Genomic DNA, 44324 nt, shown 5'->3' on the forward strand with positions numbered 1-44324 from the left:
ACGGGGGTGGCTGGGACGGGGGGGCCGACGGGGGGAACGGCGGCGCGGACTGCGGGTGCGGCGGGGGCGACTGCGGGAATGGTGGGGCCGACTGCGGGTGCGGCGGGGCCGACTGTGGGGCCTGGAACGGCGGCGACGGCTGGCCGAACTGGCCGGCCTGCGGGTGACCACCCGGCTGACCAGCCTGCGGGTAGCCGCCCGGCTGACCGGGAGCGGGCCAACCGCCCTGCGGCTGGCCACCGGGCTGACCCGGGGCCGGCCAACCACCCTGCTGCTGCGGCCATCCCGGCTGCGGCTGGCCGTAGACGCCCGGCTGGGGCTTCGGTCGCGGCACGTAGTAGTGGGCGCGCCAGACGGTGTAGACCACCCAGGCGGCGATCGCGAAGATCACCATCCAGGCGAACCGGGCGAGCACACCGAGCAGCGCGTCGAGCACCTCGGCCTCGGCCAGCCGGCCCACCGTCCAGATCAGCATGGTCAGCGTGCCGAACAGGGCGCTGACCGCGTACTCACCGAGGGCCACCTGCGTGATCAGCTTCGCCTTCGGCAGCACCGGCGAAATGTGTGTGGCCAAAAGCACCGCCAGCAGTGGGAGAGCCACCGCCTCCACCCCGACGAACGCGTTGAAGGCGCTGCCCGCCCGGTCGGTGAAGGAACTGTAGTCGTTCGGGGCGACCAGCCGGAGCAGGCCAACGAAGAGGAACACGGCGTTGGCGCCGAGCAGCGCGAGCGCAGCGAGCTCACGTAGTGGCTTGGTCAGCTGGCGGGCCTGCGTCGCGTCAGCGGACGTGGGCTCGGCGGGGCTGGTCACGAGCTCCCCCTCGGGGCATGAACGGACAGGGCGCACGTGAGCCTAGTCTCCCGGGCCACCCACCAATCGGAGGCGTCACGTGCGCGAGGATGGTCGACATGCGCATCGTGGTTCTGGCCGGCGGCATTGGCGGCGCCCGGTTCCTGCTCGGGGTCCGGGCGTACGCCCGTGACGTCGGCGCGGAGGTGACCGCCGTGGTCAACGTCGGCGACGACCTGTGGTTACACGGGTTGAAGATCTGCCCCGACCTGGACAGCGTCATGTACACGCTCGGCGGCGGCGCCGACCCGGAGCGGGGCTGGGGCCGGGTCGGCGAGAGCTGGACGGTCAAGCAGGAGCTTGCCGCGTACGGGGCACAGCCGACCTGGTTCGGCCTCGGCGACAAGGACATCGCCACCCACCTGGTCCGCAGCACGATGCTCAACGGCGGTTACCCGTTGAGCGCGGTCACGGAGGCGCTGGCCAGCCGCTGGGAGCCGGGCGTACGCCTGTTGCCGGCGACGGACGACCGGCTGGAGACCCACGCCGTGGTGGAGGACGACCAGGGGCAGCGGGCGATCCACTTCCAGGAGTGGTGGGTGCGGTACCGGGCCGACATCCCCACGCACCGTTTCGTGTTCGTGGGCGCGGAGACGGCGAAGCCGGCACCCGGGGTGCTGGAAGCGATCGCCTCGGCCGACCTGGTGCTGGTCGCGCCCAGCAACCCGGTGGTGAGCGTCGCGCCGGTGCTGGCCGTACCGGGGCTGCGCGAGGCCGTGACGGGCGGCCCGGCGCCGGTGGTGGGTGTCTCCCCGATCATCGGCGGCGCACCGGTGCGAGGGATGGCCGATCGTTGTCTGGCCGTGCTCGGTGTCGAGTGCAGCGCGGCGGGGGTGGGTCGGCTCTACGGCGGCCGGGCGAGCGGTGGCCTGCTCGACGGTTGGCTGGTGGCCGAGGAGGACGCGGGCACTGTGGTGCCTGAGGTGACGGTCCGCGCGGTTCCGCTGCGGATGACCGACGAGGCGGCGACGACGGCCATGGTCCGCGCCGCGGTGGAGTTGACGTGAGGCTGGAGATTCTGCCGGTGCTCGGCATCGGCCACGTTACCGAGGGCGACGACCTGGCCGCGATGATCGCGACCGCCGCGCCGTGGCTGCGCAACGGCGACGTGCTGGTGGTGACCAGCAAGATCGTTTCCAAGGCGGAGGGGCGGCTGGTCGACGTGCCGGCGGACGGGCCGGAACGGCTGGCCGCCCGGGACGAGGTTCTGGCCGGTGAGACCGCCCGGGTGGTCGCCAGCCGGGGGGCGACCCGGATCGTGCAGACCCATCACGGCTTCGTGATGGCCTCGGCGGGGATCGACGCGTCGAACGTGGACAAGACCCAACTGGTGTTGCTGCCGGTCGACCCGGACGCCTCGGCGCAGGCCCTGCGGGACGCGCTGCGGGAGCGCTACGACCTGGACCTGGCCGTGATCATCAGCGACACGATGGGCCGGCCCTGGCGCAACGGGCTCACCGACGTGGCACTCGGCGTGGCCGGGATGCCGGCCATCCGTGACCACCGGGGCGAGATCGACCCGTACGGCAACGAGTTGCAGTTGACCCAGATGGCCGTGGTGGACGAACTGGCGGGTGCCGGCGAGCTGATCAAGGGCAAGTGCGACCAGGTCCCCGTGGCGGTGGTGCGCGGCTACCTGCCCGCCACCAACCCGGACGACGCCGGTGGCGCACGGGCGCTGATCCGTGACGCGGCACAGGACCTGTTCTCGCTCGGCACCGCCGAGGCCCGCGCCGCCGGGCTGTCCGACGCCGCCACCCTGGCCGACGGTCCCGGCCCGACGCCGGCCGACCTGACCGCGGTGCGACGGGCGATCGACGCGGTCGCCGGGGTGGTCGCCCCCGGCACGGTCTTCACCCTGGTCGACGAGGCCGAGGTACGCGCCGGTCTGGTCGCCGAGATGCCCGGGTGGCCGGAGGGCGCGGCCCTGCTGCTCGGCTCGGCACCGACCCCCGTCGAGCCGATGGGTCTGGTCCGCTTCGGCGCGGACCTGCACCGGCTGCGCGTCGCCCTGGCCGCCGAGGGCGTGGGGTCGACCCTGTTGCCGCCACCGCCCGGCAGCCCGGCGAGCGCCGCCCTCGCCCTGTAGCCCGCCACCTCGCCCTTCAACCCGGGCGAGCGCCGCCCGCGCCCTGTAGCCCGCCACCTCGCCCTTCAACCCGGGCGAGCGCCGCCCGCGCCCTGTAGCTCCTGCGCGATGGCCGGGTCACGCGTCCAGCATGGCCCGGCCCAGCGGGGTCAGCGTGTGCAGCACGCTGTTCCGTTCGCGGTGGCTGACCAGCAGGCCAGCGTTTCGCAGCACCGTGGCGTGCTGGCTCGCCGCCGCCGCTGAGATGTTGAGCTGGCGGGCGACCTCGCCGGTGGTGCAGCCTTCGTCGCTGGCCTGCAACACCGCCGCCCTGGTGCGGCCCAGCAGCGCGGCGAGTGACTCGCGGGCAGCACCGGACGCCAACGCACCGCCTGCGTCGGCCGACACCAGCCCGCCAAGCCGGTCAACCGGGTAGACCAGCACCGGTGGCAGCGCCGGGTCGAGCAGTGCGACCGGGATGGCCGCGCAGAAGAACGACGGAACGAGCAGCAGCCCGCGCCCGTCCAGGTGCAGCTCCCGACTGTGTGGGTAGCTGCGGACCTCCAGCACACCGCTCTCCCAGTGCATCGCCGGCCGGAAGCTGGTGAGCAGGCCCTCGACCCCGCCGTCGAGCAGCGCCCGCGCCCGTCGAGTGCGGTCCGCCGCCACCGCGGCCTGGATTCGACTCCAGTACGGGCTGATCGCGAGCGACCGGTACTGCTCCATCGACTCGGCCAGGTGGTGCAGCGCCGACACCTCACCCCGGGCCAGCGCGGTCGCCGAGGAGGGCAGCTGAGTCTCGGTGGCCAGCACGCTCAGGTCCCGGTGTAGCAACTCGGGGGGCGTACGGCGGAGCGCGTCCAGCCCGGCCTCGAAGCCCTCGACGCTGGCGTACGGGGTGAGGAAGTCGGGGAAGTAACCGCGCGGCGGGTTCAACGCGAAGAGCAGGCTGAGCTGCTCGGCGGCGGCGTCCTGGCGCAGCGCCGAAGTCACGTTGCGCCGCCAGTTGGCGGTCAGCGGATCGCGGGTGCGGCCGCGCAGCACGTGCAGGCTGAGGACCAGCTCCCAGACCGGGTCCGCCGCCGGCGCCACCCGGGTCCGGAGGATGTCCTCCCCAGAAAAGTGGATTTTCAGCATGGAGCGCTCCCGTGTCGCCGGCAGGGGGATGCCGGATGACCGTTCGACTCTACCTGGACGGCAGTAATCTCCATCTTTAAGCCTGGAATGAAAAACCTCGACGCCTCCGGGGTCGATTCGGCATGCTTCCCATGCCCGAACACGGCGCCGCGCGTCCTCGACGCCCGCGCTGCCGGGGGCACCGGGACCGGGGGAGGCCCCGGTGATCGGACGGCACCACGAGGGTCTGCGGCCCTTGCTCCGCAGAGGTGCCGTCCGGTCATCCCGCCCGGCCACCACGACTTCGACGAGTCGCAGGGTCAGTGGCCAGCGTAGGAAGCAGACGCTCGTACAGTGGCCTGATGCCCGACACCGTGATCACCGGCCCGACCGCTCAACCGACCAACCCGGAGACGTACGCGGCGCTGCACGCCGACGCCACCGCGTTGCTGGAGGGCTGGCAGCCCACCAGCCCGGACGCGGCCAGCGCGCGGGACCGGACCCTCGCGCTGCTCGCCACCGGCCCGGTTGCGATGAGCCGGCAGCACCGGCCGGGACACGTCACCGCCAGCGCGTTGGTGCTGGACTCCACCGGCTCCCGGGTGCTGCTCTGCCTGCACATCAAGTTCGGGCGTTGGGTGCAGCTCGGCGGGCACTGCGAGCCGACCGACGAGACCCTGGTCGCCGCCGCGCTCCGCGAGGCCACCGAGGAGTCCGGGATCGCCGGCCTGCGCATCGACCCGGTGCCGATCGACGTGGACGTGCACCAGGTGCAGTGTCAGGGCGGCTCGGCGCACTACGACGTCCGGTTCGCCGTGCTCGCCCCGCCCTCGGCGGTGGAGCAGGTCAGCGACGAGGCCGAGGCGCTGGGCTGGTTCCCGACGGACCAACTGCCCGAGCCGCTGGCCGGCAGGACCGCCCACCTGGTCGCACCGGCCCTCGCAGCCCTCAGACGTAGCCCTCTTCGCCTCGCTCCTTGAGCTCGTCGACCAGGGCCTTGACATCCTGGGCGCGGTCGCGCGGGCAGACCAGCACCGCGTCCGGGGTGTCCACCACGATCAGGTCGCGCAGGCCGAGGACGGCCACCAGCCGACCCGACTGCGGCACGACCACGAGGTTGCTGCTGTCCCGCAGCAGCACGCCCGGCTTGGCCTCCGTGCCGAGCACCACGTTGTTCGCCTCGTCGGCCGGCAACACGTCGCCGAGGGTGTGGAAGTCACCGACGTCGTTCCAGCCGAAGTCGCCCGGCACCGTCGCGACGCGACCCGCCGTGGCCGCGCCCTCCATCACCGCGTAGTCGACGGAGATCTTCGGCAGCGTCGGCCAGATCGCGCCCAGGACGTCGTCCTGCTCCGGTGTGCCCCAGGCTGCGGCGATCGAGGAGACGCCAGCGTGCAGCCCCGGCTGCTGGCGGGCCAGTTCGGCGAGGAAGACGTCCACCCGCCACACGAACATGCTCGCGTTCCACAGGTGCCGGCCCGAGCGGACGTACGCCTCGGCGACCTCGGCGGCCGGCTTCTCCTTGAACTCAGCCACCGGTCGCCACGGCACACCCTCGGTCCGATCGCCGGTCTCCAGGTAGCCGTAGCCGGTCTCCGCCCGGGTCGGGGTGATCCCGACGGTCATCAGCATGCCCTGCTCGGCGCCGCGGACCGCCTCCTGGACCGTGCAGACCCAGCTGTCCGGGTCGCGGATCAGGTGGTCCGCCGCGAAGCTGCCCATCACCGCGTTCGGGTCCCGCGTCGCGATCACCGCGGCAGCCAACGCGATCGCCGCGCAGGAATCCCGGGGGGAGGGCTCGACCAGGATGTTCTCCTCCGGCAGCACTGTCAGTTGCCGTGCCACCGCCGCGACGTGCGCAGCGCCGGTGACCACAAGGGTCCGATCCGGTGTGGTCAACGGCGCGAGCCGTTCCACGGTCGCCTGGAGCAGCGAGGCGCTGGTGCCAGTGAGCGGGTGGAGGAACTTGGGATGGCCAGCGCGGGACAGCGGCCACAACCTCGTGCCACTGCCACCGGCCGGAATGACCGCATAGAGCATCCGCACATCATGCCCGACGTACCTGCCCAAAGTGGCACGGGTCACCAGCAGTGGCGCGGAGGGTCAGGATCGGGCGCGGCTCCACGCGGCGATGTGCACCTCGGCGCTGGACTCCCAGGTGAACTCCTTGGCCCGGTCGAACCCCGCCTTCGCAAGCGACAACCGCCGCTGCTCGTCGTCGAGCAGAGCGGCCAGGTCGGTGCCGATCTGCTCCGGATCCTCCGAGGTGTACGCGACCGCGTCGCCGCCCACCTCGGGCAGCGAGAGCCGGGGCGTCGTCAGCACCGGGGCGGCGCACGCCATCGCCTCCAGGATCGGCAGCCCGAACCCCTCGCCGTAGGACGGGTACGCGGCGACCAGTGCGCCACCGAGGAAACCCGGCAGGTCGGCGTAGCGCAGGTAGCCGGGACGCAGCAGACGCAGGTGCGACGGAACCTCGGCCACCGCCCGGTCGATGTCGTCGTCGTGCCCCTGCCCACCGGCGATCACCAGGGCCGGCGGGTCGACACGGTCAGCCACCGCCCGCGCCCATCCACGGATCAGGTTGGGAACGTTCTTCCGGGGCTCCTTGGCGCCGAGGAAGGCGACGTAGCTGCTGTTGCCCAACCCCAGACGCGCGCGTACGCGGGCCTTCTCCTCCTCGGTGGGCGCGTGGAAGGCAGCCTGGTCGACGCCGTGGTAGGCCACGTCGATCCGCGTCGGGTCGGCGTCGAGCAGCCGAATCAGCTCGTCACGGGTGGCCTTGCTGGGCACGATCACCCGATCGGCGCGGCGCAGCGAGGTCTTGATGGCGCTGCGGAAGAACGTGCGGCGCGACTTGTCGTAATGCTCGGGCTCGGTGAAGAACGTCGCGTCGTGCACGGTGACAGTGACCGGACACCCGGCCCGCAGCGGGCAGGTGTAGAAGGGTGAGTGCAGCACGTGTGCGCCCACCTGCTGGGCGAGCAACGGCAGGCCGGTCTGCTCCCAGGCGAGCCGGGCCGGGCGGTGTGCCACGGCGGCCGGGGCGGGAATGATCTCCGCGCCGGGCAGCATGCGGGTGTAACGCTCCAGGTCGGTGCGGAGACTGACCACCGCCAGATCCACCCCCGACCCGCACACCTTGCCGAGGGCACCGAGCAGACCGTCAACGTATCGACCGACACCACCACGGTCGGCGGGGACACTCGTGGCGTCGATGAGCACGCGGGGCGGGCGACCGGCGGTCACGGGGCGACTCCTTGTATGGCGGGCTGTGGGGAACAACACTCCGGGGGTCAAGCCTACGCCGGAGCGCGGGATCGACGCTGACTGCGACCCGACGGTACGCCGACTTGTCATCGTCATTGAGTACGGCCCGCACTGGCGTATCGTTCGCGCCGATGGCCGACAACATTGCCCGGGTCTTCGCCGACGCGATCGCGACCGACCCGACCCGACCGCTGCTCACCTGGTACGACGACGCCACCGGCGACCGCACCGAACTCTCCGGCGTCACCATGGCGAACTGGGTGGCGAAGACCGCCAACCTTCTCGTCGACGAGGTCGGCCTCGCGCCGGGCACCCCGGCCGGCGTGCTGCTGCCGCCACACTGGCAGACCGCGGCGGTGCTGCTGGGCTGCTGGTCGGCGAAGCTGAGTGTCGTCGACACGCCGGGCGACGTGGGCGTGCTCTTCGCCGGCGTGGACCGGTTCGACGAGGCGCAGTCCTGGCCCGCCGACGAGCGGTACGCCCTCGGGCTGGCCCCGCTCGCCGCCCCGTTGCGGAAGGTGCCGCCCGGGTTCGCCGACTACGTCGTCGAGGTACGCGGACACGGTGACCACTTCACGCCACAGTCCGGTCCGGGCCCCACCGACGCGCACCTGCTGAGCCGCGCCGAGGCCCGCGCCACCGAGTTGGGCATCGAGCCCGGGGCGCGGGTCCTCGTGGACGCCACCCGCCACCCCGACCCGGTCGACTGGCTGCTGGCGCCGCTGACCCGCGCCGCCACCGTGGTCCTCTGCGCCAACCAGGACCCGGCCCGCCTGGCCTCCCGGCTGACCACAGAAAAGATCACGCACCCCCTCCGGTAGCCCCGGTCGCCGCGCCCCGCGGGAGCCCGACGTGGTCGGGGCCCACGGGTGGAGCGGCCGGCCCTCAGGCGGGCGTCTTGTGCGGCGGGCGGCGTTGGGCCAGGGCGGCGAACGCCGTCAGCGACTCCGGGTTGGCTAGCGCGCCCTTGGCCGCGGCCTGGTCGACCGGGGTGCCGGTGAGGATCTTCTTGACCGGCACCTCCAGCTTCTTCGCCGAGAGGGTACGGGGCACCGACCGCACCTGATGGATCTCGTCAGGCACGTGCCGGGGTGAGAGCGCCGTCCGCAGTTCCCGGCAGATCTTCGTACGCATCGCGTCGTCCAACTCCAGACCCTCGGCCAGCGCCACGAAGAGCAGCAGCTCACCGGCGCCGCCCTCGTCGTCCTCCAGGTGGACGACGACCGAGTCGAGCACCTCGTCGAGCCCTTCGACCACCGAGTAGAACTCGGCGGTGCCGAGCCGTACCCCACCGCGGTTGAGCGTGGCGTCGGAACGCCCGGTGATCACGCAACCACCCCGCTCGTTGATGGTGATCCAGTCACCGTGCCGCCAGACGCCGGGGTAGACGCCGAAGTACGCCTCGGCGTAGCGGGTGCCGTCCGGGTCGTTCCAGAAGCCCACCGGCATGCTCGGCATCGGTTCGGTGATCACCAGCTCGCCGAGCTCGCCGATGACCGGCGTGCCGTCGGCGGAGCGGGCCTCCACCTTGGCGCCCAACGCCCGGCAGGCGATCTCACCGGCGTACACCGGCAGCAGCGGCACCCCGCCGACGAAGCCGGTGCACACGTCGGTGCCGCCGGAGAGCGACTGGAGCTGGAGGTGGTCGCCGACGGTCTCGTACACCCAGCGGAAACCCTCGGCGGGCAGCGGCGCACCGGTGGAACCCACACCGCGCAGCGCCGACAGGTCGGCGACCTCCCGGGGGACCAACCCGGCCTTGCGGCAGGCCAGCAGGTACGGCGCGGAGGTGCCGAAGTAGGTCGTGCCGGTCTCCGCCGCCAGCCGCCACAGCCCACCGAGGTCGGGCTCAGCCGGCCGGCCGGGCTCAGCGCGCACCCCCGGGTTGCCGTCGAAGAGCACGATGGTCGCGCCCACCGCCGGGCCGGAGACCAGGAAGTTCCACATCATCCAGCCGGTGGTGGTGAACCAGAAGAACCGGTCGGCCGGGCCCAGGTCGTGGTGCAGGGCGAGCATCTTCAGGTGCTCCAGCAGGATGCCGCCGTGGCCGTGCACGATCGGCTTCGGCAGCCCGGTGGTGCCCGACGAATACAGCACGTAGAGCGGGTGGTCGAACGGCACCGGCGTGAACGTCAACGGCTCGTCGGTGGGCGCGGCCAGCTCGGCCCAGCCCGACGCGCCCTCGGGCGCGGGGCCCGTCGGGTCGAGGTAGCCGATGCTGACGGTGTGGCGCAGCGACGGCAGGGCGGCCCGGATCGCGGCCACCTCGGCCCGCCGGTCCACCGGTTTGTCGCCGTACCGGTAGCCGTCCACGGCGACCAGCACCGTCGGTTCGATCTGCTGCCAGCGGTCGGTGACACTGCGGGTGCCGAACTCGGGGGCGCAGGACGAGAAGATCGCGCCCAGGCTGGCGGTGGCCAGCAGCAGGACGTATGTCTCAGCGATGTTCGGGGCGTACGCCGCCACCCGGTCCCCGGCGGTGACGCCGAGCCGACGCAGCCCGGCCGACACCCGGCGGACCTGCTCGCGCAGCTCCCCGGCGGTCAGCGTGACCGGCGCTCGGGTCTGCCCGTGCGCGATCACCACCGGATCGTGGTCGGCGCGCCCCGGCGTCCGCAGCACGTTCTCGGCGTAGTTGAGCGTGGCCCCGGGGAACCAGCGGGCACCGGGCATCCCCCGCTCCGCCAGGGTGGCGGTCGGCTCGGTGTGCGCCACCACCTCGAAGTAGTCCCAGATCGAGCGCCAGAACGCGTCCAGGTCGGTGACCGACCAGCGCCACAGCGCGTCGTATTCGGCGAACTCCAGCCCTCGGTGCTCCCGCAGCCAGCTCAGGTACCCGCCGATGCGGGACCGCTCACGCACGTCCGCCGGCGGCGTCCACAGCACGTCACCCACTGCTCCACCCTCCCCTGGCCTCGCACGACACTGTGCGGCGCCGTGCGGCCATCCTGCCCTAGCCCGCTGTGCCCATTCTTCACGCGTCCGGTCGACAGCGGCGTGTTGAGGGTCGCCATCTCTCCGCCCGGAGCAGTGTGGGTAAAGCGATGGCGACTGCCGGAACGGTGGGGTCGCCGGAATGGGCGTCCGTCAGTAGGCTCACTGCCCGGGCAGACCGCCGCGGGGGCGGCCGTGTCAACGGGGAGCGGTATGGCAATAAGGCGAGCTTTGGCGTCCATTCTCGGTAGTCGGACGTGGGTGGCCCCGCTGCTCGCGGCGCTGACCTTCCTGGGTGTCTGGTTGGTGGTACAGCCGGCGATCACCCCGGCGAACGACTCCTACCGGTATGCCCGGGCCACGCTGACAGTGCTCGGGGCATCGCCGGCCGACGCGGAGCGGAACGCCCTGACCGCGGCCTGCGCCGACCTGGCCCGTTGGCGGGCGCGGGAGGCGGCTCTCGACCCGGTGGCGATGGAGACCCCGTTGATCTCCGGGAAGAGACCAACAAGTGCGTCGCGAAATATCCGAACGGATTGACCCCGAACAAGCCACGGTACGAGGCGATCTTCGCGGCACGGCCCGGCTACTCGGTGCTCTCCGCCCCACTGACCGGATTGTTCGGGGTCAACCTCGGCCTGTCGTTAACGTCCGTGCTGTTCACCATGCTCGGCGGGGCGCTGATCTTCGTGTTGCTCCGTGAGCTCGGCGTCCCGGTTGCCGTGGCGATCTCCGGCCAGCTCCTCTACTACTTTTCTCCGTTGGGTTGGTGGGGCTCGTACCCGCTGACCGAGGGCCCGGTGCTCGCGCTGAGCGCGGCAGCTCTGCTGGGCTCGTGGTGGCTGTTCCGACGACGGACGGGCCCCGGAGCGGCGTTGCTGATCGCGGCCCTGGCGGTCGGCGCGATCATCAGGTATCCGACCTTCCTGCTGCTCGCCATGGCGCTGAGCGCCGCCGCGCTGCTAGCTCTGGTCACCACCCGCAGCGTGCGGCACACGGGGTCGTGGGTCCTGCTGGGCATCGGGGCGGTGGGGGGCATCGCCATTCTCGGGGCGGCGAAGGTTCTGGGGATCTCCGGATCCGGAGAGACCCTCCAGGACACGTTCACCCGACACTTCACCCGCCCCGACGTCGACGACCCGTGGCGGCGGCTGATCGACCTCAACCTGAACTACTGGCCCAGCTGGCTTCAGCACGAGTTGCGCATGCCGTGGCTGCTGCTCGGGCTGGCCTTCGGGGCATGGGCGCTCTTTCGCCGGCACGTCCCGCTGGCGTGGGTCACCGTGGGGATGGCCGTGGTCGGGCTGGCCACCCAGATCGCACACCCCCTGTGGGAAGAGAAGGACCGCCTCTACGTCTCGGTCTGGTTCCTGCCGGTGATCGGCCTGCCGCTGCTGCTCAACCGCCTGCTGACCAGCGGTTCGAGCAGCAGCGTACCCACCTCGGCGCCGGAGATCGTCAACGTCGGCGGACGCGACGCCGACCGGTAGCCGATCGGCTACCGGTCGCGGACCGGGCTGCTCAGCCGGCCCGGTGGGCCTGAATGGCGCGTCGGCGGGCGAGGCGGTGTGCTCGGCGGATCTCCGCCTCCTTGTATCGGCGCTCGTCCTCCGCCGTCTCCGGCAGCACCGGGCGGACCGCGCGCGGCGCCCCACCGACGTCAACGCCGACGAACACCAGGTATGCGGTGGCCACCCGGACCGGCGCGTCCTCGGCCGAGTCCCACCGCTCGGCGACCACCCGTACGCCCACCTCCATCGAGGTCTGGCCGGTCCAGTTCACCTGGGCGTGCGCGTGCACGAGGTCGCCGACCCGGACCGCCTCGGAGAAGACGATCTCGTCGATCGCCGCGGTGACCGCCGTGCCGCCACTGTGCCGGGCGGCGGCGGCCCCGGCCACGTCGTCGACGAACTTCATCAGGACCCCACCGTGCACGGTTCCGTAGAGGTTGACGTCCACCGCAGTCATGATCTTGCTGAGAGTGACGCGTGAGTACGACGTCGGCTTGCCGGTCGGAGCGGCGGAGAGGTGCTCAGTCATGTCGAAAACGGTACGGTGCGCGGATGCGACATCTCTGGAGCTTCCTCGCCGGGCTGGTGGTGGCACCCATCACCTGGGTGCTGGTCACACTGGGGCAGGACGGGTCGAGCCGGACGGTCGACCGCTGGGTGGAGATCGGCACGTTCAACACCGCCAACCTGATCGAGCCGGCCGTGTACCTCGGTGTCGGCGGTGTCCTGCTGGGCCTGCTCGGCACGCTGCGCTTCTCGCCGCTGGGCCCGTTGGTGGCCGGTGCGCTGCTGGTCACCCCGTACATCGGGATGTTCGTGGCGCCCTTCTCGGTGCGGGACGCGATCCCGCACGGGTGGAAGGTGTTCGGCGACCCGCTGCCGCTGCGGCTGCCCGTGGAGAACGGCACGCTCTTCCTGATCGGCCTGCTGCTGCTGATGGCGGCCTTCAGCCAACAGCGTTGGCGGCAGTGGCCGAGCCCGGCGTCCGACCCGGCCACGGCATCCACCCCCGCGTCGGACGGAGGCCCCCGCGACGACGACTTCACGTCGACCGACTGGCCGGCCCCCGCCGCCGCGGAGCGGGACACCGCGCCCCTCACTCTGGGTTACCCGGCCGACTCGACGCCGACCGAACCACTGCCTCGCCGGGTGGGTGGCGAATCACCCTGGTCCGCCCCACCGCGTGGTCAACCTCGCCCCGAGGACACCACCGAGATCCGCTGATCGCCGGGGCGGGCCGGTTCACCGGCCCGCCCTCCGTCTCTCCCGCGCGACGACGGGGCCCGCTGCGGCGCGACCGCCGGGCACGGTTAGTGCAGCGCGACAGCCAGGTCCGGGTCGACAGTGCCGAGGCTGGCGCGCGGAACGACAAGCAGCATGACGATCAGCGCGGCGGCCATGCCGCCCGCGATGACGATCGCCATCGGTACGCTCCCCGTGCCGAACAGCCCGGCCAGTGGCGCCGACACCGCACCGATGCCGAACTGCACCGCGCCGAGCAGCGCCGCGGCGGTGCCAGCGGCCTCGCTGTGCCGGCTCATGGCCAGCGCCGGCGCGTTCGGCAGGGCCAGGCCGGCGGCGGCCAGGACCAGCCACAACGACGCGAGCAGGGTGCCCAGGCCACCGAAGCCGGTCGCCGCGAACATGACCAGCAGCAGGCCGGCCGCCGTTCCGGCGATCAGGGCGCTGACCAGGATCTGCTGCGGGGTGTAGCGGCGCAGCAGCCGCACGTTGAACTGGGTGGCTCCGATCAGGCCGACCGCGCCGGCCCCGAAGGCGACGCCGAACTGCTGCTCGTCGAGGCCGTACTCCTGCTGGAGCACGAACGACGAACCCGACACGTACGCGAACAGGGCCGCCATCGCCAGCCCGGCGACCAGCACCAGACCGACGAACGCCCGGTCGTTGAGCAGCGCCCGGTAGTCGCGCAGGGTGGCGCTCACCCCGCCGTGGCGCCGACGCGTCACCGGAAGGGTCTCCGGGAGCCGGAACGCGGCCACGACCATCAGCAGCGCGCCCAGCACCGCCAGCGCCGCGAAGACGCCCCGCCAGTCGGTCCAGCTCAGCAGGCCACTGCCCAGCGTCGGCGCGAGGATGGGCGCCAGGCCCATGACGAGCATCAGCCGGGAGAAGATCCGGGCGAAGGAGGCCCCGCTGAACAGGTCGCGGACCACGGCCGTCGCGACCACGGTGGCGGCCGCGACGCCGAGCCCCTGGAGTACGCGCAGCCCGCCGAGCACCCCGATGTTGGGTGCGAAGACGCACAGCACGGATGCCACGATGTGCGCGGCGAGGCCGGCCAGCAGCGGCATCCGCCGCCCGACCACGTCGGAGAGCGGCCCGATCAGCAACTGGCCCAGCGCGAGGCCGATCAGCGTGCCGGTCAGCGTCAACTGCACCGCGGTCTCGGTGGTCTGCAGGCCCGCCGTGATGGCGGGCAGGGCCGGCAGGTACATGTCGATGGTCAGCGGCCCGATCGCGATCAACGCGCCCAGCACGAGGACAAGTTGTGCCCGCTGACGATTGGTCATCAGGTCGCCGGGCGGCACCTCGTGCGCGACGGCGGGATCGCGTCCGGTCTTCTCCGCCAACTGCTTCATCACTTAGCTCGCCAACACCTCGGCGGTGTGTGACGTTCCCGGTGTGCGGGGAGTCACCCCGCCCTTCCGGGCGGACCAATGTGAAAGGTGTCACATCAGGACCAGAACCAGGGCAGGGGCACGCGTCGTCTTGCCTGATGTGAAACGAGGTCTGGACGGGCTCGACGAGGGTGAACTCCTTCGCCGCGTCGCTCGGGGCGACCGGCGCGCGTTCGACGCGCTGTACCGGCGTACCGCCCCGTGGTTGACCGCGCGACTGCGTCGACGCTGCGCCGACGAGGACGTGGTGGCCGAGGTGCTCCAGGAGACGTACCTGGCGGTCTGGCGGTCGGCCGGCAGCCAGGCGCGGTCCTCCACCTCCGGCAGCGCGGTGGGCTGGTTGTGGACGATCGCCGCGCACCGGCTGATCGACGCGTTCCGGCACCGGGCCCGACGGGAGCGGATCCCGTCGGTGCAGACCTTCGAGACCGTGGCTCCACCGGCCGAGGACGAGGCGCTGGCCGGCGGGATGGACGCCAACCTGGAGCGGGCCCTGCACGCGCTGCCGGCGGAACTCCGTCAGGTGCTGCGCTCGATGGTCCTCGACGGGTTGACCGCGCGGGAGACCGCACTGCTGCTCGGCATGCCGGAGGGGACCGTGAAAACCCGCGCCCGTCGGGCCCGAATCGCCCTCCGGGAGGCGCTGTCATGACCACCCACCCAACGCCCACCCTCATCTCCCAGTACGCCTCCGGTGCTGCCGGCGTCGACGACACGACCGTCTGGGCGGTCGAGGCGCACCTGGAAACCTGCGCCGCGTGCCGGGCGGTGCTGACGGACGCCGTCGACCCGGACACCCGGAACCTGCTGGACCGGGTGGCGGACGCAATCGCCACCGGGGTCGCCACCGGCCCGCGTCCGGTACGCCGCCGCCGGCTGCTGCGCAGCGGGGTCGCCGCCCGGGTGCTGCCCTGGCTGTTCACCGCCACCGGGTTGATGCTGGCGGCGGCCCTGTTCGAGTGGACGTTCGACAGCCTGCCGTCGCTGGTGCTGCTGGTCGCACCGGTCGCGCCGCTGCTGCCGGTGGCCGCGGTCTGGAGCCGTCGCCTCGACCCGGCGTGGGAACTGACGGCCACCATGCCCCGCACCGGGCTGCCGCCGCTGATGCGCCGCACGTTGGGGGTGCTGTCGGCGGTCCTGCCGGTGTTGGCGGTGGCGGGCTGGTTCACCGGGCACTCCCCCGGCCTCTGGTTGCTGCCCGTCCTGGGGTTCACCGCCGGCACGTTGGCGCTGGGCACTGTGGTGGGGGTCGACCGCGCGGCACTCGCGTTGACCGTCGCCTGGTCCGCCGGCGTGGTCGTGCCGAGCCTCGTCGACCGGCAACTCCCGCCGATCCTCGCGGGCGACAGCCTGCCGGGCTGGGCGCTCACCACCGTGGCGTTGACGGCCGTCGTGCTCGTTCGAGCCCGGCGACGGCCGAACGAACCGCACCCGAACCTTCTGCACCGATGACGACATCGAACCAGCATCGAACGGAGAGCATGATGCGTACGGTCAGCCTGGCGGAGACCGCGTCGTCCACCTACGCGTGGCCGGTGCACGCCGAGAAGTTGCAGGTCCGAGCCGGCCGACACCTCGCGGTCGACGAGCTCGACATGAGGTTGGGCACCGGTGTGCACGGGCTGCTCGGCCCCAACGGCGCGGGAAAGACCACGTTGATGCGAGCCCTGGCCACTGTGGTGAAGGCGTCAGGTGGGCGGCTGACAGTGCTTGGCGGCGAGGTCACCGGCAACGCCGACCTCCGCCAGGTGCGCCGCGGCCTCGGCTACCTGCCGCAGCACTTCGGGTTCTACCCGCGCTTCACCGTCCGCGAGTTCGTCGAGTACATCGCCTGGCTCAAGGAGATGCCGAAGGCGGCCATCCCGGGCGCGGTGCAGCGGGCCGTCGAACGGGTGGGCCTGGCGGACCGCGCCGACACCCGGATGAAGACGCTGTCCGGTGGGATGCTGCGCCGAGCCGGCATCGCCCAGGCGATCGTCAACGACCCTGCGGTGCTGCTGCTCGACGAGCCGACGGTCGGCCTGGACCCGGAGCAGCGCCTCGACTTCCGCGAACTGCTGCGGGAGATCGGCCTGGACAGCTGCGTACTCGTCTCCACCCACCTGGTCGAGGACGTCGCGGTGGCCTGCTCCGACGTGGTGCTCATCAGCGAGGGCCGACTGGTGTGGCAGGGCACCGCCGGTCAGCTGGCCGAGCAGGGTGGGGCCGGCGACGCCGGTGACAGCGCCACCGAACGTGGCTACTCGGCGGTGCTGCGCGCCTACCGAGGGCGGGTGTCGGCATGACGGGACGCATCCTCCGCATCGAGCTGCGCCGCTCGGCGGCGCTGGGTATCGCACTGTTGCTGCTGGTGATCGGCACGGTGTTGCTGCTGTCGTCCACCCGGTTCTTCGCGGGTCGGTGGATGCAGCTGGCGGTGCTCGCCCGGTCGACGCTGGTCGTGCTGCTGCCACTCGCGCTGGCCGGTGGGGCGTGGTTGGGCCGGCGCGACGCGCGCTACCGGGTCAACGAGTTGTTCGCCAGCACCGTCCGGCCACGATGGCAGCGCGTCGTCCCGACCGCCGGCGCCCTCGCGGTCACGGTGGTTACCGCGTACATCCTGGTCTTTGTGATCGCGGCCGGCTGGGTGGTGCCGACGGCGGGATACTTCCCGGGCGCGACGATCGTCGTCACCGCGGTCGGCGTCCCGGCGCTGATCGCCGCAGCTTGGCTTGGCATGGCCGCCGGCCGGGCCGTACCCCGGGTGATCACCGCGCCGGTCCTCGCGGTGGTCGGGTTCGTCCTGGTCGGGTTGGTGCCGGAGTGGGCCTCGGCACCCGGCACGGGCGCGGAGATCGGGCAGCCCCGGCCGGAACCGGCGGGGGTGCTGCTCCTACCGGCGTTCACCGGCCTGGACGACTTCCAGACGATCGCGACGCGGGTCAGCCTGCTCCAGGCGCTGTGGCTGGTATCCCTCGCCGCGACCGGCCTGCTGCTGCTCGGCGCGGTCCGTCGCCGCGCCATCGCGTTCGCCGTGCTCCCGGCGCTGCTCGGCGTCGCGGTCGCCCTACCGCTGCTGCCCGCCGGCGGAGCCCGCGGTGCGGCGGTCGTCGACCCGGTCGCCATCGAACTGGTCTGCGACAACGACGGCCCGCAGGTCTGCGTGACGCGGGCGCACGCCGCGCTGCTGCCGGACGTCGTCGGCCCGGCCCGCCAGGCGCTCGCCATGATGTCGGCGAAGCTGCCCAACGCACCGGTCCGGGCGGTGCAGACGCAACAGGTCACCTACTGGGCGCGGCTGACGTCGGACGCGGCACCACCCCGGCACTCCGCCGACACGGTCGTCTTCGACACCCCCACCATCAACTGGGTCGGGCGGGCCGACCTGTCCGGCGACTACTTCCTGCCGTCCCTCCTGGACGCCGTCTGGCGGCAGGAGTGCGGCGACCAGTCGGTTCGGGGCGACGTGTACCGGGCGCGGACGGTCGCCACCGCCTGGCTGACCGGTCAGCTACCCGCCCCGCAACCCGGGTCGGACCCGGCGGAGACGGCGCGGCTGGAGAGCGCGTACCAGGCGCTGGTGAGCCTCCCCGAGGTCGAACAACGACGCCGGGTGGCAGCAACCCGCGAGGGCGCACTGGAATGCCGGGACGACGAATTGGTGGCCCTCCTGCCGGCGGACCAACCGTGAGAGGGCTTCAGCTCCACCTGCGCTCCCGCCGGGTCCCCCTCGCCCTGACCACCGTGACCGCGTTGATCGCGCTGGCCTGGGCGCTGTCGCTGACCTACACCGACTCGGCGACCATCAACGCCCGGACGGCCAGCCTCGCCATCATGCTGGCGGTGGTCGCGGTCGGCACCACCCTCGACGGCGCCGACGGCGCGCTCGACCACACCATGGCGGTCAACTGGCCGGTACGCCGAGCCGGGCACCTGCTGCTCGCCGCCGCCACGATCACCGCGCTGCTGTCCCTCAGCATGATCACCAGCACGCGCTACGAACCGTTCGCCCTCATGCTGCGCAACACCGCGGGGCTTCTCGGGCTCACCGCGCTCGGCGCCGCGATGCTGGGTGCCGCCCTGGCCTGGATCGCCCCGCTGACCTGGACCCTGATCGCGGTACTGCCGATGATGGCGCCCAGCCGCGACCTGAAGATGCAGGTCGCCGGCTGGCTGATCCAACCCGCCGGGACCACCGCCGCCACCGCCTGCGCCGTCGTGCTGGCGGTGACCGGTCTGCTCGTGTACGCCCTGCGGGGTTGCCCGGTGCGGCCGGTGAGCGAAACCGCCCCCGACCGCTGACGGACGCTCCGATGCTCCGGGAGTCCCGGAGCATCGGAGTAGGCCCTAGACGACGTCGGCCAGCAACTGCCGGGCCATCACGATCCGCTGCACCTGGTTGGTGCCCTCGTAGATCTGAGTGATCTTGGCGTCCCGCATCATCCGCTCGACCGGGTAGTCCCGCGTGTAGCCGTAACCGCCGAGAAGCTGCACCGCGTCGGTGGTGATCTCCATGGCGGCGTCGGAGGCGAAGCACTTGGCCGCCGCGCCGAAGTAGGTGAGATCCGCGTCCCCACGCTCCGACTTGCCGGCCGCCGCGTACGTGAGCTGCCGGGCCGCCTCGAGCTTCATGCCCATGTCGGCGAGCATGAACTGGATCCCCTGGAACTCGGCGACCGCCTTGCCGAACTGCCGACGCTCGGCCACGTACCCCTTGGCGTAGTCGAGCGCACCCTGCGCGATCCCGACGGCCTGCGCGGCGATGGTAACCCGGGTGTGGTCCAGGGTCTTCATCGCGGTCGCGAAGCCTGTCCCCTCCGCGCCGATCATCCGGTCGGCCGGGATGCGCACGTTGTCGAGGTAGACCTCGCGGGTGGGTGAACCCTTGATGCCGAGCTTCTTCTCCGGTGCCCCGAAACTCACCCCGGAATCGGTCTTCTCGACCACGAAGGCAGAGATGCCCCGGGAGCGGGCGGACGGGTCGGTGACGGCAAAAACTGTGTAAAAGTCGGACAGCCCGGCGTTCGTGATCCACCGCTTCACACCGTTGAGCACCCAGTGATCCCCGTCACGTACCGCCCTGGTGGTCATCGACGCCGCGTCGCTGCCCGCCTCCGGCTCGGAGAGGCAGTACGAGAACATCGCGTCACCGGCCGCGACCGGCGTCAGGTACCGACTCTTGAGGTCGGCGGAACCGGACAACAACAGTGGCATCGTGCCAAGTTTGTTCACCGCCGGGATCAGCGAGGAGGACGCGCAGGCGCGAGCCACCTCCTCGATCACGATGGCGGTGGCCAGCGCGTCCGCGCCCGCGCCACCGTATTCCTCGGGGATGTGCGGCGCGTGGAAGTCGGCCGCTCGCAGCGCGTCGTAGGACGCCTTGGGAAACTCCCCGGTCTCGTCGGCCTCGGCGGCGTGTGGGGCCACCTTCGCAGCGCAGACCTCACGCACCGCTTCCCGGATCGCCTGGTGCTCGTCGGGCAACCGGTAGACGTCGAACGACTCCCCTGCGGCCATCTCGGCCCTCCTCTTCACCGCTATCATGCGCAGTCTGTGACGACTCCTGAGCGCCGACCGCGCAGACTGAAGACTAGCGACTGCAGTTCAGGTGATGTTACCGGCGCGTAGGCATGGGCAAGATGGTGCACCTAGCGCGCTTAGCGATGATGAAGACCGAGACAGTGAGCTAGCCAGCGCGAGCGGAGAAACAGGCGTGACGATCCCCTACCCCACCATCCAGCCGTCCCCCGCCATCGCCGCGGTGACCCCGCCTTCGGGCGCAGCCCGGCCGCGGGTGACGTTCCTAGGAACTGGTTACCTCGGTGCGACGTACGCCATCTGCTACGCGGAACTGGGGTACGAGGTCCTCGGGTTCGACGTCGACGCCGACAAGATCGCGATGCTGAACGCGGGCCAGGTGCCGATCCACGAGCCCGGCCTGGACGAGTTGCTCCGACGTAACCTCGCCGCCGGCCGGCTCCGGTTCAGCACCGACATCGCCGAGACCGCCGACTTCGGTGACGTGCACTTCATCTGCGTCGGCACCCCCCAGCGAGCCGACGGCATGGGCGCCGACCTGTCGTACGTCGAGGCGTCGGTCACCGGCCTCGCGCAGCACCTGACCCGCAAGGCGCTGATCGTCGGCAAGTCCACAGTGCCGGTCGGCACCGCCGAGTGGGTTGAGCAGCTCGTCGACAAGCACACCCCCGACGGCCTGAACGTCGAGGTGGCGTGGAGCCCCGAGTTCCTCCAGGAGGGCTTCGCCGTCGACGACGTCCTGCGGCCCAACCGGATCGTGGTCGGCGTCAAGAGCGAGTGGGCCAACGGCATGCTCTACGCCGCGCACAAGGGCGTGTTCGACCTGGCCGCCACGGAGGACCGCGAGGTGCCCCTGGTGGTCACCGACTTCTCCACCGCCGAGCTGGTCAAGGTCGCCGCGAACGCCTTCCTGGCCACCAAGATCTCCTTCATCAACGCGATGGCCGAGGTCTGCGAGGCCTCCGGTGGCGACGTCACCCAACTGGCCCGCGCGATCGGCTACGACCCGCGGATCGGCAACCGGTTCCTCCAGGCCGGTCTCGGCTTCGGCGGCGCCTGCCTGCCCAAGGACATCCGGGCCTTCCAGGCCCGCGCCCAGGAGCTGGGCGCCGGTGAGGCGCTGCGCTTCCTGCACGAGGTCGACCTGATCAACCTGCGCCGACGTACCCGGGTGCTTCAGCTCGCCGCGGACCTGCTCGGCCGCCGCTCCGGCCCGGCCGGCCCGGACTTCGCCGGCACCCGGATCGCCGTGCTCGGCGCCACCTTCAAGCCCAACACCGACGACGTCCGCGACGCCCCGGCGCTCGCCGTCGCCGCGCTGCTGCAGAAGGCCGGCGCCGACGTGCACGTGTACGACCCGCAGGGCACCGAGAACGCCCGCCGCGCGGTTCCCGAGTTGACCTACGAGAGCAGCATCAACGACGCGGTCAGCGACGCCGACCTGGTCTGCGTACTCACCGAGTGGGCCGACTTCCGCAACGCCGACCCGGTCGCCCTGGGCGAGTTCGTCAAGGGCCGCAAGGTCGTCGACGGCCGCAACTGCCTCGACCCCGCACTGTGGACCCAGGCGGGCTGGGAGTACCGGGGCATGGGTCGCCCCTGACGAAATCGACGCCCACCGGCCGGTCATCGAGCATCTCGATGGCCGGCCGGTGTCGTTGTTTGCCCGGGACCCGCCGACAAGAGTCGAAATCCGCGCCAGCTTTGGGCATGCTGCGACAGTGGGAGTCCACAGTGCGGGTGGAGGGGTGTCGTGGCGACCTTTCAATGCTCCTCGTGCGGCCGGGAGATCAAGCCGGCCGTTCGGTGCCCGCACTGTGGGGCAGATCAACCACAGTGGGTCGAGCACCTGGCCGACATTGAGCGTTCGATCGCGGAGATGAAGGCGCGCGACGCCGCCATCGCCCGCGAGCAACGGCAGATCGCCGCCAAGATGCAGGCCGCGCTCTTCCAGCGGGACATCCTCGCCCACGCCGGCGAGGAACGGATCAAGCAGGCCACCCGGCCACGACGGGTGCTCCGCCGCCGTCCCAGCAGGCGGCCACCGACCGCCACCATGGGAGCGCCGCCCCGGGTGCCCCGCCAGGGCACTCCGAGCGCCCCGGAGGATCCACCGCCCCCGACCCGGGCCACCTGGCTGGACGTGGACGATCCGGAGCACCCGCCGGAGGCATCCTCGCGCGAGGTGCAGAACATCCCTCTCGGGCTGGGCGCGCTGCTGCTCGCGGTGGCCGCGGTGGTCTTCGCCGCGGTGGCCACCAGTTCGATGGACGCGCTGGCCCGGCTGGGCATCCTGCTCCTGGCCACCGTGCTGATGCTGCTGACCCCACCGGCACTGGCCCGGCGCGGGCTCACCTCGACCGCCGAGACCATCGCCGCGGTCGGCCTGCTGCTCGTGCCGCTCGCTGGTAACGCCCTCTGGGCGGTGGACCGGATCAGCGCCGACGGCGGCTCCGCCACGGTCTTCGCCGGGGTGATCTTCGCGGTCACCGCCGCCGTCGCATTCGGGTACGCCGGTTGGACGGGTCTGCGCGCCCCCCGCTTCGCCACCGTGCTCGCCGCGCAGCCGGTGTTGCCTCTGCTCGCGTACGACCAGATCAGCGGGCCGGGCGGCTGGGCGCTGGTGCTGGCCCTGGTCGCCCTCGTCAACCTCGGCCTGGCCCGCTCCGGCGTGACCGTCGAACGCCCCGTCCGGCAGGACCTGCCCTCGCCGGGAACGCCGCCGACGCCCCGCCAACGCGACGGCGAGAGCCGGCCGGAGGGCGACCCGGAGGAGGCCGCCGAGCTGATCGACGCCAGCGCGGGCTCCACCGACCCCCGGCCGACCCGTCCGGTGCCCGGCCTGTCGGAGCTGACCTGGTTGCTGCACGCCCTGGCGGTCGCCGTTTCGCTGGCGTACGCGGTCACCGCCCTGCTGCGGGCACAGACCGTGCCGACCGCGACCGGTGCTGGGGTGGTGCTGCTGCTGGCCGCGATGATCGGGCTGGCCGGCGCGCTGGTGCTGCGTCGCCCGCCGCTGCCCGATGTCGCGGCCGCCGTCGTCACCCTGGCCGTGATCGGCGCGCTCAGCCGCATCGCCTCGGTGGCGCTCCCCGGCCGGGCGCTGCTGCTGATCGCGGCGGTCATCACGGTCACCGGGCTGGCGGTGCGCGCGGTCCCGGAGGCGGCCCGACGTGGCCCACAGATCGCCTCCGCGGTGGCGCTGACCGTCAGCGGTCTGGTGGTCGCCGGCGGCGCTCTACGCGCCGGGGTGGCACCGGTCCGGGCGGCCCTGCCCCCCTGGGACCCGAACCTCAGCCGGTATCCGGGCGAGTTGGCCGCCGCGGTCGGGCCGACCGGCTGGCAGCTCGCGGGTGCCGCATTCCTGCTCACCGTCGCGGCGGTGCTGGCCCTGCCCACCGAGATCCGCCGGGAGTTCGCGGTCGCCGGCGCGGCGCTGACCGCGCTCGCCGTCCCGGCCTCGTTCGGTCTCGGCTGGGCGGCCGCACCCTGGCCAATGGTGATCACCGCGATCGGCATCGGGGTCATCGGGCTCTCCGCCCGCACCGACCGGGCCGCGGTGGCACACGCCATCGGGGCGGCCGTGATCGGCCTGTTCGGCGCGGGTGCCAGCCTGTCCAGCCCCACCCTCACGGCCGCGGTCCTGATCACCCTGTTCGTGGCTGGCACGCTGGTCGCGCTGGCATCCCGGGTCCGGATCGCCTCGGCCGCCTCCGACACGGTCACCGCCTGGGCCGCCGGTGGCGCCGCGTTCGCGCTGCCCGGGGCGGTGGCGGCGTTCGTGGCCGCGACCATGCCGAGCGATCCGACCCCCACTCCGGCGAGCCTCCGAGAGGTGACCGTCCCGGTCCTGGCGGCCAGCTTCCTGGCGGTCTGCGTGACCCTCGGCTATGCCGCCGTCGTCCAGGTCTCCCAGCGCCACATTCCCGCGCCGCTGTCGGTCGGCACCGGGCTGGGCGCGCTGGTGGTCACCGCCGCCGCGTTCGGGGCACCCGGCGCGACCGTCGCCGACGCCTGGGTCGGCGCGCTCCTGCTGGTCGCGGCGGTGTTGCTCTTCCTGGCCCCCTCCATCGACGCCGGCCGGCGCGCCGACCTCACCCTCGACGGCTCGGACCTGGCCGCCGCGGCGGTCACCACCGCCCTGATCGCCACGCTGGTGCGGATCGGCGCGGTACTCGCCCCGGGTGGGCAGTTGGCGGTGGCCGCCGCCCTGCTCCTGGTGGTCGCCGTGGGCGCACGCAGCATGCCGGAGGAGTGGCGACGCGGGCCGATCCTGGGCCTCACCGTCGGCGGTGCCCTGATCGGGGTGCTCGCCGGCTGGTCGGCGGTGCGCGGTGGGGTCGGCGTACTGGCCACCCCCGGCCCGATCTGGAAGGGCGACCTGATCGACTGGCCGGCCGCCCCGGTCGGCGGTGCCACCTGGCAGGCGCCGGTCGCGCTGGCGCTGCTGGCCCTCGCCGCCGGCATCCTGCTCCCGCCACCGTGGCGCTGGGACGTGTCCGGCGTTGCTGTGGTGCTCGCCACGATCGGCGCGCCGGCCGCATTCGATCTGGCCTGGTGGTCGCCGGTGCTGGTCGGCGGAATGGTCGCCACCGTGTTCGGCATGGCCGCGGTGGCCACGGAGGAGGCGCGCGCCGGGCTGTCCCGGGCCACCGTGGCCGGGGTCGTCGCGCTGCACGCCGCCGGAGCCGGACTGGTCCGCCCGTGGACAACGGCCCTGGCGTTGGGCAGCATCGCTCTGATCGGCGTGGTGGTGGCCACGCTCGCCCGCGTCCTCGCCGAGCCGCAGGTCACCGACATCGACAACGAGGGGATGCCGCCACACCTGGCGCAGATCGGCGGCGCGGCGATCGGTGCCGCCCTGCTGGCCCTGCCCGGTGCGGTGGCGGCACTGGCCGCCGAGTTCCAACACTCGGCGCAGGTGGTCCTGACCGCCGCGCTGGCCGCCACCAGCCTCGGCCTGGCCGCCGTGGCTGCGGTCCGGCGGCAGGTGCCGCAATATCTGCCCTGGGTCAGCGTCGCGGTGGTCGGCGGGGCCACCATCAGCGCCCTCGCCGCCATCCCCACCGGCCTCGCCGCCGGCGTCTACGCTGCCGCTGCCGCCCTGCTGGGCGTGCTGGCGGAGCTGATCCGCGCGGCCACCGTGCCGCCCACCGGTGCCGCCCAGCCGGTCCGGCGCTGGGCGGTACGACTCGACGGCGCCCTGCGGCGGCTGCCCGACGACCCGGAGCGACGACGGTGGCGGGTCAACCCGGCCGCCGGCGCGTTGGCCGCGGCAGCGCTACCGACCGCCCTGGCACTCGCCTCGATCGGGCCCGCGCTGGTCACCGCCCTGGTCGAGCCGCACCGCACACTGACCCGGATCTGGCAGGGCCCGCCACCGCAGTTGCTCACCCCGCCGCCGGACGTGGTCAACCCGACCCATGTGCTGACGGCACTGCTGCTCACCGCGACCGCCGCGCTGGCCGCCACCGGGTTCAGCGGTGGCCGGCGGTCCCGGGCCGTGCCGGTGGTGTTGCCCGGGGCAGCCGTCACGCTGCTGATCGCACCCATCGCGCTGGGCCAGGGCTGGCCCGCCAGCACCGTCGCCGCGCTCTCCGTCTTCACCATCGCGGTGCTCGGTCTCGCGCTGACCCCACCGCCGCCGCTGGTCGAGCGGGCCCGCTCGCTGCGGCTGGCCCGGGTGCTGGTGTTCGTCATCGGTCTGGCCGGTGGCAGCGCCGGGCTCGCCGGCAGCCTGGCCGACCGGCAGATGACCCTGTTCACCCTCGGCAGCGCGGTCGGGGTGGGCGCGGTGGCGGCGCTGTACGGCACCACCCAGCGGGCGCGCATCCTCGGCTGGCTCTTCGCCTCACTCATGGCGCAGCTCTTCGTGCTCACCGCCGGCCTGGTCGCCGGGCTGGCGGCGGTCTGGTCCGCGTTCGGGGTGCTGGCCGTCGGCGCGGTCCTACAGGTGCTCGCCGCCACCCTGCCTCGGCTGCGCCGCCCCGAGGCGCAGCGGGAAGCCTCCACGGTCGAGTGGACCGGGTACGCTGCCGCGCTGATCGCGTTGGCCCTCGCCTTCGACTCGCCCCGACACATCGCCGCCCTGTTGGCCGCCTGGGGCGCTGTCCTCGGCGTGGCGGCGACCCGGCCCGGCCGCCGGCCGGTGGAACGCCGGATCCTGTTCTGGGCGGTGGTGCTCTGTGAGATCACCGCGTGGTGGATCCTCATGCGAGTCGCCGAGGTGGCGCTGCCCGAGGCGTACACGCTGCCGTTCGCCGCGCTGGCCCTCCTCGTCGGAGTCCTGGAGCTGCGCCACCGACCGGACATGAGCAGTTGGGTGGCGTACGGGCCGGCGCTTGTCGCGGCCTTCGTGCCGACGCTGGCCATCGTGGTGGCCACCGAGTCCAGCACGATGCGGCAGATGCTGCTGCTGCTCGGCGCGGTCGCGGTGCTGATCTTCGGATCGTCGAGTCGGCAGCAGGCCCCGGTGATCGTCGGCGCGTCGGTCACCGCGATCACGGCGATCCACGCCCTGTTCAGCCTGGGCCCGTGGCTGGCACTGATCCCGGTGGGCATCCTGCTGCTGGTGCTCGGCGCGAGCAACGAACGCCGCCGCCGCGCCCAGGAACGCCTACAGACCGCCCTACGCGGCATGAGGTGAGTCGGAGGGTCACGGCAGGGTGGGTGAGCACGCACCCGACTCGCGCGATCTTGCACTTTCTGTTGCGACACAAGGGGTAGAAGCCACGAAACAGCGACCGAAAGTGCAAGATCGCGGATGCGGTGGCGTGCGCGGGAGGCTAGCGCAGGGAGGACTGGAGGGCGGCTTCCTTTGTTGCCACCAGCGTCTCCAGCTCCTGCTGGTAGGTCGTCATCTTCGCGCGCAGGCCCTCGTCATTGGCACCGAGGATCCGCACGGCGAGGAGGCCGGCGTTGCGGGCGTTGCCGATCGACACGGTGGCGACCGGGACCCCGGCCGGCATCTGCACGATGGACAGCAGCGAGTCCATGCCGTCGAGGTGCTTCAGCGGCACCGGCACACCGATCACCGGCAGCGGCGTCACCGAGGCGACCATTCCGGGCAGCGCGGCGGCACCCCCAGCCCCGGCGATGATCACCTTGAGGCCCCGGTCGGCGGCGTCACGCCCGTACTCGATCATCGCGACCGGAGTCCGGTGCGCCGAGATCACCCGCACCTCGTACGCCACGCCGAAGTCGTCCAACACCTCGGCGGCGGCCCGCATGGTCGGCCAGTCCGAGTCGCTGCCCATGATCAGCCCAACCGTGCTCACTGCGGCCCTCTCGTCGTTCCCGAAACCGTCGCTCACTCGTGGCCCTCACGCAGCCAACGGACGGCCCGCGCGGCCCGTTCCCGCAGGTCGTCCAGGTCGTCGCCGAGCACCGTGACGTGCCCGATCTTGCGGCCGGGTCGCACCTGCTTGCCGTACAGGTGCACCTTCGCGCCCGGCTCCGCGGCGAAGAGGTGGTGCAACCGCTCGTCGATCGACATGCCGCCCGGCTCACCGCCGAGCACGTTCGCCGACACCACCACCGGGGCGGTCAACGCCGTGTCACCCATCGGGTAGTCCAGCACGGCCCGCAGGTGCTGCTCGAACTGCGAGGTCCGGGCACCCTCGATGGTCCAGTGCCCGGAGTTGTGCGGACGCATCGCCAGCTCGTTGACCACGATCGCCGGCCGACCGGCGTCGTCGCGCACCTCGAACAGCTCCACCGCCAGCAGGCCGACCACACCGAGCGCGGTGGCCAGGTCGATCGCGAGCTGCTGCGCGGAGACCGCCAGCTCCTCGTCCAGGCCGGGCGCCGGGGCCAGCACCTCCACGTTGATGCCGTCGCGCTGCACCGTCTCGACCACCGGGTACGCGGCCACCTGACCGAACGGTGAGCGGGCCACCTGCACTGCCAACTCCCGCCGCAGCGCCACCCGCTCCTCGACGATCAGCCGGGTGCCGCCAGCGAGCAACGTGGTTGCCAACTCGGTGGCCTGCGCGGCGTCGTCGACCATCCAGACGCCCCGGCCGTCGTATCCACCCCGGGCCGCCTTGAGCACCACCGGCCAGCCGACCTGCTCGCCGAAGCCGACCAGGTCGGCGGGCTCACCTACCGGCCGCCAGGCCGGGTTGGGCGCGCCCAGCTCGGTCAGGCGTTCCCGCATGACCTGCTTGTCCTGGGCGTGCAGCAGCGCGTCCGCCGGTGGGTACAGGGACACGCCTTCCGCGGCCAACGTGCGGATGTGCTCGGAGGGCACATGCTCGTGGTCGAAGGTGACGACGTCGCAGCCCTTGGCGAAGGTGCGCAGGGCGGCCAGGTCGGTGTGATCGCCGTACTGGACGTCGGTGGCGACCAGCGCCGCGCCGTCGTCGGGGGCGGTCGCGAGCACACGCAGTGACTGGCCGAGGGCGATCGCGGCCTGGTGGGTCATCCGGGCCAACTGGCCGCCACCCACCATGCCGACAACTGGCAGACCGGTACGGGAATCCATAGCGCGGCCAGCCTATCCGGGCCGCCGACACGCCCGCCCTCAGGGCTGGCGATCCACCTCCGAAGGCGCGGAAAGGACCACCGGGCAGGCGGCGCGGGCGACTACCGGGCGTGGCCGTGCGCTCAGCCCAGCTCGGCCACCAGCTCCTCGACCGAGGTGACCGGCCGTTGGCAGACGAAACCCCGGCAGACGTACGCGGCGGACCGCCCCTCGACCAACGGGCGGTCGGCGAGCAGCGGCACACCCGGCTGGTCCGGGCGCCCGGCGACGACCACCGCCCCGGGCGGGGCGTGCCGGTGGGCCGCGGCCACCAGGGGGTCACCGGCCGGGTCGTCGGTGACCACGGCGATCTCGTACGGCCCGGAAAGCAACGCCTCGCCGACCATGGCCGCGTACCCGGTGAACCGGGGGTGCTGCCCGACGATCGGCGCGACCGTGCCGAGGGCCGCTTCGGCGGCCTCCCGGTAACGCGTCTCCCCGGTCAGCGCCGAGTACGCCACCAGCCCCGCGATCAACGCGGACCGGCCCGACGGTGTCGCGTTGTCGGTCGGGTCGGCCGGCCGGGCGACGAGCCGCTCCGCGTCGTCGGCGGTGTCGTAGAAGGCGCCACCGGGGGCGGCGAAGTGCGCCAGGGCGTTGTCCAGCAGTTCGCCGGCCACTGTGAGCCAGCGGCCCTCGCCGGTGAGCTGGTGCAGCGCGCAGAAGGCCTCGGCCACGCAGCCGTAGTCCTCCAGGACGCCGGCCGGCTCGCCGACCTTGCCGTCCCGGGAGACCCGGCGCAGCCGGCCGTCCACCAGATGCACGGTGGCCAGGTGCTCGGCGGCCTGGCGCATCGCCCCGTCGGCGACGATGGTGATGCCGTCCATCAGGTTGGCATCCTCGTCCTGCGGGGACACGTACCCGGCTGCGACCTGCTGGAACTCGGCGAGAGCGGTGATCGCCAGGCCGTTCCAGGCGGCCACCACCTTGTCGTCGAGGGCCGGCTGCGGGCGGGTGTCCCGGGCGGCGAGCAGTCGCCCGACCACCTGGCGCCAGCGGGCACGCACCTCGGGAGCGGCGTCGTCCACGTCCCGGGCGAGCTTGAGCACGCTCATGCCGTGTTCGAAGGTGCCCTGGTCGGTGACGGTGAACAGGTCAGCGGCGAACTGGCCGTCCTCCTCACCCAACGCCTCGACGAGTTGGGCGGGCGTCCAGGCGTAGGTGAGCCCCTCGACGCCCTCGGTGTCGGCGTCCAGCGCGGACGCGAACCCCTGCCCCGGCCGGTGCAGCTCGTCGGCGAGGAACCGGGCGGTGTCCCGGGCCACCCGGCGGGCCAGCGGGTCACCGGTGAGTCGCCACAGGTGGGTGTAGACCCGCAGCAGCAGCGCGTTGTCGTAGAGCATCTTCTCGAAGTGCGGCACCGTCCAGTGCGCGTCCACCGAGTACCGGGCGAAGCCGCCCGCGAGCTGGTCGTAGATGCCGCCCCGGGCCATCGCCTCGGCGGTGTGCCGGGTGATCTCCAGGCTGGCCGGGTCGCCGGTGCGCTGGTGGTGGCGCAGCAGGAAGAGCAGGTTCATGTGCGGCGGAAACTTCGGGGCGCCACCGAACCCGCCGTTCGTGGCGTCGTACTCGCTGGCCAGCTTGGCTGCCGCCGCGTCGAGCAGCGGGGCGTCCAGCGGGGCGGTGGGGCCACCCACGGCCTGCGCGCCGCCGATCGCCTCGACCACGGCGGCGCCCTGACCCAGCACCGCCTCGCGCTGTTCCCGCCAGGCGGTGGCGACCGACTGGAGCAACTGGACGAAGTTGGGTCGCGGAAAGTAGGTGCCGCAGAAGAACGGGGTGCCGTCCGGGGTGGCGAAGACGGTCATCGGCCAACCGCCCTGGCCGGTCATCGCCTGGGTCGCGGTCATGTAGACCGCGTCCACGTCCGGGCGCTCCTCACGATCCACCTTGATCGACACGAAGTTGTCGTTCATCAGGGCGCCGACCTGCGCGTTCTCGAACGACTCGTGCGCCATCACGTGGCACCAGTGGCAGGCCGCGTAGCCCACCGAGATGAGCACCGGAACGTCCCGCCGCTTCGCCTCGGCGAACGCCTCCTCCGACCAGGGCCACCAGTCGACCGGGTTGTCGGCGTGCTGAAGCAGGTACGGGCTGGTGGCGTCGACGAGTCGGTTCACCTGACGACCATAGCCAGCCCCGGCGCGGACCGCGCGGGCTCCTCCCGGACGGTCAGGACGCGCCGTCGGCGCGGAGCCGGAACACGTTCGACTCCGCCGAGTCGCGCAGCGACCCCAGCACCGCGCCGATCTTGTCCGCCGGCATCGGCTTGAAGAAGTGGTAGCCCTGCGCGGAGGTGCAACCCAGCTCGGCCAGGGCCATCCGCTGTTCGGCGGTCTCCACCCCTTCGGCGACCACCCGTAGCCCCAGCTCGTGGGCGAGGCCCACGGTCGTCCGGACGATCGCGGCGGCTTCCGGCGAGTCGGCCATCCGGATGACGAAGGAGCGGTCCACCTTCAGCTCGTCCACCGCGATCCGGGTGAGGAAGGTCAGCGACGAGAAGCCGGTGCCGAAGTCGTCGACCGCGAGTTGCACGCCCATCGACCTCAGCGTCGCCAGCACCTCGTCGATGACCTCCAGCTCACTCATCACCACCGTCTCGGTGATCTCCAGAACGAGCCGGTGCGGCGGCACCTGGTGACGGCGCAACGCGTCGGCGATCTCCACCGGCAACCGGGGGTCGAGCAGGCTGCGCGCCGAAAGGTTGACCGAGATCGGGACGTCCAACCCCTCCCGGGCCCAACCGGCGGCCACGCTGAGCGCCTTGTTCAGCACGTAGCGGGTGAAGGTACCGAGCTGCTCGCTGTTCTCCACCGGCCGGATGAAGTCGACCGGGTTCAGCCACCCACGTCGGGGGTGCTGCCAACGGATCAGCGCCTCCACCCCGGTCGGCGCACCGGTGGCCAGGTCGACCGCCGGCTGCAGTGCCAGCACCAGCTGATCGTCGACCTTCAACGCCTCACGCAGCTCGGCCAGCAGGGCGAGCTGGTCGGTGCTGGCGGCGTCGCGCGCGCCGTCGTACGCGGCGACGTTGCCACCGCCCTCCTTGGCCTGGTACATCGCGATGTCGGCCCGGCGCAGCAGCTCGGTCAGGTCCGCGGTGCCAGCGGCGGCCACCACCACCCCGACCGAGACCTCGATGGACATCCGTACGCCGGCCACCTCGGTCGGCGCGGCCAGCCGCTCGGCGATCTCGCGGGCCTGACGCAACGCGTGGGCCATCGGGGCGGTTCGGTCGCCGAGCACCGGCACCGCCGTGAGCAGGAGGGCGAACTCGTCGCCACCGAGTCGGCCGAGCAGGTCCCCGGGGCGGACCAGCGCGTTGAGTCGGTTCGCGGTCAGCCGCAGCAGCTGGTCGCCGGCCGCGTGGCCGAGGGTGTCGTTGACTTCCTTGAACTGGTTGATGTCCAGCAGCAGCAGCGCCACCGGGTGATCGTGGCTGAGCTGTCGCAGCGACTGATCACCCTTGCTCAGCATCGCCGCCCGGTTGGCGAGCCCGGTGAGCGGGTCGTGCACCGCCTCGTACGACGAACGGGCGGTCACCAACCGCAGCTCGTGGTGGGTCGCGGCGTCGTGCAGCGCGGCGGCGAGCGCGTCGCCGAACGCGGCCACCGCGTCGCGTTCCCGGGCCGTGGGCGGGGCCGAGCGGGGGAACCGCACCCGCAGCCGACCGACCGGGGCGGCACCGACCGACAGCGCCCGGCTCAGCTCGTGCTCGTCCGGTTCCGACTGGTCCGGTGGGTCGGTCTCCCGGTCGACCAGCTGACCGCCGGCATCCCCCCGGTAGCGGTGCCACCGGCCGTCGGCCCGGGCCACGTCGACGTCCACCAGTTCGGCGTTGAACAGCGTCAGCGCCCCGGTGACCGCCGCGCTGGCCACGCCCCGCTCGTCGAGCTGGTTGAGGGCCGCGGTGGCCTCGGCGAAGGCGCGCCAGGTGCGGCGCTCCTGATCGGAGCGCAGCCGGTAACGGTAGGTCTGTTGCAGCAGCCACAGCAGCGGCGGCAGCAGCAGCAACCAGCGCGGGTCGAGCTCCAGCAGCGCGACCACCACGAGGCCGACCGCCACGTTGCCGACGAACATCAGCAGCTTGCCGCGCAGGGCGGCGAGCAGCGGTGGCCCGAACGGCAGCCCGTGCCGCAGTCCCAGCGTCACGCCGCCCAGCCAGGCGGTCACCAGGAGGTATGTCACCGAACCGGCGATCACGGCCAGCGCCAGCATCGGGGTGGGCGGAGAGAGGAGCGGCCGACCGAGCGCGGTGGTCACGGACACCGCCAGTGCCGACGCGGCGGCGAGCGACGCGGCGATCCGGACGATCTCCAGGGCGGGGCGGCGGTCGTTGTGCAGTGACAGGATCGTCCAGGCCAGCCCGGTGCCGAGCAGCGTGGCGGACGGGAGCCAGCCGGCCGGAGTCAGGTAGAGGCAGATGATCAGGGCCGCCTCGCCCCAGGTGATGCTGACCATGCCCGCGGGCGAGCGGAACCGCAGCCGGGCGAGCTGGGCGAGGGCCAGGACGGCGACGGCGATGCCGAAGCGGGCCGGACCGCCGAGGGGGTCGTCGGCCGGCAGCCGGACCGGGAGGGTCAACCCGACCGCAGCGGCGGCCAGGGCGGTCAACGTGACGGCGGCGGTGAGCACGAGCAACCGGCCCGGTGTGCCACGCACCCCGAGCCGATCGAACCGGTCGTCGGCCGGTCCGGAGGTCATCGACCTACCCCGTCAGCCGACCGACCGACGTCGCGGCGGGCGCCCGGTGCTGTGCTGGTCATCGGCGCCCCCTTCCGCACACGGCTCGGAGACTTTTGGTCCCCCCGGCGGAAGGCTAAGCCAAACCGGGTGGCCGCAACAGGGGGCGACCAACCGGTTCGGCGTGATTCATGCCCGGACTACCCGTTCAAGTGCTGCTGGTGCCCACTGGGAGCGGGCGTGGATGAATCACGCCCGCCGGTCCCGTCTGTCGGATCGACGACTGATGCATCGGCCCTGGTCGGGTCGGTCGGCCGGGGCTGCTGGGGGAAACGGTCCGGCAGGCGGCGCAGCCGAGCGTTCATGTTGCGGATCAGCAGGATGGTCGCGGTGGCCAGCAGCAGGATGAGGAAGAGGCCCATCGGCCCGGCCAGGCCACCCGTGCGGGTGTCCCCGAAGTTGTTCTCCGCGAGCACCTGGGCAGCGGTCAGCATGGCGTTCCTCCGATGTGCGGTTGGTAACCAGGGTAGCCCCGCCGGGAATCAGCGCGCGTGCGCCGTCTCCCGTACCCCCGCGAAGAGATCAGACTCGGGCAGCGGGCTGTCGACCATCGAGCGGGCCAACTCGAAATCCTCGGTCGGCCAGGCGCGTTGCTGCAGCTCCATCGGCACGTGGAACCAGAAACCGTCCGGGTCGACCTGGGTCGCGTGGGCGCGCAGCGCGTCATCGCGGACCGGGAAGTATTCGGCGCACTCCACCCGGGTGGTGATCCGGGGGCCCTTGTCGGGCCGATCCTCCCACCGCTTGAGCCACTCCTCGTAGGGCGACTCCAGACCGGCGGCCAGCATCCCCTCGTGCAGCGCCATGATCTTGCCCTTGGAGAAGCCGATGTCGTAGTAGAGCTTCAGCGGCTGCCACGGCGCGCCCAGCTCCGGGTAGCGCTCCGGGTCACCGGCGGCCTCGAAGGCGGCCATGCTCACCTTGTGACACATGATGTGGTCCGGGTGCGGGTAGCCACCCTCCTCGTCGTACGTGGTCACGACGTGCGGACGGAACTCACGCATCAGCCGCACCAGCGGGCCCGCGGCGACCTCGACGTCCTGCAGGGCGAAGCAGCCCCCGGGCAGCGGCGGCAGCGGGTCGCCCTCGGGCAGGCCCGAGTCGACGAAGCCCAACCAGGCCTGGTCGACACCGAGGATCGCCCGCGCGGCGTCCATCTCGGCCCGCCGGATCTCACCGATGTTCGCCCACACGTCGGGCCGGTCCAGCTTGGGGTTGAGCACGCTCCCGCGCTCACCGCCCGTGCACGTCACGACCAGGACGTCCACCCCCTGGGCGACATACTTCGCCATCGTCGCCGCGCCCTTGCTCGACTCGTCGTCCGGGTGCGCGTGCACGGCCATGAGACGCAGTTGCTCTGCCAACTTCGGCGCTCCTCGTCTGTGCCGGACGGTGGACCCGACCGGGCTCGACCGGCTGACCTGCCGGGATCTTCCTCGCCGCACCCTGTCCCCGGCCAGCAGCGCCAGACATGACCTGCTATTCCTGCCGCTGGGCCGGGTGGGAGGATGGGGCTCTGCCATTCTTGCCGATGCCGCCGACAACAACGCCAGGAGATACCCGCCGGTGACCGAGACGCACGCCACAATTTCACCAGGCGCGCCGGTATTTCCGGCTGGGCGCTACGGCCGCCGTCGCGCAGCGGGCGGTAAGCGCCGCCGTACGCTGCTGGCCGCGCTGGCACTGTTGGCGCTCGCGGCGACGCTGACCGTGATCTCGGTCCGGCTCTACCGCCAGTACGGCGACCCGGTCTACGACGCCCAGGTGATCACGTACACCGACATCACGGACAAGCAGGTGCTCGTCGACTTCCGGGTGACCGTCCCGCCGGGTGGATCGGCGGTCTGCGTGCTGCGTGCCCGCGACCGCGCCGGGGCCGAGGTGGCCCGCGAACAGGTCACCGTGACCGCAGACGCCGGGGACCGGCACGTCACGACCCGACACCGCCTGACCACCACCGCGCGGCCGTTCATCGGCGAGGTCCTGCGCTGCCAAGCACCGTCCTGAGCTGCCCAGACAGCACCGACAACGGGGCCGAACGAGCGCCTACAGCCGGTGTCGGATCCGGACACCGGCGGTGATGGCCGACACGCTGTGTCGTACCGCACTGGTAGCTTGGTAGTTCACCTGTCAGCCAGCCACGCACAACTGAGGAGAACGCCTGTGTCCACTGGCAACGAGGCGCCCGCCACCTGGCTGTCGCAGGACGCGTACGACCGCCTCCAGGCCGAGCTCGACGAGCACATCGCCAACCGTCCGGCGATCGCAGCCGAGATCAACGCTCGGCGCGAGGAGGGCGACCTGCGGGAGAACGGCGGCTACCACGCCGCTCGCGAGGAGCAGGGCAAGGCCGAGGGTCGCATCCGCTACCTGCAGGAGCTGTTGCGCACCGCGAAGGTCGGCGAGGCTCCGACCGCCGACGCGGTGTCGCCGGGCATGGTGGTGACGATCTACTTCGACGACGACACCAACGACACCGAGACCTTCCTGCTCGGTTCCCGGGAGATCGCGGCCACCACCGACCTGACCGTCTACAGCCCGGAGTCAGCGCTGGGCAAGGCGATCCTGGGCGGGCGAGCCGGGCAGACCTGCACCTACACGGCACCCAGCGGCGCCGACATCAAGGTGACAGTGGTCAGCTTCGAACCGTTCTCCGGCTGACCCGTCGCCGACCGCACTCCCCGCTGCCGGCCCAGCCAGGCCGGCACCCACCGTCGAAACACAGCGCATCCGAGGCGTGGCACCTACCGGTGTCACGCCTCGGCCGCGAAGACCACCTGGTAGCCGCTGGCCCGCAGGGCGCTGATCAGCGTGTCCGAGTGCTCGACGCCCCGGGTCTCCACCGACAGCGCCACCTCCACCTCGCCGAGGCTGAGGTGCGGGTTGGCCCGCTGATGCTCCACGTCCACCACGTTGGCCCGGTGCTCGGCGATCTGGCTGAGCAACGACGCGAGCTGCCCCGGCCGATCCGAACAGCGGACCGTCACCCGCAGGTAGCGACCCGCCGCGGCCAACCCGTGCTCGATCACCCGCAGCATCAGCAACGGGTCGATGTTGCCGCCGGAGAGCACCGCTACCACCGGCGTCTCCACCTCGACCACGCCGGCCAGCAGCGCGGCGACCCCTACCGCGCCGGCCGGCTCGACCACCTGCTTGCCGCGCTCCAGCAACATCAGCAGAGCCCGGGAGATGTCCTCCTCGGAGACCGTGACGATCTCGTCGACCAGCTTGCGCACGTGGTTGAAGGTGATCTCGCCCGGCCGGCCGACCGCGATGCCGTCGGCGATGGTGGCGAAGGCGGGCAGCCGGACCGGCTCCCCGGCCACCAGTGAGGGCGGGAACGCCGCCGCGCCCGCCGCCTGCACACCGATGATCCGGACGTCCGGTCGCAACGCCTTCACGGCCACCGCCATGCCCGAGATCAGACCGCCGCCTCCCACTCCGGTGATGATCGTCTTCACGTCCGGGCACTGTTCGAGGATCTCCAGCGCCACCGTGCCCTGCCCGGCGATCACATCCGGGTGGTCGAACGGGTGGATCAGCACCGCGCCGGTGCGCTCGGCGTACGTGTGCGCGGCGACCAGCGACTCGTCGACGGTGTTCCCGGCCAGCTCCACCTGTGCGCCGTACCCCTTGGTGGCGGCCACCTTCGGCAGCGGCGCGTTGACCGGCATGAAGACGGTGGCGTGCGTGCCGACCAGGCCGGCGGCGAGGGCCACGCCCTGCGCGTGGTTGCCCGCGCTCGCCGCCACCACACCGCGCTCCCGCTCCGCCGCCGACAACCGGGAGATCCGCACGTACGCGCCCCGCACCTTGTACGAGCCGGCGCGCTGCACGTTCTCGCACTTGAGCCAGGTCGGCCCGCCCAGTGCCGCGCTGAGCGGGCGGGAGGGCTCCAGCGGGGTGGTGCGGGTGACCCCAGCGAGCAACTCCCGTGCGGCCCGCACGTCGTCGAGACCGACCAATTCCGTCATGCCCCGATCGTGCCACCCGCCTCCGGGGCTCTCAGCGGCGACACCGGGTGCTGACGATCAGGCGGTGGCTGGTGACCCCGTGCCGACCCGGGGGTAGCCGGGAGCGTGGCGCGTCCACGGGGCGGCCATCTCGAACTGGCCGGCCACACCGAGCAGCAGCAGCTCCGAGCCGGGCGGACCGACCAGTTGCACGGCGACCGGCAGGCCGTCCGGGCGGCGGCCGACCGGCACGACGACCGCCGGCAGGCCGGCGATGTTCCAGGGTGCGGCGTACGGGGCGTAGCGAATGTTGGCTGACATGTTCGCCCGCCAGGACCGCTCCGACCAGCGGGCCGCCTCCGGTGGCGCGCTGGCCAGCGCCGGGGTGAGCAGCAGATCGACCGAGTGGTCGGTGAAGAAGTCGATCGACCGTTGCCGCCAGGCGGCCCGGTCGGCCTCCCGCACGTAGCCGCGACGCTGCGCCCACTCGCCCAACGCGACGTGCCGTCGGGTACGCCGTTGCAGACCACGCCGTTCCAGGCCGGAGGCCCGGACGTCGGTGGCGGCTGCGGCGAGCCAGGTGGCGATGCCCTGGAGGCCGAGCGCCGTGGGGTAGACCGGATCGGCTGGCACCGTGTCGTGCCCGGCGGCGGCGAGGAGCCGACCGGCGGCGGCGACCGCGTCCCGGTTGGGCGCGTCCGGCGTGACACCGCGCACCGGGGAACGCAACGACACGCCCACCCGCAGCCGCTGCGGCGGGACGAGCTTCTCGGGACGCCGACCGGCGAGCACCGAGAAGCCGACCGCCGCGTCGGCGACCGTGCTGGTCAACATGCCGTGCTCGGTGAGGCCGAACCAGTCGTCCGCCCCGAGCTGGCAGGGAACCACGCCCCGACCGGGCTTGAGCCCGACGAGCCCGCAGCAGGCCGCGGGAATCCGGATCGAGCCCAGACCGTCGTTGGCGTGCGCGATCGGCACCAGCCCGGCGGCGACCGCGGCGGCGGCGCCACCCGAGGACCCACCGGGGGTACGCGTGCTGTCCCAGGGGTTACGGGTCACCGCGCTCTCGTCGTCGGTGAGTGCCCACAGCCCCAGCTCCGGCATCCGGGTCACGCCGAGGATCACCGCGCCGGCGCCCCGCAGCCGACGCACCACCTCGTGGTCGGCCTCCGCGACGTCGGTGCGGGCGGCGGCCGACCCGTTCCAGGTGGGCAGGCCGGCGACCGGGGTGTTCTCCTTGACCGCCACCGGGACCCCGGCCAGCGGCAGGTTGGCCAGGTCCTCCTGCTCGTCGACCTTCTCCGCCTCGGTGATCGCCTCACCGCCGCGAACGGCGCGGAACGCGGCCAGTTCACGGTCGGCTCGGGAGATGTACTCGAGGTGGTCGGCGACGACCTGGGTCGCCGAGACGTCACCTCGGCGTACGCCCCGGGCGATCTGCTTGGCGGTCGCTCCGACCCAGGTCGCCATGATGTCCTGCACGGCCATCCTTCCCCAGCGGTCAGCCCAGCGCCTGCTCCAGATCGGCGAGTAGGTCGTCGACCGTCTCGATGCCGACAGACAGTCGCACGAGATCGCCGGGAACTTCAAGCGGCGAGCCGGCAGCACTTGCGTGTGTCATCCGACCCGGGTGCTCGATCAGGGATTCCACGCCGCCCAGCGACTCGGCGAGCACGAAGAGCTTGGCCCGGTTGCAGATGTCCACGGCGTGCTCCTCACCACCGGCGGCGCGGAACGAGATCATGCCACCGAACCGGCGCATCTGCTTGACGGCCACCTCGTGACCGGGGTGCGAGGGCAGCCCGGGATAGATCACCTGGGCGACCTTGGCGTGCCCGTCGAGGTACGCGGCGAGCCGCTCGGCGTTGTCGCAGTGCCGGTCCATGCGTACGCCGAGGGTCTTGATGCCGCGCAGGGTGAGCCAGGCGTCGAACGGGCCGTTGATCGCGCCCATCGCGTTCTGGTGGTAGCGCAACTCCTCGCCGAGCCCGGCGTCGGCGACGACGAGCGCGCCACCGACCACGTCGGAGTGCCCACCGATGTACTTGGTGGTGGAGTGCACCACCACGTCCGCGCCGAAGGCGATCGGCTGCTGGAGGTACGGCGAGGCGAAGGTGTTGTCCACCACCAGCAGGGCGCCCGCGTCGTGTGCCACGGCGGCCAGGGCGGCGATGTCGGCGATGCCGAGCAGCGGGTTGGTCGGCGTCTCCACCCAGACGATCTTCGTGCGGCCGGGCTGCACGGCCGCGCGGATCGCGGCCGGGTCGGAGACCTTGGCCGGGCTGAACTCCAGGCCCCAGCGCTGGGCGACCCGGGCGAAGAGCCGGTACGTGCCGCCGTACGCGTCGTCCGGGATCACCACGTGGTCGCCGGGCTTGCACACGGCCCGCAGCAGGGTGTCCTCCGCCGCCAGGCCGCTGGCGAAGGCGAGCGCCACCGACCCGCCCTCCAGCGCGGCCAGGCACTCCTGGAGCGCGTCACGGGTTGGGTTGCCGGAGCGGCTGTACTCGTAGCCGAGGCGAGGCGCGCCGACGGCGTCCTGGGCGTACGTGCTGGTCTGGTAGATCGGTGGGATCACCGCGCCAGTGCGGGCCTCAGGGTCCTGACCGGCGTGGATGGCGAGCGTCTCGAAGCCGTGACTCATTCTGGTGAGGCTAGTGCCCCATCGGAGAGGGCTGGAACGGAACCCGCGCTCCCGGGCGGAGGCCGGGCCAACAGCGCCGGCATAGCCTGGCCCGATGAGCGGTTGCGTGTTCTGCGGGATCGTGGCGGGCGAGGTGCCGGCGTTCCGGGTGGCCGACACCGCGGACGGGATGGCGTTCCTGGACACCCGGCCGGTGTTCAAGGGGCATGTGCTGGTGGTGCCCCGGGTGCACCTGGTGACCCTGGCCGAGTTGCCGGCCGACCTGCTGCCCGGCTACTTCGCCATGGTCCGGCGGCTGGCGGTGGCGGTGGAGACCGCCCTGGGTGCCGGTGGGACGTTCGTGGCGATGAACAACAAGGTGTCCCAATCGGTGCCTCACCTGCACACCCATGTGGTGCCGCGGACCAGGGGCGACGGGTTGCGTGGCTTCTTCTGGCCGCGCACCCGGTACGACGACGACACCGAGGCGCAGACGTACGCGGACCGGGTCGCTACGGCGCTCCCGGGCGGGGCCTGAGTCACCGTCGCGCGGGTAAGGAAGCAGGACCCTGCGGTGTTGCACGCTGCGAGCGGTACGAGAGGAGATCCCCACCGTGTTTCTGCGCCGTATGAAGGCCGAGATGGTCACGCCCGACCAGGCCCTGCCGGGCCGCCCGATCGCCATGCCGGTCGCCGACCGCCACGAGGTGCTGGGCACCCCGTTGAAGGGTCCGTTCCCGGACGGCTTTCAGGTAGCGGTCTTCGGGATGGGCTGTTTCTGGGGCGCCGAGCGGCTGTTCTGGACGCTGCCCGGCGTCTACACCACCTCCGCCGGCTACGCGGGGGGCATCACCAAGAACCCGACGTACGAGGAGACGTGCTCAGGCCGGACCGGGCACGCCGAGGTCGTCCAGGTGGTGTACGACCCCAGCAAGATCAACTATGAGGATCTGCTGAAGGTCTTCTGGGAGAACCACGACCCGACCCAGGGCATGCGCCAGGGCAACGACGTGGGCACCCAGTACCGCTCGGCGATCTACACGACGACCGACGAGCAGCGGGCCATCGCGGAGTCGTCCCGCGACGCGTTCCAGCCGATCGTGACGCGGGCCGGCAAGGGTGAGATCACCACCGAGATCGCCCCGCTCGGCAGCTACTACTTCGCTGAGGACTACCACCAGCAGTACCTTGCGCCGACCAAGAACCCGAACGGGTACTGCAACCACGGCCCGAACGGGCTGAGCTGCCCGGTGGGTGTGGCCAAGACGGCCTGACCCCGGCACAGCGCTGGCGCGGATCCGCGCCAGCGCTGTGTTGGCGTGATCGGCCGCACTCCAAGGCCGTGGCAAACTCACCTCGTGAGGATCAGTCAGGCGAATGCGGACGATGTCGCAGAGTTGGCCCGGCTGTTGTGGCTGGACACGCTTCATGAGGAGCCAACACAGCTGTCCATTGACGCATTCACAGCGGAGCTTGCGCAGTGGTGGGCCGCCCACCAGGACTCGCATCTGGTGTTCGTCGCTCGACTCCGCCGACCGGAGATCGTCGGCATGGCTTGGGCCGCGCTCGTCCCTCGCGTCCCGCGACCTGGTGCGACAAGTCGGCTATCCGCAGACATCCAGAGCGTCTTCGTCATGCCGAATCAGCGAGGCCAGGGGATCGGCTCGGCGCTCGTGGAGGCTGCGGCAGAGCATGCAACACACCTCGGATCCCTCCAGGTGACGGTTCAATCCGGTCGCAGGGCGGTCCCGGTGTACGAACGGCTGGGCTTCGAGTCGTCCCGACAGCTTCTACAGCGATCGCCGGACTAGTCGGCCGATAGCACACCGCTCACCAGCGGTCCAAGAACCCGAGCGGATACTGCAACCCCGACCCGAACGGGTTGAGCTGCCCGGTCGGTGTGGCCCGAGTCGGTGGCGGGCCGGGGCGGTGGCGGGCCGGGGCGTGCCTTCTACGTCTCAGCGACGTACACGCCCGACCCCCGGACGCCGACCACGATCCCCCGCGCTTTCAACCCCTCAACGGCGCGCGCCACGGTGCGCCGGGCCGAGCCGTATTCGTCGGCCAGCGCGTCGTACGTCGGGAGGCGCTGCCCGCGCGGAAACTCGCCAGCGCCGATGCGCCGCAACAGATCAGCCTCAATCTCATGCGCGGTGTGGGGTATCGGCACGCACACAGGCTGCGCCTACCCACCACCGAGACTACTTACACCCATTGCCCTACTGGCACTACTGGCATTACTGTCGAATCTGCGCGGTGGGTAGTGGATCTGGGATCGGTGCCCGTTGCTGCACCCAAGGGGCGTCCGCCGGTCTCGCCGATCATGCGGGCGCCCCTCATACGGCAGGGAGTAGCGATGTTCAGTGCGCGGGCAGGGGGCGATCAGCCGGCGCGGGTGCCAATTGAGCTAGAAGTATCGACATGGAACATCGTCGTCACCGGTCGAGTCACGTGCGGCAGATGCTGGCGGCCTCTACGGATCGACACCGCCACGACACCCGGCGAGATTGCCGAAGTCGTCACTGACCACCAGGAACGCTGCGCGCGGACGCAGCTACGGCCGGCGCCCTAGCTCGGATGGGGGCCGCCGGGTGGTCTCAGCGGGTACCGCGCCACCGGTGACAGTCAGGCGAGTGAACGCCACCTGTTTCCATGAGGCACGTTGCGTATGCGGTGAGCAGGACGCCAAGAGAGCGGCGACGATGCTAGCCGTCCCCACGGTTGCGCCAAGCCGGTCGTGCCGCCTGACGCGATGCTGCCCACCCATATCAAGATCACCAGAGTCGCTCTCGCGGCGGCCGGTCGGCCCACCCCAGGAGGTGGCCGGGCATTCCCGTTCGGCCCTGTGATCGAAATCCGTTGCCGAGCCCGACGAGAACTCGATAACGTGGCCGTACACGTGAAAGGAGGTGGTCCAGACTTGTATAGCAATCGGACTCGTGAGGTGGCTGTCAGCTAGCCGCTGTCCTCGACAGTGATCGGCCCGCCGCGAGGTGGGCAAAAGCACCATCGTCGAGACCGTGTGGCAGCGGTGCGGCGAATTCCAGACAGCCACCCGACCCCCGGGGTGCCGGCCAAGTCCAGCCGGCCCGCGCGCCAGCGCGGAGCGCCCCGGGGGTCGCTTCATATCCGCAGGAGCGGCCATGTCGATGCGCGAGCTGGTGGTGCTGGGGACGGCCAGCCAGGCGCCGACCCGCCAGCGCAACCACAACGGGTACGTGTTGCGCTGGGACGACGAGGTGATCCTCTTCGACCCGGGCGAGGGCAGCCAGCGTCAGCTCCTGCACACCACTGTCACCGCCACCGACCTGACCCGGATCTGCGTCACCCACTTCCACGGCGACCACTGCCTCGGCCTGCCCGGCACCATCCAACGGCTGTCCCTGGACCGGGTGGCGCACCCGGTCGCCGTGCACTTTCCCGCCGGCGGTGCCGAATACTTCGCCCGGCTGCGGTACGCCACCTCCTTCTACGAGACCGCCGAGCTGCGGGTCGAGCCCATCGAGGCCGACGGGCAGCGGATCGCCCTTAGCTGCGGCACGCTGGAGGCCCGCCGGCTCCGGCACCCCATCGAGACGTACGGCTATCGGCTGGTCGAGCCAGACGGGCACCGGATGCTGCCGGAGAAGCTGGCCGCGTACGGCATCGCCGGCCCGGCCGTCGGCGAGCTGATCCGCGTCGGGCACCTCGACCTCGACGGACGTCGCGTCACCCGGGACAAGGTGAGCGTGCCCCGGCCGGGGCAGCGGTTCGCGTTCGTGATGGACACCGGCCTCTGCGACGGGCTCTACGCCCTCGCCGAGCACGCCGACCTGCTGGTCATCGAGTCGACCTTCCTGGAGTCGGAGGCCGCGCTCGCCGCCGAGGTCGGCCACCTGACCGCGGCGCAGGCCGCCCGGGTGGCGACCGAGTCCGGGGTACGCCGACTCGTGCTCACCCACTTCTCCCAGCGCTACCCCGACCCGCGCCGGTTCCACGACGAGGCGCGCGCGCACTTCGACGGTGAGTTGATCGTCGCCGAGGATCTGACCACGGTGCAGCTTCCGCCACGCCGGGTAGCCTCGGCCGAATGACCATCACGCTCCGCCCCGCGACCGACGGCGACCTGATGGCGGTGGGCGCCCTGCACCAACGCTCCCGAGTCGCCGCATACTCCGCGTTCGTGCCGGCCGAGGCGCTGGCCGACCCGACACCGGAGGCGATGGGCCGCTACTGGGTCGAGCGGTGGCTCTGGGAACGGGACACCCACCGGATGACGGTGGCCGAGCGGGCCGGGGCGTTGGTCGGGTTCAGCCACCTGGGCCCGGACGACGAGGACGACCCGGCCACCGGGCTGCTCAACGCGATTCACCTGGACCCGGCCGAGCAGGGCCGCGGCGTCGGTCGCGCCCTGATGGTGGACGCCCTGGACGCCATGCGGGCGCGGGGCTGGCGGCGTGCCGTGCTCTGGGTGCTCCAGGACAACGCCCACGCCCGATCCTTCTACGAGCGCGGCGGCTGGACCCCGACCGGCGCGAAGCGCGAGGAGCACATCGGCACAACCCTCGCACCCCAACTCCGCTACACCCGCCCCCTC

The 44324-nt window shown here is 72.0% G+C and carries 39 protein-coding genes and 1 pseudogene; 22 read left to right on the plus strand and 18 right to left on the minus strand.

The window, feature by feature from the left end:
• Positions 1-811 (minus strand): hypothetical protein (locus DLJ59_RS28625; protein WP_124776362.1); only part of this gene is annotated, 811 nt, incomplete at its 3' end.
• Positions 812-909: 98 nt separating this feature from the next.
• Between DLJ59_RS28625 and cofD the strand changes: the two genes are divergently transcribed.
• Together cofD and DLJ59_RS28635 are read left to right on the plus strand one after the other, a co-directional pair.
• Positions 910-1857 (plus strand): 2-phospho-L-lactate transferase, encoded by a 948-nt coding sequence (cofD, locus tag DLJ59_RS28630; RefSeq protein ID WP_124776364.1) that lies wholly within the window; start codon positions 910-912, stop codon positions 1855-1857.
• Complete coding sequence (locus DLJ59_RS28635; protein WP_124776366.1) at positions 1854-2939, plus strand: coenzyme F420-0:L-glutamate ligase; 1086 nt, start codon at positions 1854-1856, stop codon at positions 2937-2939. Before cofD ends, DLJ59_RS28635 begins: the two co-directional genes overlap by 4 nt.
• 117 nt (positions 2940-3056) lie before the next feature.
• Here DLJ59_RS28635 and DLJ59_RS28640 read toward each other — a convergent pair whose 3' ends face one another.
• Entirely contained in the window at positions 3057-4055 is a 999-nt protein-coding gene (locus DLJ59_RS28640) for an ArsR/SmtB family transcription factor (protein ID WP_124776368.1), read from the minus strand.
• A gap of 341 nt (positions 4056-4396) precedes the next feature.
• On the opposite strand from DLJ59_RS28640, the gene DLJ59_RS28645 reads away from it, so the two are divergent.
• Positions 4397-5014 (plus strand): NUDIX hydrolase, encoded by a 618-nt coding sequence (locus tag DLJ59_RS28645; RefSeq protein ID WP_124776370.1) that lies wholly within the window; start codon positions 4397-4399, stop codon positions 5012-5014.
• Here the strand turns inward: DLJ59_RS28645 and DLJ59_RS28650 are convergent.
• A complete protein-coding gene (locus DLJ59_RS28650; RefSeq protein ID WP_124776372.1) occupies positions 4983-6074 on the minus strand; it encodes a mannose-1-phosphate guanylyltransferase in 1092 nt (363 codons plus the stop codon). The genes DLJ59_RS28645 and DLJ59_RS28650 overlap by 32 nt on opposite strands.
• Positions 6075-6137: 63 nt before the next feature.
• Positions 6138-7283 (minus strand): glycosyltransferase family 4 protein, encoded by a 1146-nt coding sequence (locus DLJ59_RS28655; protein ID WP_124776374.1) that lies wholly within the window; start codon positions 7281-7283, stop codon positions 6138-6140.
• 152 nt (positions 7284-7435) lie between these two features.
• Between DLJ59_RS28655 and DLJ59_RS28660 the strand changes: the two genes are divergently transcribed.
• Positions 7436-8125, plus strand: coding sequence for a TIGR03089 family protein (locus DLJ59_RS28660; protein WP_124776376.1), 690 nt, complete (start codon positions 7436-7438; stop codon positions 8123-8125).
• Positions 8126-8189: 64 nt separating this feature from the next.
• On the opposite strand, the gene DLJ59_RS28665 is transcribed toward DLJ59_RS28660, so the two are convergent.
• Entirely contained in the window at positions 8190-10199 is a 2010-nt protein-coding gene (locus DLJ59_RS28665) for an acetoacetate--CoA ligase (RefSeq protein WP_124776378.1), read from the minus strand.
• 300 nt (positions 10200-10499) lie between these two features.
• Between DLJ59_RS28665 and DLJ59_RS28670 the strand changes: the two genes are divergently transcribed.
• Positions 10500-10778: a hypothetical protein gene (locus tag DLJ59_RS28670; protein WP_124776380.1), complete on the plus strand. Its 279-nt coding sequence runs from the start codon at positions 10500-10502 to the stop codon at positions 10776-10778.
• A complete protein-coding gene (locus tag DLJ59_RS28675) occupies positions 10775-11728 on the plus strand; it encodes a hypothetical protein (RefSeq protein WP_124776382.1) in 954 nt (317 codons plus the stop codon). The genes DLJ59_RS28670 and DLJ59_RS28675 overlap by 4 nt, the downstream gene beginning before the upstream one ends.
• Before the next feature lie 31 nt (positions 11729-11759).
• Here the strand turns inward: DLJ59_RS28675 and DLJ59_RS28680 are convergent, their stop codons facing one another.
• Positions 11760-12278, minus strand: coding sequence for an acyl-CoA thioesterase (locus DLJ59_RS28680; protein WP_091394150.1), 519 nt, complete (start codon positions 12276-12278; stop codon positions 11760-11762).
• Positions 12279-12301: 23 nt separating this feature from the next.
• On the opposite strand from DLJ59_RS28680, the gene DLJ59_RS28685 reads away from it, so the two are divergent.
• Positions 12302-12973 carry a hypothetical protein gene (locus DLJ59_RS28685; RefSeq protein WP_124776384.1) on the plus strand — a complete coding sequence of 224 codons (672 nt, stop codon included), beginning with the start codon at positions 12302-12304 and terminating at the stop codon, positions 12971-12973.
• Between the two features lie 86 nt (positions 12974-13059).
• On the opposite strand, the gene DLJ59_RS28690 is transcribed toward DLJ59_RS28685, so the two are convergent.
• On the minus strand, positions 13060-14280 hold the full coding sequence (locus DLJ59_RS28690; protein ID WP_124776426.1) for a multidrug effflux MFS transporter: 1221 nt from the start codon (positions 14278-14280) through the stop codon (positions 13060-13062).
• A 208-nt stretch (positions 14281-14488) separates the two neighbouring features.
• On the opposite strand from DLJ59_RS28690, the gene DLJ59_RS28695 reads away from it, so the two are divergent.
• Genes DLJ59_RS28695 through DLJ59_RS28715 form a run of 5 tightly spaced genes read left to right on the plus strand, consistent with a single transcriptional unit; the run spans position 14489 to position 18669 of the window.
• Entirely contained in the window at positions 14489-15040 is a 552-nt protein-coding gene (locus tag DLJ59_RS28695; RefSeq protein WP_208648866.1) for an RNA polymerase sigma factor, read from the plus strand.
• Complete coding sequence (locus DLJ59_RS28700) at positions 15037-15840, plus strand: zf-HC2 domain-containing protein (protein ID WP_208648864.1); 804 nt, start codon at positions 15037-15039, stop codon at positions 15838-15840. The genes DLJ59_RS28695 and DLJ59_RS28700 overlap by 4 nt, the downstream gene beginning before the upstream one ends.
• 32 nt (positions 15841-15872) lie before the next feature.
• Entirely contained in the window at positions 15873-16673 is an 801-nt protein-coding gene (locus tag DLJ59_RS28705; protein WP_124776386.1) for an ABC transporter ATP-binding protein, read from the plus strand.
• The gene (locus DLJ59_RS28710) at positions 16670-18058 is read left to right on the plus strand and encodes a hypothetical protein (RefSeq protein WP_124776388.1); all 1389 of its coding nucleotides are present in this window, start codon (positions 16670-16672) and stop codon (positions 18056-18058) included. Before DLJ59_RS28705 ends, DLJ59_RS28710 begins: the two co-directional genes overlap by 4 nt.
• Positions 18055-18669, plus strand: a complete 615-nt coding sequence (locus DLJ59_RS28715) for a hypothetical protein (protein ID WP_124776390.1) — start codon at positions 18055-18057, stop codon at positions 18667-18669. Before DLJ59_RS28710 ends, DLJ59_RS28715 begins: the two co-directional genes overlap by 4 nt.
• Positions 18670-18714: 45 nt before the next feature.
• Here the strand turns inward: DLJ59_RS28715 and DLJ59_RS28720 are convergent, their stop codons facing one another.
• Positions 18715-19884, minus strand: coding sequence for an acyl-CoA dehydrogenase family protein (locus DLJ59_RS28720; RefSeq protein WP_124776392.1), 1170 nt, complete (start codon positions 19882-19884; stop codon positions 18715-18717).
• Positions 19885-20080: 196 nt separating this feature from the next.
• Here DLJ59_RS28720 and DLJ59_RS28725 point away from each other — a divergent pair, with 196 nt between their 5' ends.
• Together DLJ59_RS28725 and DLJ59_RS28730 are read left to right on the plus strand one after the other, a co-directional pair.
• Positions 20081-21508 (plus strand): UDP-glucose dehydrogenase family protein, encoded by a 1428-nt coding sequence (locus DLJ59_RS28725; RefSeq protein WP_124776394.1) that lies wholly within the window; start codon positions 20081-20083, stop codon positions 21506-21508.
• Between the two features lie 150 nt (positions 21509-21658).
• Entirely contained in the window at positions 21659-26551 is a 4893-nt protein-coding gene (locus DLJ59_RS28730; RefSeq protein ID WP_124776396.1) for an SCO7613 C-terminal domain-containing membrane protein, read from the plus strand.
• 139 nt (positions 26552-26690) lie between these two features.
• Here DLJ59_RS28730 and purE read toward each other — a convergent pair whose 3' ends face one another.
• The 6 genes from purE to mca all read right to left on the minus strand — a co-directional run bounded on the left by purE (position 26691) and on the right by mca (position 34536).
• Complete coding sequence (gene purE / locus DLJ59_RS28735; protein ID WP_124776398.1) at positions 26691-27182, minus strand: 5-(carboxyamino)imidazole ribonucleotide mutase; 492 nt, start codon at positions 27180-27182, stop codon at positions 26691-26693.
• Positions 27183-27214: 32 nt separating this feature from the next.
• Positions 27215-28390, minus strand: coding sequence for a 5-(carboxyamino)imidazole ribonucleotide synthase (locus DLJ59_RS28740; RefSeq protein WP_124776400.1), 1176 nt, complete (start codon positions 28388-28390; stop codon positions 27215-27217).
• Positions 28391-28512: 122 nt separating this feature from the next.
• A complete protein-coding gene (locus tag DLJ59_RS28745) occupies positions 28513-30549 on the minus strand; it encodes a thioredoxin domain-containing protein (protein ID WP_124776402.1) in 2037 nt (678 codons plus the stop codon).
• A gap of 52 nt (positions 30550-30601) precedes the next feature.
• Positions 30602-33133: a putative bifunctional diguanylate cyclase/phosphodiesterase gene (locus tag DLJ59_RS28750; protein ID WP_124776404.1), complete on the minus strand. Its 2532-nt coding sequence runs from the start codon at positions 33131-33133 to the stop codon at positions 30602-30604.
• Between the two features lie 179 nt (positions 33134-33312).
• Entirely contained in the window at positions 33313-33606 is a 294-nt protein-coding gene (locus DLJ59_RS28755) for a hypothetical protein (protein WP_124776406.1), read from the minus strand.
• Between the two features lie 48 nt (positions 33607-33654).
• Complete coding sequence (gene mca, locus DLJ59_RS28760; protein WP_124776408.1) at positions 33655-34536, minus strand: mycothiol conjugate amidase Mca; 882 nt, start codon at positions 34534-34536, stop codon at positions 33655-33657.
• A 202-nt stretch (positions 34537-34738) separates the two neighbouring features.
• On the opposite strand from mca, the gene DLJ59_RS28765 reads away from it, so the two are divergent.
• Together DLJ59_RS28765 and greA are read left to right on the plus strand one after the other, a co-directional pair.
• Positions 34739-35179: a DUF4307 domain-containing protein gene (locus tag DLJ59_RS28765; protein ID WP_124776410.1), complete on the plus strand. Its 441-nt coding sequence runs from the start codon at positions 34739-34741 to the stop codon at positions 35177-35179.
• 156 nt (positions 35180-35335) lie between these two features.
• Complete coding sequence (greA, locus tag DLJ59_RS28770) at positions 35336-35833, plus strand: transcription elongation factor GreA (protein ID WP_091394193.1); 498 nt, start codon at positions 35336-35338, stop codon at positions 35831-35833.
• Positions 35834-35925: 92 nt separating this feature from the next.
• Here the strand turns inward: greA and ilvA are convergent, their stop codons facing one another.
• The 3 genes from ilvA to DLJ59_RS28785 are packed head-to-tail and all read right to left on the minus strand — an operon-like array spanning position 35926 to position 39769.
• Entirely contained in the window at positions 35926-37146 is a 1221-nt protein-coding gene (gene ilvA / locus DLJ59_RS28775; protein ID WP_124776412.1) for a threonine ammonia-lyase, read from the minus strand.
• 57 nt (positions 37147-37203) lie between these two features.
• Positions 37204-38613 carry an amidase gene (locus tag DLJ59_RS28780; RefSeq protein WP_124776414.1) on the minus strand — a complete coding sequence of 470 codons (1410 nt, stop codon included), beginning with the start codon at positions 38611-38613 and terminating at the stop codon, positions 37204-37206.
• A 13-nt stretch (positions 38614-38626) separates the two neighbouring features.
• Entirely contained in the window at positions 38627-39769 is a 1143-nt protein-coding gene (locus DLJ59_RS28785; RefSeq protein WP_124776416.1) for a cystathionine gamma-synthase, read from the minus strand.
• Between the two features lie 94 nt (positions 39770-39863).
• Between DLJ59_RS28785 and DLJ59_RS28790 the strand changes: the two genes are divergently transcribed.
• The 4 genes and pseudogenes from DLJ59_RS28790 to DLJ59_RS38135 all read left to right on the plus strand — a co-directional run.
• Positions 39864-40286 (plus strand): HIT family protein, encoded by a 423-nt coding sequence (locus DLJ59_RS28790; RefSeq protein WP_124776418.1) that lies wholly within the window; start codon positions 39864-39866, stop codon positions 40284-40286.
• 76 nt (positions 40287-40362) lie between these two features.
• Entirely contained in the window at positions 40363-41022 is a 660-nt protein-coding gene (gene msrA, locus DLJ59_RS28795) for a peptide-methionine (S)-S-oxide reductase MsrA (protein WP_124776420.1), read from the plus strand.
• Between the two features lie 84 nt (positions 41023-41106).
• Complete coding sequence (locus DLJ59_RS28800; RefSeq protein WP_208648865.1) at positions 41107-41559, plus strand: GNAT family N-acetyltransferase; 453 nt, start codon at positions 41107-41109, stop codon at positions 41557-41559.
• Between the two features lie 29 nt (positions 41560-41588).
• Positions 41589-41666: pseudogene (locus tag DLJ59_RS38135) on the plus strand (peptide-methionine (S)-S-oxide reductase MsrA); the annotation flags it as partial.
• Between the two features lie 33 nt (positions 41667-41699).
• Here the strand turns inward: DLJ59_RS38135 and DLJ59_RS28810 are convergent.
• Entirely contained in the window at positions 41700-41918 is a 219-nt protein-coding gene (locus tag DLJ59_RS28810) for a GntR family transcriptional regulator (protein ID WP_244236286.1), read from the minus strand.
• 973 nt (positions 41919-42891) lie between these two features.
• On the opposite strand from DLJ59_RS28810, the gene DLJ59_RS28815 reads away from it, so the two are divergent.
• Both DLJ59_RS28815 and DLJ59_RS28820 read left to right on the plus strand, forming a co-directional pair.
• Complete coding sequence (locus DLJ59_RS28815; protein ID WP_124776424.1) at positions 42892-43821, plus strand: ribonuclease Z; 930 nt, start codon at positions 42892-42894, stop codon at positions 43819-43821.
• Positions 43818-44324 (plus strand): GNAT family N-acetyltransferase (locus DLJ59_RS28820; RefSeq protein ID WP_148096976.1); only part of this gene is annotated, 507 nt, incomplete at its 3' end. The genes DLJ59_RS28815 and DLJ59_RS28820, both read left to right, overlap by 4 nt.

Origin of the sequence: Micromonospora inaquosa (assembly GCF_003857055.1) — a bacterium.
Lineage (GTDB): Bacteria > Actinomycetota > Actinomycetes > Mycobacteriales > Micromonosporaceae > Micromonospora > Micromonospora inaquosa.

What these genes read in the sequence shown, in the direction of transcription:
- cofD (WP_124776364.1), top strand. Translation starts at nt 910, where the DNA reads ATGCGCATCGTGGTTCTGGCCGGCGGCATTGGCGGCGCCCGGTTCCTG.
- DLJ59_RS28640 (WP_124776368.1), bottom strand. Translation starts at nt 4,055, where the DNA reads ATGCTGAAAATCCACTTTTCTGGGGAGGACATCCTCCGGACCCGGGTG.
- DLJ59_RS28645 (WP_124776370.1), top strand. Translation starts at nt 4,397, where the DNA reads ATGCCCGACACCGTGATCACCGGCCCGACCGCTCAACCGACCAACCCG.
- DLJ59_RS28650 (WP_124776372.1), bottom strand. Translation starts at nt 6,074, where the DNA reads ATGCTCTATGCGGTCATTCCGGCCGGTGGCAGTGGCACGAGGTTGTGG.
- DLJ59_RS28660 (WP_124776376.1), top strand. Translation starts at nt 7,436, where the DNA reads ATGGCCGACAACATTGCCCGGGTCTTCGCCGACGCGATCGCGACCGAC.
- DLJ59_RS28680 (WP_091394150.1), bottom strand. Translation starts at nt 12,278, where the DNA reads ATGACTGAGCACCTCTCCGCCGCTCCGACCGGCAAGCCGACGTCGTAC.
- DLJ59_RS28685 (WP_124776384.1), top strand. Translation starts at nt 12,302, where the DNA reads ATGCGACATCTCTGGAGCTTCCTCGCCGGGCTGGTGGTGGCACCCATC.
- DLJ59_RS28690 (WP_124776426.1), bottom strand. Translation starts at nt 14,280, where the DNA reads ATGACCAATCGTCAGCGGGCACAACTTGTCCTCGTGCTGGGCGCGTTG.
- DLJ59_RS28700 (WP_208648864.1), top strand. Translation starts at nt 15,037, where the DNA reads ATGACCACCCACCCAACGCCCACCCTCATCTCCCAGTACGCCTCCGGT.
- DLJ59_RS28705 (WP_124776386.1), top strand. Translation starts at nt 15,873, where the DNA reads ATGCGTACGGTCAGCCTGGCGGAGACCGCGTCGTCCACCTACGCGTGG.
- DLJ59_RS28710 (WP_124776388.1), top strand. Translation starts at nt 16,670, where the DNA reads ATGACGGGACGCATCCTCCGCATCGAGCTGCGCCGCTCGGCGGCGCTG.
- DLJ59_RS28720 (WP_124776392.1), bottom strand. Translation starts at nt 19,884, where the DNA reads ATGGCCGCAGGGGAGTCGTTCGACGTCTACCGGTTGCCCGACGAGCAC.
- DLJ59_RS28740 (WP_124776400.1), bottom strand. Translation starts at nt 28,390, where the DNA reads ATGGATTCCCGTACCGGTCTGCCAGTTGTCGGCATGGTGGGTGGCGGC.
- DLJ59_RS28750 (WP_124776404.1), bottom strand. Translation starts at nt 33,133, where the DNA reads ATGACCTCCGGACCGGCCGACGACCGGTTCGATCGGCTCGGGGTGCGT.
- DLJ59_RS28755 (WP_124776406.1), bottom strand. Translation starts at nt 33,606, where the DNA reads ATGCTGACCGCTGCCCAGGTGCTCGCGGAGAACAACTTCGGGGACACC.
- ilvA (WP_124776412.1), bottom strand. Translation starts at nt 37,146, where the DNA reads ATGACGGAATTGGTCGGTCTCGACGACGTGCGGGCCGCACGGGAGTTG.
- DLJ59_RS28780 (WP_124776414.1), bottom strand. Translation starts at nt 38,613, where the DNA reads ATGGCCGTGCAGGACATCATGGCGACCTGGGTCGGAGCGACCGCCAAG.
- DLJ59_RS28785 (WP_124776416.1), bottom strand. Translation starts at nt 39,769, where the DNA reads ATGAGTCACGGCTTCGAGACGCTCGCCATCCACGCCGGTCAGGACCCT.
- DLJ59_RS28790 (WP_124776418.1), top strand. Translation starts at nt 39,864, where the DNA reads ATGAGCGGTTGCGTGTTCTGCGGGATCGTGGCGGGCGAGGTGCCGGCG.
- DLJ59_RS28815 (WP_124776424.1), top strand. Translation starts at nt 42,892, where the DNA reads ATGTCGATGCGCGAGCTGGTGGTGCTGGGGACGGCCAGCCAGGCGCCG.